Raw genomic sequence first — 57,671 nt, 5'->3', positions numbered from 1 at the left:
TACCAATCACTGCTCTTCTTGATAACTTCTCTTTTAATACTAAATATGAAAGGATTGCACCAACTCCAGGATATATTACTGAAATACTTGATGCATATGGTGCTGTTGCATATTTTATTGCTAGCAAATATGCACTCATTCCAATAGGAGAACCAACTAGTGCCGCGATAGCTGCCGCTTTTCCCTTTTTTGTTTTGAAAAGTAAATAAAATACTTGTTTTAATTGCTTTCTAAATAAAAGAACTAATGCAACCCAAATAAAACAAAAACTCTCATGAAAGAATGCTGTCACAAGTGGTGAAAATTCAAAACTATTCCCAAATACACCTTGTGATAATGCAAATGCTTTATCTGTAAATATTTTATCTAATCCAACTCTCCCCATTAATACTCCATCTAATCCCCATGCAAGACCAACTAAAATACCAAACATTAAACCTTTTTTAAATTTCTTATTATCCATAACTCTTTCCTTTCTTTTGTTCAAAATTTATTTTTTTATTTGCAATTATTTATACTAGCAAGTTTCATGCCAAAATTAGAAATAGCTATTTTGTTAAATTTATATCTAACCTCACTTCTGTTTCATTCAAATAGTTACACTTCTAGCTAAAAATAGTGTAATTTATAATTACACTGTCATTATAAATTACACTATTATCAATTTATTTTTCTCATTTAATGGTATTTTTACTATTGGTTAATTTAAACAATGTATTTTTTTGTTAAATGAATAACATTTTAAACGTATGATAAACATTTATTTAAAATAAATGCAAAAAAGAAGATCTTAATACATCTAAGTATCAAAATCTTCTTAAATTTATTAACGGTTTTTAATTGTTAAATAAAAATTGGCTGTTGTTACTGAGTAGTATGGTGCTACCCATAAAAGCCCTATGCCACAAGTAAATATCCCTAATAAATACCAGCCTATAAAACTAAGTTGTAAAACAAAATAATCCCATTTGTAACCATTCATAATCATTGCACTTTCTTTCATACATTCAGTAATAGACTTACTATTATCTTCTGCTAAAATAAAATAACATTGAGATAACATTAATCCAACTATTATTCCTGGAATTATAAAAAGAAAAGTTCCAATTATTATACTTATTGTTACTAATAAATATAAGCATAGTGCTTTAGGTAAAATCTTAAATTGTGAAAAAAGATCTCCTATAGTTGCACTGTCATCATTTCTTGTGAATTTTAATAAGAATTTTGAAAAGCCTACATTTATAGGTCCTGCAATTATAAAGCCAATTATTCCAATTATTCCACTTGTAATTGCAAACCTTGTATTTATATCATCTACATCAGTTGTAAATTTTAACATTCCTGTAGTTAATCCAAAACATAATGTTACTAAAATAGCTAGGCCCCATCTACCTTTCAACTGATCTTTTGAATTTTGTTTAAGCTCTCCTCTAAATATCATAATACCACCTACTTAAAGTTATTTTCTTTACCATTATACACCAAACTTTTTAATTTTATTAATGATATCACATATTTTAACTTCATATATTATTTTTGCATCATTATCCTTAAATATTTCTTCACCACTAAAAACAACATAGTAAAAACAAACCCCAAGTTTTCTCTTAATTAAAAGTACTTCTTCGCCTTTAAGGTTATTATAAGCATCAGAACTTCCACTTACTATATTATTCACTTCATTAATATTTAAGAGAGCTGTATTTATTAGTTCATCATAAAGAAATAGTTCAAATAATTTGCTACTATTATATACTTTATACTCACCCATAAGCCCCTCGAATTTTTCTAATACATTTAAACTTACAACACCATTTTCAATAATATATCTTCTTAATAGAGATATATTTTCTATATTTGGATTTGAAAATCTTTCAGCTAATTCATCTAATGATAATTCATCTTTAAGTTCTATTATTTGCTTAATTCTATCTAATATCTTTTCTTTTGGGAAAAATGTTTCTTGCCCTGTTGAAACACTCTTCTTAATAAACCATTCTTCTGGAATTATATTTTTCCTCTTCCATCTATATAATTGTCCATATGATATTTCTGTATCTATTAATAAATCTTTTTTTGAAATTAATTCTTCATGCATATCTTTTCCCTCACTATACTTTTATCATCTACCGTTAATTCATTTGAATATTCTACTCTATCAATTTTGCATCCTTTTCCAATAGTAATATTTTCGCCACGCACAACTTTACATATGGTGTTCTCTAGAAATATTGTATCTCCTTCAATGCAGTCGCACATAACATCTCCTCTACCATAAGGGGTAAATATTCTAGTTAAAATTCTTTTACTATCATTATTTCTTATGCTTATCTTTTCTCCACCAATTTCTTTTATATTACAATTTCTATACGTAATTATTTCTACATTATCAGCAGAAAGTAAATTATCAATATTTATTGCCCCCCACCCATAAAAAGATGTACCTTCAAAACTTCCATTAACACGTAGTTCTCCCATTACTTCTATATTTTCAAAGGATGAATCTTCTTTAATACTTAATTCTCCTCTTACTATAGTATTATTTTTAAAGTTACCTTTTAAAACTCGTGCAGAACCATTTATACTAAATAAGTCACTTGAATTAACCTCCCCATCTGAAATAAAAGAACCATTTATTTTAATCTCATTTGCCTCAATACTTTTCTCACTTTTGCAAGATCCAGAAATTTTTAAAAGTTTTGCACTGATGTCATCCATTATTCTTCCAGAACCAGCTATTTTTATATTATTATAAGTTCCTTTACATACAACTCCATCACCATATATCTTCAAATCATTATACTCATTCATTATTAATATCTCCTATCCGATTAATATTTTTTCTTTTACTATAGCGCCATCATTAATAGATAAATTTTTACTATATTCAACTCTATCTATTACAGATCCAATTCCAATAGTTATATCTCCACCTCTAACTACTTTAGCCTTTGTTCTTTCAAGATAAATCTTATCACCTTCTATTAGATCACTTACAAGATTACCTTTGAAAAATATTTCACTAACCCCCCCATGTGTTCTTCTTCGTACAACTATTTCTTCTCCGCCGATTTCCTTTATCTTAGAAGTTTTAAACATGTTAATATTTATATAATCTGCTGAAAGTAATCCATCAATATTTACTACCCCTTCAGATACGAATTTTCTTCCCTCTGCTCCATTTAAACCTTTGATAACACCATTTATTTCTAAATTATCAAACTGAATTTTAGACAATACTTTTGCATATCCATTAATTCTAATATCTTTTCCTTTAATTCCATCCTTACAAGTTATACAACCGCTTATTTCAATTTGCTTAGTGCTTTCAATAAATGCATAAGTTGTAAATTTACCTGATATATTCATATTTTCTGAATTTATTACTCCAATTGACTTGCCAAGACCTGATACATCTAAGCTTTTACTTTTAATATCACCCACTACCTTTCCCATTCCAGAAATAGTAATTCTATCGTACTCTCCACTGCCTACAGTACCATTGCCTGCTATATCCATATTATTTAACATTTATACTCCTCCTTTAACGTAACATTGTTTTATAACTTATTATAAAAAAAAGAACATATTTATATTTTATGCCTTTTTTAACCTTCATATCATTTGTTTATCTCATTATAACGTAACATTGTTTTATTGTAAAGAATAATAATCATCAAAAAGATGATTATTATTCTCCAATAAGTTTTTTTACAAAATCACTTTTAGGATTTTCCCTAATTTCACTAGGAATGCCTATTTGTTCTATTTCTCCATCTTTCATTACTACAACTTTACTTCCTAGCTTTAAAGCCTCTTTAATATCGTGAGTAATAAAAAATATAGTCATATTAAACTTCTTTTGTATTTTTAATATTTCATCTTGTAGCGACTTTCTAGTAATTTCATCAACTGCTCCGAAAGGTTCGTCCATAAGCAAAATATATGGGTCTGATGCAAGGGCTCTTGCAATACCGACTCTTTGCTTTTGCCCTCCACTTAATTCATCTGGATATTTATCTATTAACTCTTCATCTAATTCTAAAATATCCATAAGTTCCAATACTTTTTTACGACTTTTATCCTTATCCCTCTTTTCAAGTTCTAGTACAAATGAAATATTTTTAGAAACTGTCATATGAGGAAATAGTCCTATTCCTTGGATTACATAACCAATATTTTTTCTAAGATCTGAAATATTTACTTTTGATATATCTTTTCCATCAATAATAACTTCTCCACTATCTGGCTTTAAAAGCCCATTTATAAGTTTTAGTGTTGTAGTCTTACCACTTCCTGAACTTCCAATTAAAGTTATAAACTCTCCTCTATCAATTTCCAAGTTAAAGTTTTTTAATACACCAGTATCACCATAAGCCTTAGTTACATTATTAAACTTTATTATAGTCTTCTCCATTTCCCCCTCCTATTAATCAATAAGCCCTTTATTATTTAAAAATTCCCTAGCTATATCTTTATCATCTCTTTTATCCACTTCAACCTCATAGTTCATTTTTATAATGTCTTCTTCACTTATCTTTCCTTCTAACAAATTTAATATATCAGCTAGTTCTTTATTTTCTAATAAAGCCTCTTCTCTTACTACAGTTCCAGCAAAATAGTCTTTAAAAAACCTTTTATCATCTTCTAACACAGTATACTCCTTATCAATAAGTTTCCCATCCGTTGTTGAAGCTGTTATTACATCAACTTTTCTTGAATGAAGTGCTTCATATTTAAGTCCCATATCTAAATCAAGCTTATCTTTAAACTCAAATTCATATAGTCTTGATATAGCATCATATCCATCTTCTCTTTCGTAAAAATCATATTCAGCACCAAAGATTAATTCATCACTTAATCTTCCAAGGTCAGAATATGTTTTAATATTATATTTTTCACATGTATCTGTTCTCATTACTATTGCATAAGTACTGTTGTAACCATAAAGGTTTAACCAGTTTAAGTTATATTTATTTAAATAATCTTTCCTTAGTTCATCATAAAGTTTGTCATTATCATCTAAAGGTTTGTTTTTAAGTACATATTCCCATGAAGTACCTGTGTATTCTGGGTAAATATCAATTTCACCTTTTACAATCGCAGGATGTATATTTGCTGTACCTCCACCAATCCCTTTCTTTATTTCAACTTCTATATCCAATTTGTCTTCTATTAACTGTCCTATTATTTCTGTTAAAATATATTGTTCTGTCATTGGCTTTGATGCAATAACAAGTTTATTATCATCTTTAACTGAATTTACTATAAATAAACATATACATATTACTAAAATACATACTGCTACTAACTTCATTTTGAATGTTACGTTTATTTTTTTATTTCTTCTATTTGATGTTCTATAATTTAGATATTTTTCTATCTTAGATAATAAGCCATCTACAATTAAAGCTATAAGTGCAATTAGTATACTACCAGCTATAGTCATCTCAGTATTATTAGTAGTTATACCCCTCCAGATACTAACCCCAAGACCTCCTGCCCCTATAAATGATGCTATACCACAAAGAGCTATTGTCATAACTGCCATATTTCTAAATCCTGAAAATATAACTGGCACTGCAAGAGGTAATTTAACTTTATATAGAAGTTGAAATTTCGTAGTCCCCATTCCCCTGCCAGCTTCAATTATATTATTGTCAATATTCAAAATTCCTGCATTTGTATTAGTTACCATTGGAAGAAGGCCATATATGGATAACGTTATAATTGCAGTAATATTACCAACTCCTGATATTGATACTAAAAATCCTAAAATCGCAATTGATGGTATTGTATATAAGAAATTTGTAATGCCTTTTATTAATGGAGATAATTTCTTATTTTCTGTAATTAATATACCAAGTGCAATACCAATTACAGCTGCAATAATTATTGATATAGTAGATAACATTAAATGCTCAAATATTAGTTCTAAGAAAAAGTCACTTTTATCCTTATATAGATTTAATACCCCTTTTATAAATTCCATACTCCCCCCAGTTTTAATATTGCTTACAAACATTATATTTTACTTAAGTTTAATTTATTACTTAGAGAAACACTTTCGAATAATGTTTATATACTAAGTAAATACTAATGCTATTAAATATCTTTATATACAGGGGGGCAATAATGAGCGTTAATTATAAAGCACGTGACCTTGAGCTAACTGATAAAATAATTGAACTTAGGAAAATCAGAGATAATTTATACTCTAAGAAAAAAGATACATTATTGCAAAGAAAACATGCAAATGAAAGTGAACTATTTAATCAAACAATACATAATAACAATAGCTTAAAAATCCATTCAAATTTTACATATAAGTGTTATAAGTTTGTAAGTTTTAAAAAACTATACTTTGGTAAAGCATATGCATTAAGTGAATCTAATTATATAACAGTTAGCAATATTGAATTTTACTTTGTTAAATTTGATCACTGCAGTTTTAATAATATAGTTTTTAGCGACTGTCACTTTTATGGTTGTATATTTAATGGATGTACAACTACTAGTGGTAATTTCATATTTAAATCTTGTTACTTTAGAGGTGCTGAGACAAACTGCATTAATAATAGTCATATAGTTCAAAATACTTGTACCGAATTTATTGAATGCATGCTTAGTATTTCATTTAACAATTGCTTTGCTGCTTATTTATTATTTGATAAATGTAAATTAATTTCTAGCAACTTTACTTCCTGTGATATTCCAGATTCAATATTTAATAACTGTGGTTTCTATTCAGTAAATTTTATTAATTCAAATATTAATAAACTATCAATAAAATCTATTGAACATTACGAATTAGAATTTCATAATGTTTTTGATATTTGGGATGTTGATAATGAAATTTATATTAGTTTCAAAGGTATTAGACAAATAAATAAAATATGTAAAAAGAAAACACCAAAAGAATGTATAGATTTTTATAAGAACTTATCTAAAATGTATTTTACTCTAAGCAAGTTACTTAATAAAAATAATATTAATGATGAGTTAGCTATTGAATATACATATTTATATAATTATTTTTCAATGAAAACTAAAAAGAACTTTTTAGATAGGTTTATATTCTATATAAGTTGGAGTTTGTGTGGATTTGGAGATAGAATGAGTAGATTCCTCCTTTGGTTTTTAATATTTATTTTATCTACAAGTTTAGCTTATATGTTCTGTGGACTTTCTCTTGATGGAAATGGAGTGATAAAGTATTCTATTTCAACTATATTATCAACTCCCGTTTCCCAAATAATAGCTGATTTTTTAACATGTATTCACTTTAGTATCGTAACATTTTCAACTGTTGGCTACGGTAATATAACCCCCTACGGGTCTAGTTATGTAGTATCAGCTATACAAATAATTATGGGAATAGTATTTGTAGCTATTTTCACATCAGTTATAGTTAAAAAATTTCTTAAAACCCTTTAGTCTTTTATAAATATTAGTATCAAAATAAATAAAACCACACCTATAATAGATGTGGTTTTACATATCATTTAGAAATTGTACCATTTACTTTGTGCTTCATACATTTCTTTATACTTACCATTTTTATTTATTATTTCTTCATGACTTCCAACTTCACTAATTTTCCCATCATCAAGAACTACAATTCTATCTGCGATCTTTACAGTCCCCATTCTGTGGGTAACTATAATAGCCGTTTTATCTTTAGAAATCTCTTTGAATTTATTAAATATTTTACCTTCTTCTATAGGATCAATAGCTGCTGTTGGTTCGTCTAATACAATTATATTATTAAAATTATATAGACCTCTTGCAATAGCTATTCTTTGCCACTGTCCTCCTGATAAATCTATTCCATCAAATTCCCTAGATAGCATTGTATTTAACCCATCAGTAAAGCACTCTCTATTTAGATCAACATCAACCTCTTTTAAATTTTCCTTTATACTATTTAAATCTACTCTATCAATATCACTAATAGATATATTATCTGCTAAAGAAAATTTATATTTTTGAAACTTTTGAAACACTGCCGATGATTTGCTAAAAATTGATTTTTGACTAATTTCTTTAGTGTTGTAATTATCATAAATTACATCACCTTTAGTTGGAAGATATAATCCAAGTATAACTCTCATTAATGTACTTTTTCCTGCTCCATTTTCACCAACAATAGCAATAGTTTCTTTTGCATTTATTTTTAAATTAATACTATCTAAATTAAGCTTTTCACTACATGGATAAGAGAAAGAAACATTTTTAAGTTCAATTTCAGGAGCTTCTAATAATTCAACGTCCTTTCCTCCTCTTTCTTCTAAATCTAAGAAATTAATAAGATTTTTTACTGCTCCAAAATTTCTTGATACATTTCCTATATGCATACAAATAGCCTCTTCTGTTAACATAAATACCATTCCAACTGATGATAAAACGGCACCAAAAGCACCAATAGTTATTTTACCATCCATTAAACTAATAAATAATAAAAATAAAATTATTCCATATCCTACAAGAGTAAAACATTTCATTAATAGTTCAAGTGAATTAGTCTTTTTCTCAGCCTTCCATATTTTCTTACTTAAAATATCTAAAGATTTTTTATACTTCTTATTAAAATAAGAAAAAGCTCCAAGCAATCTAGTTTCTTTAAAGTATTCTTTGTCAATTATGCATTTTTCATAATATTCAAACTCTCTTCTCGTATTTGCAGATTCATTCTCAAGATTTGCAAAAAGTTTAACTTTTATAAATTCATTTATTATTACAGGAACAAATGCACACAAAATAGCAAAAATAAGTATTGGATTTAAACTATATAAATATATTCCCATAAAAACAAAGTATGGTACATATGTTGTAATTATCATTCCTAATACACCAATTAGTTGTATTCCTCCCATAACCCCTTGATGAGCCTTATTAATATCATCTAAAGTTTCTGTTACTTCAAAGTTAATTGGTTCAATTTTGCTAGCTTTCTTATTAACAAAGTTAGTTATATATCCAGCTGCTACATTAAATAATTTATTACCATTTAAATTGATCATAACATTTATTATATTTGAAGCTATAAATATAAAAGCTAAAAATAGTCCTGCAATAATTGTAACTTTTATTGTTGTCTTGCCACTTGCTAAATCGGTTGCTGAGTTAAAAAACTTTTCAGTTGCAAATGTTGTTCCTACCATAAAGATACTTCCGACTATTCCCAAAATAATCATAAGTAAAAAGTTAAAAGGAGTTGCCTTAATAACCATTGGCAATATTTTTTTAAATACTTGTAATGTAGATATGTTATTATCTTTCTTTAACACGCATACCACTCCTTTTGACTATCATACATATTTTTATAAACTCCATTGAGTTCCATAAGTTCATTATGAGAACCTTTCTCTGCAAGCTTTCCATTTTCTATAACAAATATTTCACTTGCAAGTTTAGTTGAACCTAATCTATGACTTATAAATATTGTAGTTTTATTCTTACTTATCTTTTCAAAGTTCTCATAAACTTTGCTTTCACTTACAGGATCTAATGCTGATGTTGGCTCATCTAATATTCGAAGTTCAGCATCACTTACAATTGATCTTGCCATGGCTATTCTTTGCCATTGACCTCCTGATAAATCAACTGAATCCTTTTTAAGTTTTCCTAAATTGCTATTAATACCTTTTTTAAGAGAATTAATTTTCTCATCAATTTCAATAGTTTTAGTAGCATCTTTAATAGCATAATCAAATTCTCTATCATCCATAGAATTAATATTTCCAAGTGCTATATTATCTTTAACTGATACGAAATACTTAGCAAAATCTTGATATACAACAGAAGTTAGTCCTTTAAGTTCACTTTGAGTATATCTTTTTATACTTTTACCATTAACTAATATATCTCCATCGAATTCATTGTAAAGACCTGTTATAAGTTTTGTTAATGTTGTTTTACCTGAACCGTTAGCACCTACTATTGCATAATGTTTTCCTTTTTCAATTTTAAAAGATAAATCTTTAAATATATAATTATCTGTTCCTGGATATTTAAATGAAACATCTTTGAATTCTAAACTATCTAAGTTCACATCATTAGTTGGAAGGTCAATTGCTCCACCTTCTTCCTCTAATGAAAAAAATTCATTAACCTCTTTAAAGTATTCCTTATTTTTAGTTAATTCCTCAATTAACATTGATAATCTCCATGACATATCTTTAATTAAATCCATAACTCCATAACCAATTGAAATGAAAACTCCAATTGTTATAGTGCCTGCCTCAAGAGGTTTTAAAAATATAAATAAAATTATAATAGATATCATCGATGTCATAAGACTACCTAAACTAGATTTAATATTCCAATCCCTTTGAACTTTATATTCTAGTTTTCTAACATTCTCATAAATACCGATCCACTTATTACTAAGTCCCTCTCCATACTCAAACAATGTCCTTTCATCTACAAATTCCCTATTAGTTAATACTAAACCTATATAATCTGACTTTCTTCTCTCTTTTGCTACTCCTTTTGTTACTTCATATATAGCTTTTCCACCTTTTATTGCCAAAATAAATAACGGTAAAGAAAGAACTAGTATAATGATTGCTGCCCACCAAGCATAATAAAATAATATTCCTAAAATACCAATAATTCTAACTATTAAAGCTACCATAGATAATAATGAGTTAAATGCATTTTTAATAATAATCTCAGGCTCTTTTGAAACTCTTGATATAAGGTTCCAGCTTTCTTCATTTTCAATATAAGAATATTTTAACTTTGCTATCTTTTCAGTTATTGAAACTCTATACTGTTTCTTTAATTTAATTTCTAATTTCACATTTACAAATCCAATCAATTTTTCAGAAATCCAATTGATTGCTACAACTGATACTAAAGTAAGTATAGGTAAATATATTTCATTATAATTAGCATTACCACCTGCAATAGCTATTGATTTATTTAAAAATGCTGCTATTGATATCATCTCTAAAGTTGGTGCTAATCCACTAAATATTTTTTGTATTATAATGACTATTGATTCTAAAGTAGCACACTTAAACGGTATTAAAATGACTTCTTTTAAAAAAATGCGACCATCCCCCATAAATATAACCCCCTTTTGTTAAATGTTTACATTATAATTATAACCCAAGTGTTGTAATCTCCTATAGTGGACATACTACATATTAAGTGGATTTTTTATATATAAGGGAAATAAAAATAAGGACAGTATTACTATCCTTATTTTCAAATCATTATATTGCCTTTTCTATCTCTTCTACCATAGCTTCTGTAGCCATAATTCCACTTCCACCTAAATACCAAACTTGTGTATTTAAATATTTAATATTGCCATCTTTATATGCCTTAGTATTTTTAGTTAATTCATTTTCAATAACATCTTTAGCAGGCTTTTGATTACCACCTGCAACTATTCCTTTATCTATAACAAATAAATAATCTGGATTTTTTGATGCTAAATATTCATACGAAACATTTTGTCCATGGCTTGAAACTTCAATGTTATCATCGGCTGGAGTAAATCCAAACTTATCATATATAGTTCCAAATCTTGACCCTTGTCCATATACACTAATATTCCCTTCATTAACCATCGCTACTAATGCAGTTTTCTTATTAGAAGAAACTTTCTTTGATACTGCTTCAATTCTTTTATTTAAACCCTCTATCTTTTCATTAAGTTTCCCTTCTTCACCATAGATAGCTCCAATAGCCTTAATATTTCTATCTAAAGAACCAAAGTGATCTGAGCCTTCTGTCCCAAGCATTATAGTTGGTGCAATTTTATTTAATTCATCATAAAATTTTTCTTGTCTTCCTTCTATAATAATTAAATCTGGCTTTAACTCATTAATTTTCTCCATATCAAACTCTTTTAATGTGCCAAGATCTTCGTACTTACTTTCTTTGTACTCTTCTAAATAGCTTGGAAGTCCTGACTTTGGAAGAGCAATTGGTTTTTTTCCTATTGTTTGCATAATATCTAATGAACCAAAATCTAAAACAACAACTCTTTCAGGATTTTTAGGTACTTTAGTCTCACCTTTTCTATGAGTTACTAAAACAGTCTCTTTCTCCTCTCCAAAAACATCCTTATCCTCTACAAATTTAGAATATCCAAAGGCTCCAATCATAGCAATTACAATTACCAAAACAATTATTCCAATTTTCTTATTCATATTATTATCTCTCCTTCTATATTTTTAAAAATATACACATATTCTCTTATCATTAATTTCTGTTATATTAAAATCCATATCATAGATTTCACAAAGCTCACATTTTCTAATAACATCTTCTGATTTACTATTTTTAACTACCTTTCCATCCTTTAAAGCAACTATATTATCTGAATAACAAGATGCAAAATTAATATCATGAAGCACGATAATTATTGTTTTTCCAAGATCATGTACCATTTCTTTTAAAAGTTTCATCATCTCAACTGAGTGTTTCATGTCAAGATTATTAAGAGGCTCATCTAAAAGTATGTAATCTGTATCTTGAGCTATAATCATTGCAATATATGCTCTTTGCCTCTGTCCACCACTTAATTCATCTAAATACTTATCGCTAATATCACTAAGTTTCATATATTCAATTGCACTATTAACTAACTTCTCATCCTCTTCCTTAAGTTTTCCTTCGCAATACGGAAATCTTCCAAAAGAAACTAACTCTTTTATAGTTAACCTAATATTTATATTGTTACTTTGTCTTAGTATAGATATCTTTTTAGAAAGTTCCTTGCTATCCCATTTCTTAAGTTCAATACCTTCAATGTAAACTTCGCCTGAATCAATATCCATTAGCCTTGATATCATTGATAATACTGTACTCTTACCAGCCCCATTAGGTCCAATAAATGAAGTTATCTTACCTTTTTCTATATTAAACGTAACATCTGATACTACACTTTTATCTCCATAAGACTTACATAAATTTTTAATTTCTATCATACTCTGCTCTCCTTTAATAAAAGATAAATGAAATATACTCCTCCAATAAAATTAATAATTATTCCAATAGTTGTATTAAATTTAAATACTCTTTCTACTAAAAATTGTCCTCCAACTAATGCAAGTACACTTATTATTATTCCTCCTAATAGCATTTCCTTATGATTAAAAGTTTTAAATATTTCATAAGTTAAATTAACGACTAATATTCCAAGAAATGTTATAGGACCAACAAGTGCAGTAGAAAGTGCTACTAGTGATGTTACTATAATTAATATTTTTTTACTTAACTTATCATAATTTATTCCTAGATTTATAGCTTGATCTCTTCCAAGCGACATAACATCTAATTTCTTAATGTCATCATAAAGAAATGCGAAAATTATAAGAAGTATGATTACAGCAATAAATAATATATTAGTGTTTACTGAACTAAACGATGCAAATAGTTTACTTTGTAGCGCATCAAATTCATTAGGATCTATTAACACTTGCATAAAAGTTGATCCACTTTTAAATAGTCCCCCAAGTACAGTTCCAACTAATAAAAGAAATAATATATTCCCCTTACCCTTATTAAAAATTACTTTGAAAAGGATAGTTGAAAATATAACCATGAGTCCACCTGAAATTAGAAAATTTACGGTGCTATTTGTCATCATTATAGAACTTGATCCAAAAATGAAAACTGTAAATGTTTGAATAAGCCCATATAGAGAATCTAATCCTATTATGCTAGGTGTTATTATTCTATTATTTGTTACTGTTTGAAACAGTATTGAAGAAACTGCAATAGCTCCTCCAGCTATTAAAATACCAATTACTTTTGGAATTCTCTTTTGAATATTATAATCAAAGTTATTACTGTTTAAACCATACAAAATATATAATGCTATACATATTATAGCTACTATTCCAAGTATAATTATTTTCTTTTTGTTTTCTCTCATTACTTATTCCTCCTAAATATTAGGTATAGGAATATTACTCCACCTATAACTCCAACAGTTAAATCTATTGGTATTTCATATGGGAATATTATAATTCTACTTATAACATCGCATATAAGTAAGAATATCGCTCCAAGGAGTCCAACAATCGGCATATTCTTAGCTAAATTATCCCCTGAAAATATTGAAACTATATTTGGAATTATAAGTCCTATAAATGGAATAGTACCAACTGTAATAACAACTAAGGCTGATATTAGAGAGACTATAGTAACACCTACATTTGTAACTCTTTTATAGTTAAGCCCTAAGTTTGTTGACATTTCCTCTCCCATTCCGGCAATAGTAAACTTATGAACATATAAAAATGCTATTACAACCATAGGAATACTTAAATAAAGCATTTCGTAATTTCCTTTTATTATGCTTGAAAAATTTCCTTGAAGAAATGAACCCATATTTTGTATTAAGTTAAACTTAAAAGCAAAGAAATCAGTTATTGATCCAATTACATTACCAACCATAATACCAACAAGAGGTATAAAAATTGTATTCTTAACTTTAACTTTTTTAAGTATGATCATAAATATGAAAGTTCCTATTAAGGAAAAAATAAAGGCTAGAATCATCTTTTGTGTCATAGTAACTTGTCCAAATAGTATTATAGAAAATAATACTCCAAGTTTCGCTGAATCTATTGTGGCTGCTGTAGTTGGTGAAACAAACTTATTATTACTTATTTGCTGCATTATTACACCGCAAATACTCATTCCACAACCAGCTACTAAAATACTTATAAGTCTTGGTATTCTACTTATTAATAATATGTTAATCTCATCTTGTCCCATACTGAAAATATTTATATTAGCAACTCCTATAAATAGTGATACTAGAGATAATATAATAACAATTGGGATTAAATATCTTTTTTTCATTATGCCCTCCATAGTTAACTGATAATTAATCTCATTTAATTATTTATATATTATCCTGCCTACTTAACATTGTCAATAGTTATTGATAATTATTTTCATTTATTTTTATTTTTGAATATATTTATAATAAAAAACATTAAAATTGGAAATAAATATAATAAGCAATTAAATACTTGAAAGGAATTATTATGTCTAAAAAATTTTTCATTTTATTTATAACCTTAAGTTCTCTTTTACTGTTAATTTTTAATGGAACTTCATCAAAAGATAATTTTCTTGATTCTAAAGAAGTAACTCAATTTGATAAAATATTAAATATTATTAATAGTATGTCTTTAGATGAAAAAATTGGTCAACTAGTTGTAAGTGGCTTTTACGGAACTAGTACTGATTCTTCTATTACAAAATTAATAAAAGAAGATAAGATTTCTGGTGTCATTTTATTTGGGCGCAATGTTTTAGATGCCCCTACTTTACAATCTTTAAATAAGAATTTAAAAGAGGTTAATAAAAGTAACAAACTACCTCTATTCATATCAGTAGATGAGGAAGGAGGCTTAGTTTCAAGAATGCCAAAAGAACTAAAAAAGCTTCCAAGTAATAAGTATATTGGAGATTTAAATAGTGAGACTATAAGCTATAAAGTTGGTGAGATTATTGGTGAAGAACTTTCTTATTTCGGATTTAATATGGACTTTGCACCTGTTTTAGATATAAACAGTAATCCAAACAATCCAATAATAGGAGACAGAGCCTTTAGTAATATTAAAGATGTTGTATCTAACCTTGGAACTTCTACAATGCTCGGCCTAACTTCTAAAAATATTATTTCAGTAGTTAAACACTTTCCAGGCCACGGTGACACATCAGTAGACTCTCACGTGAATTTACCTTTAGTTAATAATGATATTAACAGACTTAAATCTTTTGAATTCATTCCTTTTAAAAATGCAATTGATAAAGGTTGTGATGCAGTTATGGTATCACATATAATGCTTCCTAAAATAGATAATAAATATCCAGCTACTATGTCTTCAAAAATTGTAACTGATATTTTAAGAACTGATTTAAATTTTAAAGGGCTAGTTGTTAGTGATGATATGACTATGGGCGCTATTGCAGAAAATTATTCTTTAGATGATGCATCTGTTCAATCAATAAATGCAGGAGTTGATCTTCTTTTAATATGTCATAATTATGAAAATACTAAAGCTGTTCTTCTTGCATTAAAAAATGCTGTTCTTAACGGAACTATCACTCAAGAACGGCTAAATTCAGCCCTTTATAACATTATTTCAATTAAGAATAAATACTCATTATTTGAAGAGAAATCACCTTCTTATAATATAGAATCAATTAATGAAAAAATAGTAAATTTATTTAAATAAAAATTTTCCATTTTATAATTGACACTACTTTTACTTTATGATAAAATATAAAATTCGCCATTTTACATTTAATATGATATAATAATAATATAACCATATATGGAGGTGCTTTATTTGTTCAATATAGGAGATAAAATTGTTTATCCAAGTCAAGGTGTCGGTATCATTGATAGTATAGAAGAGAAAGAGTTTTTAGGTAATATGAAAAAATACTGTAGTATTCACCTAATTAGTAATAGTCTTAAACTTATGATGCCACTTGACCGCTTATCAGCCTCAAATATACGACCAATAACTGATTCTGAAGCTTTAGATAACGCTTTAAATCATATGGAAAGTTTCGCTGATGCAGTAGATGCCTTAAAAGATAGTACTTGTAAGGAAAGAATCCTTAACAATACTGCTAAATTCAAGGCTGGAACTTTACAAGATTTCATTGAGGTTGTATATAACCTTACAGAAATCAAAAAGGGTCATACACTAAATACTAGTGAAAATCAAATGCTTAAAAGCACAAGAAAATTTTTAATTGACGAAATCAGTTTAATTAAAGATATTAGTGGCTCTGAAGCTTCTGATTTATTAGATAGTTCACTATCTGTAATTTAGTACTTAAATAACTTTAGTTATATTAATAAAGCCGTATACATTTTGTATGCGGCTTGTTTAATTTATTTTATTTAGTATAAGTTAATCCAATCATTACTATAAGTAATTAATATTTCTTATAAAGTATGTAAAGGTCTATAATATTTATTAAGCAATAATCTATGAAAGGAGTTTTTTAATATGATACCTATTGAAGATTTTGTCCCAAAGACACTATCAAAATTAAAAATCATAGATATTGGAGACTCTTTAGATATAAGAACTTTCAAAAAGGACCGGAAAATATTAATAACTAAAATATCAGATAATAAAGTTAATATAATTGAACATGGTTTTTTAGATGTTACTTATTTAGATATTTCAATATCTAGTCTACCAAAACTTTTAAAAGAAATTAAAAAAAGAGAATTTCCACGAAGTAATAGAGCTCATTTTTCAGTTATAGATAAAAATTCTAAATTAAGATTTTAATTAAGAAGGTGCATACTATGGATAAAAAAGTAATTATAGAAGATAATATATCTTTTAGAAAATTTTTTAATAAAAATGAAAATTTCAAAACAAAAGTATTGGAGAATATTTATCTAGAACTTCCAGAAATAATAAAATACAAGCCTCATAAAATTAAAACTGCATATAATTTTAAGTATCACAATAAAACTATTTACGAATATAAAATAATTTTAGACGCTTATACAAATTGTAGAGTAGCCTTTATATATGAAGAAGATACATTACTTGTATTTTTTATTTCTAATATTATTATTAAACGTGAATTTGTTAAACTTTTAAGTAAATTTAGCGGAGTAACTCATAGTTGAAAATTTAAGGAGTAAAATAACATAGATTATGCTATTTTACTCCTCTTTATTTTACTTTACAGTTACATCATATATATTCATTCCGGCAGTGTTACCTTCACAACTTCCACCTATTGTAATCTTGTCCCCATTTTTTATTGTTCCATTCCAAGGTTTATTAGTTATTTTATAATACTCACCATCCTTTGTTAAAACGCCATCAGTATTTGATAATATCTTTTTATCAAACTTAAACATAAGCTCCCATGAATTAATATCCTTACCTGAGTTATTAGTTATTGTAATTGAGTAATTAGCGCCACTTCCCCAATCTGAAATTATTGCAAAGTCCACTTTAATTCCGCTTTCTGGTGCAGTATCTCTATTAACAACAACTACTATTTCATCACTTGAAGTAGTGCCATCTTTATTAATAAGATCTACTCTATACTTGAAACTTCCATTTTCCTTATTTTTAACTTTATGAATAAAGGATTCCTCGTTGATACTAACACTTCCACTCTTAACTATTTTCCCATCTTCATATAGTCTATAAGTTTCTCCTTTTGAGTTTTTAGGAATAGTTGCATTAATTACATAATCACCTTTGTTGTTATTATTATCTACACTTATTAAAGGTTTTAATGGAACTTCAACTGGTGGCGTTACATTATTATTTACATAAACAGTTATTATACTACTACTAGTTGAGCCATTCTCATTAAATAGCTCAGCTTTATACATATAAGTTCCTGTTGGCTTGTTTATAATATTTTCTGTTACTGTAGTTTCATTGTTATTTAAATTTCCACTTTTAATAATTTTTCCATTTTCATATAATTTAAATGTTGTACCTTTTGAATCTTTAGGTATTCTTACTTTTATATCATAATTACCATTACTATTCACTTCGCTTGTCTCAATAGTAGGCTCTAATGGTAAATCCTTATCTGGATTTCCATTTTCATTACTATCTAACATAACAACGTTATCATAATAATGTTGTGCTTTAGTAATCCAGAAATAATCATCTGTTGGAGGCGAACCAACTGCATCAGTACTAGCTCCTACCCCTGCACCGAAAAGTATTGACACTATACCAGCTTTCTTAGCTTCTTCAATATGGTCACCCCATGTAATCTTATCACCTTCAACTTTTATCTTCTCATCTTTACTTTCATTCTTACCAAAATAATTAGTTCTATTACTATTGCCTCCAGTAAATGTATCCCCAAAGAAATAAGTTGTTGCAGAATCCTCATAGTAACCTGCTTTGTTTTCTAATTCATTAAATTTCTCTCCATCATATGGACTTAACGAATCTGAACCATTTATATGACCAACTGGTATTTGCCATAATACCACAGGTAACTTTGTTTCTTTATGAAGTGTTTCTGTGTAAAGAAGATAGTTATTCCAAATATCTGCATTCCAGAACCACTTAGATTTCTCTGGATCTTCAGCTGCTCCCGATTCAAAAGCACCATCTAATCCATATTTATCTATAGATATAAAATCAGCCCCATAAGATGTTATACCAGCACTATAATAATAGTCCGCTGTCTCTTTTGCTACTTGTTTTATAAATTCTCTTCCAGCATCCCATCCAAGAGATTCTGTTTTATGAAGCAATCCTTGATTTGGTATTTCATGACTTGAGTAAGACCAAATATTAAATTGCCATCCAAAGTAAGCCTCTTTGTAATATTTATCAACTGTATAGTTAATCGCTTCCACTAAACCCTTTACATTATTTTCAAATATAGGGTCTTTTCCTTTTTCTAGTACTCCAGATGAGTATACTGAATCAACTAAGGCTGATATTTCCTCAGGTTTTTTCCCTGATTGTTGCATCATGTAACCTAAAAAATCAGGTTCAAATACCATCCCTATTGTCTCATCTTTGCCATACTCTTTACATATGTCTAGAAGGAATTTTAAATCTTTAAAATATGCTTCCATATATTCTTTATCGTTAATATGTTTTAAATCGGTTTCATAACTTTCTTCATTATCTGGAATGTTATAGTATACAAAGAATGGTACCATACCCATTTTAAGACTCTCTGTTATATATGTCTTAGCTCTTGCACCATCTTCTGTTGTCCATGACCTCCAGCCTGTAAATGGACCTCCATTCATATAAATATATCTTACATCTGTTCTTTTATTTGTATAGTCTTCATCTGTATCTCTCCAGAAATTCAAATCTTCCTCTCTATCTTCTGAAACTTGTCCAATTGAAACATAGTCAGGCATTCCTGGAAGTTCTCCATTTACTTTTTTAACCCTTACTCCAACCTGTCTTTCATCTCCAGTTTTTGTATCAACAATTTTCAATCCACTTCTTCCATGGCTTATTCCAGAAACTTTAAGTTTATTTCCATTTACAATTTCTGCTTTAACAACATCCCTATTATTTGAGATAACTTTAAACTGAGCATCCTTATTATTAGAATTGCTTAGTTCATACTCTTCTATTCCTTGTCCAATTGTGAATTGAGCTTGTATTCCATTATCATCAATTTTATCGATAACTATTTTTGTGTTACCATTATTTCCAACGATAACTGATAACTCATTACTATTTGTTGCACCAAATTCATTAATGAATTCAGCATAATAATAGTAAGTTCCTACATTAGTTTTTCCTGTTACATTTATAATCACCTCTTGTGGTGATGGTGTGTTATCTTCTAGTTTCCCTTCTTCTATCATTGCATACTTTCCATTAGCTCCAAATTTTTCGTAAACCTTATAGCTTGTCGCATTACTACCATACCAAAGATTACATTTGATATTATAGTCACCATCAACATCTGTGCCCCACTGATCGTGAGTTAATGTTGGAGCTGATGGCTTGCTAGTTGCAAAAGCAAAAGCTTGTACTGGTGCAATAGACATAAACATAAAGAAACTTATCATTAGTGACAAAAGTTTTTTAGATTTTCCCCTTTTTTTCAATTTAAACATCCCCTTTTGTCAAATTATTTTCATAAACATACGCATTTTGTTAAAATTTGTATGTTTATATTTAAATTATCTCACCTATTTATTATGTATTCAACATTTTATTTAACCTAATTTTTTACATATTTCGCCTCCTAAAAAGTTTAAAGGCTGTTACAAGTGATAACTCACTTGTAACAGCCTACAATTAAAAACTTTCAATTATTTGTATCTTTTTATTTCTTCTAATTAGTTTCTTAATACTTATATAATCTTCATTTTTGCATTTTAATATATTTATTCCTTTATCATTACTTATATATAGGGCTTTTCTACTATTCCATAAAGCCTTTTTAACCTCTACCTTTTTAATTTCTTTAAAGGTAATATATTTGCAATTCCCTAAAAAAATCCCATCGACATAAACTATATCTTTAAACTTAATCATTTTATATATATTTATTAATATTATTGCAAAAGTAAGTAAAATTAAACAAAACATTATATTATTAGATTCATGTAACTTTAATATGCCATCAGTTTCACCAATACCTCTTAATTCATTAATTTCTTTATAATTCCTATTAATCTCTCTACAAAGTACAACCATTATTATTAAAATATATGAATTTATTAAAATACTATCAATATTTATCTTTTCATATATCTTTTCCTTTGTATTTAAATTGTTTTTCTTCAAATCTTCTTTTCCTTCAATCATGTCTATTATCGTATCAATTAAATTAGAAATAAATAATGTTCCTAGTCCTAAAACAATAAAAGTTTCGTTATTTTTAACTGCACCAAAAAGTAATATCATTATTGATATGATCATTACAATTCCAGAAATTTTTCTCTTAAACCTTTTTAACACCACACTACACCTCCCATTAAAATTCGCCTTAACATAATATTAACATATTAGTATTATAATTCCAATAATTATGATCAAATAAAAGTGGTTTTACCCTGTAAAACCACTTAAATATTATTTTAAATTAAATGAAATTATAACTTTAAATAAATCTCCATCTACTTTAATTTCAAAATTTCCACCCTGTAATTCAACAAAACTCTTAGCAATAGCTAGGCCAAGCCCTGAACCTTCTGTATTTCTTGATTTATCTCCTCTTACAAACCTTTCTAGTAAATATTCTTCATTAAAATAAATTTCTTCTTTAGAAACATTTTTAAATATAATAAATAGCTGTTCTTCTTCTTTTACAGCATCTATATATACTCTTGTATTTTCTAGCGAATACTTTGTTATATTTACTATAAGATTTTCAAAAACTCTAATCATCCTTTTTTGATCAATCTCTAATATAGTTTCCTCTTCTTGAAGATTCAAGTTAATAAATAAATTAGATTCTTTTATCTTATCTTCTAATTCATCTAAAGTTTGCTTTAATAAATATATAATATTTACACGTGATAAATTAAGCTTAACATCATATCTTTCAGCTTTACTTACTTCAAAAAGATCTTCTATTAATGTTTTTAATCTTTTAGACTTTCTATCTAATGTATAAATATATTCTTTCCTTGTTATATAATCCAAATTTTCATCTTTTAATAATTCAGTGTAATTTATTATAGAAGTTAATGGTGTCTTTAAATCATGAGAAACGTTTGATATAAGTTCTCCCTTAACCTTTTGGCTTTTAACTTCATCATTTAAAGCTTTCTTATATCCTTCCTTCACTTTATATAATTCTCTCTTAAATGGTTCAAATTGCTCTAAATCTTCATTTACTTCATATTCTAGATTACCTTCTGATATCTTAACTGTAGCTTCTAATAATTTATTATAATTGTTAAAAATCTTATTCATATACTTATTTAATACAATATAAAGTATAATTGTGTATACAATCATAGCAACTATCCCCAAAAACCATAAAGCACATATTGCTGACACTATTACTAGATTTATAAAAATTATTAATATTAATCTTCTCTCATCTTTCTTTTTCAAATCAATTCCTTTTATATATTTAAAAATTCTAATAATACTTCTAACTATTATGGAATTCTCTTTAATATATTTTATAATTTTATATTTAAATATTTTCTTAATTAAAATCACGGTATAAAACATTATAAATAATAAAATAAATATTGCTACAAAGTTTATTAAAATAACTAGAACTTTACTAAGTTCAAATCCAACTGGATTAGTGCTTAAATTACTTGCTATATTTTCATTTACTGTACCTATTATAAGACTTCTCAAATATACCAATGTAATAAAGCAAATTAGTCCAATTATCATATTTAATTCTAAAGAAACATTTAAAAATTTTCTTATTATATAATTATCTTTTACTTTTTCGTATTTAGTTACACACCCAAGTATAATTACTAAAACGAATGCTATAAGTATATACTTATATACTATTTTTTCTGCATCCATTTGATATATTAAATAATCAGTATTTAAATAAGTAAGAGCATTAATATCCTTTATTCCATATATAAAAACTGTATTTTTAATTGGTTTATAATTATAACTTTCATCATTCATAACGTAATTATAATTAACCGTTGAATATAAGTAGTCATCTCGCGAAGTAGTCTTTTCATCCCCACATATATAATTCAAAGTAACCATACCTTTCTCATCATAACTCATAACTATATATGTTTCATAAAAATCAACTATATATGGTGTGCTTAATAATTTATCATCTTTTAATATATTTTCAATCCAATTGTTAGAATCAATATTGCTTAAAGTTACCTTTGTATCTTTATTAAAAATATAATAATCTATTATACCTTCATTAAAATTATTATAAAATTTCACTCCATCAGAGTACATTGAATTTATATATTCTTTAAAATCTTCCTTTGTTTCATTATTAATTTCTTCATACTCTTTATCAGTCGTAGTTTTGTTATCTTCTAAAAATAACTCAAATGCACTTATTTTCTTGTCTTTATTTTTATTTACAGTTTCTAAATAGTTTATATGATTTGTTATTGTTAAATCTGACAAAAACCAACTATTTTGTAAAAGAGGCTCATTGGTTTTAAATATTTCCTTCTTTATAAGTGGATAGCAAGCAATTACCCCTATCGTAATTGCTGCTATTAAAATCATCGTAATAACACTATTTTTATTCTTTACTTTATTATTCAAAACCTAATTCACCCCCATATTAAAGCTAATTATAACTTTAAATAAATCCCCATCTACCTTTACTTCAAATTTACCACCTTGTACCTCAATAAAACTTCTTGCAATTTGAAGTCCAAGCCCCTTATCCTCATAATTTGATATTTCTTCTCTTGAAATATTTTTAAAGCTTATATATACTTTTTCTTCTTTATTAATAATCTCAATATATACTCTTGTATTCTCTAATGAATATTTCACCATATTATCAATTAATGTTTCAAATATTCTAAATACCTTCTGTCCATCAAGACAAAGAATTACCTTTTCATCTGGAACATTTAAGTTTAGTTTTAATTTAGAATTATCTATTTTCTCTCTCATTTCTACTATTGTTTGCTTTATTAATGACACGATGTCAACATTATCAAGATTAAGTTTTATATCTCCACTATTTGCTTTACTTATTTCAAATATATCTTCAATTAATTTCTTAAGTTCGTAAGATTTTTTTTCTAAATTTTCTAAATAATATTGTTTTTCTTTGTCACTTAAATTATCATTTTTTAAATTTTCAACATAATCCATAATTGAGTTCACTGGAATGTTTAAATCATTTGATACATTGCTTATAAGTTCACCTTTCAGTTTTCTATTTTTCACTTCTTCTTCAATTGATTTTTCGAGACCATCTTTCAAATTTAAAATTTCATCTTTTAAAGGCTCTAATAATGAAAAATCTCCACTTAATTTATTACTTAAATCACCTTCACTAATTCGCTTTGTTTCTTCTAAAATCATTCTATATTTTTCAATAATATTTTTTATATACTTTCTTATAAAAACATACAGTATTACTGAATAAACGAAGGCTACAATTATACCAAATAACCAGATTGTACACATAAGTGATACGACTATAAAATTAAATACTAATATTATTTTAATTATCTCTTTATTTTTACCTTCTAATTGCATACTTTTAGCTTTATTTTTCATTTTTCTTTTTAACTTAAATATTAGAGATTTATTCTTTATGCCATTTATAAATAAATCTTTAATAATTACGATTGAAATAAATAATACAATAAATTGCATAGTAAACAGTAAAATGTTAATTATATAAGATATATTTTTAGAAAAATCATATCCCATTCCTGTATTATTAAGGCTGTATGCAGTTCTCATACTCATAACATCTGCAGAAATATCTAAAGTAAATATTCCAATTATTATAGTTAAAATTGGAATTATTACTTTTAACTCTACTGACTTTTTTAAAATTTGCTTTATTATGAATATATCTTTTTCTTTTCTATATGGAATACATAATGCAATAGTTAAAAGTATTATTGTTAAAACCATACTAAATACACTTATACACATTCGATATTCATACCATATATCTTCCGTGAAATAATCATAAGGCAAAGTTGATGATCCAATATCTTTTATTCCATAAATAAATGTTGCATCTTTAACATTTACATCATATAATTCAACTGGCTGATACTCTGTCTCATAGCTGCTATTTTCCAATAAAAATCTAACTTTTATATTTCCATCCTTATCATAATCTGATATTATACATACATCATAATCATCATTAGTATATGTGAAGTCTTTATTATCCAATATATTTTTCACTAAAGTATCATCTGTAAAATCAGATAACACACTATTATTTTCTTTATTTAATATATAGTAATCTGAATTAGTTCCATCATCTAAAGGAGCACTTATCCCTTCTTTACTGTTAATATAGTTTGAATAATTTAACGAATCCAAGTAATTATAAAAATTCATATTACCTAATAAATTCATATTATTCTTTAAAATAGTTCTCCGCATTGTTCCATATGTTGAAACTATACCTACAGACATAAGTAATATTAAAAATAAAACAATTAATGTAACTTTTAAATTCACCTTTTTATTTTTCAATTTTGTATCCAACTCCCCATACCACCTTTAAATATCTCGGATTTTTAGGATCTATTTCTATTTTCTCTCTTATATTCCTTATGTGTACCATTACAGTATCTGTATTAACTGCGTACTCATTCCAAACCCTTTCGTATATTTCTTCAGAAGAAAATACTCTCCCCCTATTTTTTATAAGAAGATGTATTATCTTAAATTCTATTGGTGTTATCCTAATAACCTTATCATCTAAGATTACTTCCTTTCTATCAATATCAACGGATAATCCCCCTACGGAAAAAATACTTTTATTTTCTTCCTTATCATTTAAAAACTTTAAATACTTTGAATATCTTCTAAGTTGAGAATTAACTCTTGCTATAAGTTCTAATGAGTTAAATGGCTTAGTTATATAATCGTCTGCACCTATATTAAGACCTAAAATTTTATCCATATCCTCTGATTTTGCAGATAACATTATAACTGGAAAGTCGTAACTTTCCCTCATTTTCATTGTAAACTCTATTCCATTCATTTTTGGCATCATTATATCAGCTATAGCTAAATGTATTTCTTCTCTTTCTAGTATATTTAACCCTTGAACACCATTAAAAGCTCTAAACACATTATATCCTTGGTTGTGTAAATATATTTCTATAGCATCTCCAATTTCTTTCTCATCTTCAACAACTAAAATATTATATGACTTCATTTTAATTATCCCCTTCCCACATTTTAAAATCCCCTAATTTTCACCATATTTTGCTTTTATATAATACCATAGAAATCACTATATTTACCACTTATTCTTTATATTACCTCCTTATAATTATTTTAGTTTTAAAATCTAAAGATAGATTATATGTAAATCTAAAGAATTTCTAAAGTTTAACATTTGTATGCAAAAAAAAGCAGCCATTATTTTGGCTGCTTCTCATAATTCTTATTTATTAGATTGTAAAATATTATTTAACGCTTCTATTTTAACCGTTAATTCATTTAAAGAAATATTTTTAGGATTTGTTGTTAACTTATATTCTTTTATCCAAATATTCCCATCAACAATTGATGATTCCTCTATATCCACTCCTGGATCTATTTCATATACTTCCTCAATATTTTTATCTTTAGTTAAAATAGCAATACGTCTGCACGGCTCATCTGACTCATCAAATATATTGAAAAAACTATTATAATTTTCAAAAGAACTTACTGATGTAACAACTTTCAAGTATAATCCATATTTTTTCGCTGCTTCTTCTGCTTTTACGTAATTTTCATTCATAAGTACATACCTCTTCATCTTCTTTATCTATATGTTTATTTATATATCTTTTTAGACTATTAGTCAATTAAAGATATATATTCACCATACCCTTCTTTATCCATATATTCTATAGGAATAAATCTTAAAGAAGCAGAATTTATACAGTATCTAAGTCCGCCTTTATCTAGAGGCCCATCATTAAATACATGACCTAAATGAGAATTCGAATTTTTACCTTTAACTTCGATTCTTTCCATATTAAAACTAGTATCTCTCTTTTCCTTTATAACGTCCCTTGTTATAGGTTTTGAAAAGGCTGGCCATCCACAACCTGAATCAAATTTATCACTTGATAAAAATAATGGCTCTCCACTTGTTATATCAACATATATACCTTTTTTAAAATTATTATAATACTCATTACTATACGGCCTTTCTGTTTGGCTATTTTGAGTTACTTCATATTGAATATCTGTAAGTCTCTTTTTTAACTCTTCATCTTTAATTTTTCCATATTTTTTCATCTTTAGTTCACCTACTCAATTTTATTTATATATTTTAGTTTATTCACTTTACATATATATATCCGAGAATTCTATCTTCATTCTATCTAATTGAGTATAGTCTATGTTCATACTACACTCTTTATTTAGTAAACTCTTCTTTTCTCTTAAAATATCAGGTATTTTTATAATTACTTCAGTTCCAACTCCAAGTTCACTTTTAATTTTAAGATCACCTTGATGCATCTTAGATAAAGATTTTGCAATATAAAGACCAATTCCACAACCTTCACTAATCTTTGTCATCCTACTATTTATCATCTTTACTCTATCAAAAATATTCAATAGGTTGTCCTTAGAAATCCCAACTCCATTATCTTTAACTGAAATTTCAATCATGCCCTCTTTTTCTGATACCATAACATTAATTTTACCATTTTCATTATTGAACTTTATTCCATTTGAAAGAACATTCAATATAATTCTTTCCATATGTTCCGGATCAAAATATACTAGTCTTTCTTCAAAATCTGTATCAAAAATTATATTAATAGATTTCTCATTAGCAAATTTACCTACTCTAAAGCACAGTTCTTCTACAAAATTAACTATTTCAATATTAACTGGATTATATCTAAATAGTCCTTCATCTATTTTTATACTATCAATTAAATTAGTCGTTAATTTAATCATTCTAAATGTGTTTTGATTACAAGACTCAATATAATTTAAGTATTTCCTCTTATCTTTAGCATCTGAATTAGAAATGCTCAGTTTTAATAACTGAAGTGATGAAACGATTAAGTTAATTGGCGTGTTAAATTCGTGAGAAATATTAGCGAAGAACTCCATTCTAAGCCTATCTAATTCTTTCTCCTGAACTACTCTATTAGTTATATCATTTATTATTATTATTCTTTTTAATGTTGTTCCATTCTCATCTTTAAGTGGATTACTTCTAAACCAAACCCACCTTATTTCATTATCTGCTCTTATAATTCTAGAAATGCGTTCTAAAGGCTCATCAAAATTAATGTCTTCAAAAAGATGTCTATCTTCTGGATGAATATTCTTCTCTGAAATTAAATAACTCTTACAGTCATATACTTCCTTAGAGCTTATCCCATAAATTTTCTCAAAGGCATCATTAACAAACATTGTCTTATCAGCTTCTTTTATTATTACGGCATCATCTAAATGATTTAATATTTCAGAAAAAATATCTTCATTGCTTTTAAGCCTATCTTTTACTGCTCTTTTATATGATACATCACGTACTACACCAATAATACCTGCAATATTATTATCTTGATCATAATAAGGCACTTTTACAGCTTCTTCTACATATAAGCTTCCATCTCTTAATTTACACTCATCTATATATACTAAAGTACCATTATTAATTGCTTCCGCATCTGTTTCTTTATACTTATTTGCATTTTCATCATCATATAAATCATTATCATTTTTACCTATTATATCTTCTCTTTTCATATTTAAAGTTTCACAAAATCTTTTATTACAATTTAAATAATTTCCATTAATATCTTTATAAAAAATGTAATCTGTCATTGAATCAATAAATAGATCTAAGAGTTTCTTTTGATTTCTAAGTTCATTTTCATATAAAGTTGTTTCTTTTATAAATTCCTCATTAACCCAAATAACAATGTATTCTTTACCTGCCCATTTAACTTCTACATTATTTGCTTTATATTCCTTATTTTCATTAATTGTTTTAATTATTTCACTATAAATATAATAATACTTATTTTCTTTAGACACTAAATCATTTACTCTGCAGCATATTACATCTTCATTACAATAATTGCTCTCTTCAACTATTAAATCAAGAATATTACCCAATTCATCCTTGTCTACTTTGCAATAAAAATAAGTGCTAGATATGGTATTTAATATCGTCCTACTCTTATCCTCCATAAATTTACTCCTTCATCGTTATTCTAATCCCTTTTTCCATAGTTTTATTTTTACATAAGATACATAAATTATATTATTAATTTCCATTTTATACAATATATTTTTACATTTTTTTTATTAAATGCAAAAAAGCACTACCTTAATACAGGTAGTGCCCCATAGTTATCATATTGAAACCGGAGATTTCTCATATAACTACAATATTATTATAACCGATATAATAATTATTATCCTTTTAATTCATAAATTTATAAACTATATTTCCAATTAACTTATTAAAAGTACTTATCTCTATATCCTTATAATATACTAACGACTTATCTTTATAAAATTTATAATCTGCATTATCAGCTCCATCTTTATGAGACATTCCTCTCCAAAAATTATACATTACAACTTGTTTAAGTCCTGCTTTATTTTTCTTTTTCTTCAATATATACTTTTTAAAAGATTTAGCTTCTTTTATTATTAAATTTTTATTTTTTTCTGTTAAATTCTCTGCTCTATATGCAACTGGAATTGTAAAAATTTTAGTTATTCCCCAATATTGCAATACTTTTTTTAAATAATTTGCAGTTTCTTTATGTCCAGCTCCAGCTGTTGTTGTTATTATTAGTGCTTTTTTATTATATAATCTTTGCCTATGGAAATTATATGACATATGATCGATAAAATTTTTCATAAGTGCTGATACTTGCATAGAATACACAGGAGATGTAAGTACAATAATATCTGTTTCATCCATCTTATCTATTAAAACTTTCGTCTTATTTGTATGTGGACACTTTTCTTCCCCTTTAAGAATACAATTAAAACATCCTATGCAAAAATCCAACTTTTCTTTTCTAAGTTCTACTATTTCATACTCCATGTCTTCTATATCATTTAATTGTTCTTTAACAATATTTAAAACATCCCATGTATTACCTCTCCTTGGACTTCCATGAACTATTAGGCACTTCATAATAACTAAACCTCCATTTTTATTACTTTAAACTGTTCCTCTTTCAATTAAGTATGGTTCAAGCTTTATAATATCAGTTTCTACAGCTTCTTTATTAATAAGCTTTAATAAAAGATTAATAGACTCCTCACCCATCTTTGATATAGGTTGTGCAACTGTTGTAAGTTCTGGTTCTATAAATGAACAAATATTAATATTATCAAATCCTAAAATACTTATATCTTCAGGAATCTTATACCCATTTCTAAGTAAATATTTCATTCCACCTATAGCCATAACATCACTACTATAAAATATAGCATCAATTTCAATATTTCTTTTCATTAAACTTTCCGTTGCAGAAAATCCGCCTTCCATTGAATAATCAGCATATATTTTCAAATCATCATTTAAAATTCCAAGCTCGTTAACTTTATCGATATAACTATTTAATCTTCTGTTTGAAGTTTCAAGTCCACTATCTCCTCCAACAAAAGCTATTTTCCTCTTATCCTTTTTATAAAGAAAGTCTACTCCTAAACTAATGCCCTCTCTATTATCACAAAAAACTCCATTGAATTTTTCAAAGTCTTTTACAAGTCTATCTACTACTACAAACGGAATCCCATTACTTTGTAGCATTTTCAAACTTTCATTTTCATCTGATACTGGTGCTATAATAACCCCATCTATAGATTTACTCATTAATAGATTGATATGATTCTTTTCTTTTTTTATGCTATTAAATGTATTACAAAGCACCATGCTATAACCATTCTTCTCTGCTATCTTTTCTATAGCCTTAGCTATTTCACTAAAGAATGGATTTTGTATATCTGGAACTATAACTCCAATACTATATGATTTGTTCGTAATTAAACTTTTAGCTAAATAATTTGGAACATAATTAAGTTCCCTTGCTTTTTTTAATATTTTTTGTCTTGTTTCATCTGATATATTATGATCTTTATTATTTAATACCATAGACACAGTTGTCTTTGAAACATTTACTTCTTTTGCTATGTCTAATAAAGTTGTCTTTCTCATTTTTCACCTCTTAAAAATACATCTACGTAAATTATACCATATATAAAAATTAGAGCACTACCTCATTTACGCTCACATCCCTTTGAGCTAATAAGTAGTGCTCCATAATTTCAAAGTTTATATTAATTTGTATAAACTTTAAGATCTGCTGCTATATTTCCATTTACCTTTTCACCATTGTAAATCTTTGATGCAAGTTCCACTCCTAAAGCGCCGATTTCATCTGGTTGTTGTGCTATAGTTGCTTCCATTTCTTTTGACTCTATTGCATTTTTTGCATCATCATTTCCATCAAATCCAATTACCATAGTATTAAGCCCTGCAGCCTTAATTGCTTTTGCAGCACCAAGTGCCATTTCATCATTGTGTGCAAATACAACTTGTATATTAGGATCTCTTTGAATTATATTTTCCATAACTTGAAGTCCCTTTTGTCTATCAAAGTCTGCTGCTTGAATTGATATGAATTTTGCATTCTTATCTTTGTCTAAAATATTATGGAATCCTTGGCCTCTATCTCTTGTAGCTGAAGCTCCTGGAATACCTTGTATTTCTACTATATTTATTTGACCTTTTCCTTTAAACTTATCTAATACATACTTCCCTGCCATTTCTCCACCAACAACATTATCTGAAGCTATATGACTTGTAACCATTCCACCATTTGCCTGTCTATCTAAAGTTATTACTGGTATATTAGCCTTATTTGCAACTTCTATTGTCTTTACAACAGCATCACTGTCTGTTGGATTAATAAGAAGGGCTGTTACACCAAGTTGTATTAAATCTTCAACATTTGATCTTTCTTTAGCTGGATCATTTGTTGAATCAAGAACTGTTAATTCAAAACCTAACTTTTCTGCTTCTTTTTGTGCACCATCTTTCATTGCAACGAAGAATGGGTTGTTAAGTGTTGATACTACCATACCTATTTTCTTAGGATTATCCTTTTTCATACAACCTGTTAAGGAGCCTGCAAAGAAAATACCAATTAACATAAATGCAAGTAATCTCTTTTTTCTTTTCATTGTCTTTTTCCTCCTTAAAGCTAATTATTTATTTCTGCTCTTTTTGTCTAATAATACTGCGATTAATATAACTAACCCTTTTACTATTGATTGATAGAAAGGTGATACGTTCATTAAGTTAAGTCCATTGTTTAACACTCCGATTATTAGAGCACCGATTATTGTACCAGATATTTTTCCTTCTCCACCTGCTAATGAAGTTCCTCCAATTACAACTGCTGCGATCGCATCTAGTTCAAATCCTGTTCCTGCATTTGGTGAAGCAGATCCGATTCTACTTGTTATAATTACACCTGCGATTGCTGATACAAATCCTGATACAACATATGTCATCATTTTTATTCTATCTGTGTTTATTCCTGATAATTTTGCTGATTCTTCATTTCCACCTAAAGCATAAAGGTATCTACCAAACTTAGTTTGTGATAGTACAAATATCGCTATAGCTGCTATAACTATTGTTATTATAACTGGTACAGGTATAAATCCAAGCTTTGCATTACCGATCTTTGCAAATGTTTCTGATAACTTTGATATCGGAGTACCATCTGTATATACTAGTGTAACTCCTCTAAATATTGTCATAGTAGCAAGTGTTGCTATAAATGCCTGTAATTTCCCCTTAGCTATTAAAATACCGTTTACAAATCCTATAATAATACCGCATGCTGCAGCTCCTAAAATTGCTAAAGTAATACTTCCTGTTGATTTTATAATTGAAGCAGAAAGTGCTCCACTAATTGCAAGTGTTGAACCTACTGATAAATCTATTCCTCCTGTTAATATAACAAAAGTCATACCAACTGCTATAATTGCATTAACTGAAACTTGAGTAAATACATTTGTTATGTTTGCTACACTTAAAAATTTTGGTGTTACAAAAGTTATAATTATGCATAATAACACTAACCCTATAAGAGATTTGTATTTGTCTAAGTATACTTTATAATTTTCTTTCATTATTAAAAACTCCTCTCAAATTAAAACTATTTTATCTCATGTTTTTTTATTTTATTCCAACTGCTAGTTTCATAATTTTTTCTTGTGTTGCTTCTTCCCTGCTAACTTCTCCTGTTATCTTCCCTTCACTCATAACCATTATTCTATCACTTATTCCAAGAACCTCTGGCATGTCAGAAGATATCATTATTATTGCTTTCCCGCTAGCTTTAAGCTCATTTAGTAATTCATATATCTCTTTTTTAGCACCAACATCAATTCCTCTTGTCGGTTCATCAATAATTAAAACTTCAGGTTTTGTTAATAACCATTTAGCTAAAATAACTTTTTGTTGATTACCACCACTTAGGTTTTTAATATATTGTTCTGGACTTGGTGTTTTAATTCTTATTTTATTAATATAATCATCTACGTCACTTGCTTCTTTTTTCTTATCTAATACAAGCATCTTGTTTTCATATCTGTTTAAATTTGCAATTGTCATATTATCAGATACTGATAATCCAAGAACACAACCTTCTTTTTTTCTATCCTCTGAAAGATAACATATACCATTTTTAATGGCTTCTCCTATATTTCCCCCATGAAGTTTCTTTCCGTTTATTTCAACTGTTCCATCTGTCTTTTTATATGCACCAAATATTGTTTTTGCAAGCTCTGTCCTACCTGATCCCATTAGCCCTGCAACTCCAAGTATTTCGCCTTCTTTAACTTCAAAGCTTGCATTTTCAACCCCAGCCTTAGAACTTAAATTTTTAACATCTAAAATAACTTTACCTTTTTTTACTACTCTATATGGAAATTGATCTTCAATCTTTCTTCCAACCATCATAGTAATAAGTTTATCGTTATCAATATCTGCAATTCTAGCTGTTCCAGCATACTTACCATCTCTTAATACTTCAACACTATCGCATATTGCAAAAATTTCTTCCATTCTATGTGATATGTAAATTATAGCAAGACCTTTGCTCTTTAAATTTTCAATTACTTTGAAAAGATTTTTAGTTTCTACTTCTGTAAGAGCAGTTGTTGGTTCATCCATAATAATAACTGCAGCATTTTTTGTTAAAGCTTTTGCAATTTCAATCATTTGCTTTTCTCCAACATTTAAGTTTCCTGCAAGTTCGTTTGGATTAACGTCACAACCGATTTGTTCTAAAAACATCTTACTTCTTTCAAGCATAAGTTTCTTATCTATCTTTCCAAATTTGTTAACCTTTTCATTTCCTAGAAAAATATTTTCAGCAACTGTTAGATTGTTTATTACACTAAGTTCTTGATGAATTATTGTAACTCCTAAATCTTCTGCTGATTTAATTCCATGTATATTTGCTTCAACGCCTTGTAAGAATATTTTACCTTCATCCTTTGTGTAGACTCCACTTAATATTTTCATAAGAGTTGATTTACCTGCTCCATTCTCTCCCATTAAAGCAGTAACTTCTCCCCCATAAGCTGTTATATTTACATTATCTAGTGCTTTAACACCAGGGAATGATTTACTCACTCCCTCCATTTTAAGCATTGGTTTTTTTGAATTCATACTAAACTCCTCCTCTTAAAATACAACTCCTGACTTCAAGATAATATTTGCATAAGGTGTTTGCTCTCCTGTTCTTATTACAGCTTTGCATTCCTTTAAGCCTTTTTTAAGCTCTTCATGACTTACAAAAGTTATCTTTACATCTTTAATTTCTTTCTTTATTTCTTCATAAAGTTCTTTACTTACTTCTGGTGTTTCTGTTGCTAATACTACTTCTTCTATTTGTAGTTCTAATAATACTGCTTTTAATGTATCCATAAATGTTGGTAAATTTTTAATTATCGCTAAATCTATTCTTTTAACATCTTTTGGTATAGGTAATCCACAATCACCTATTGCTAAAGAATCCGTGTGCCCCATCTCTGATATTACTGAACTTATTTGACTATTTAATAACTCTGTTTTTCTCATATTTCTATTCTTCCTCTCCATACATTTCAATAACTTCTTCTATACTTGCTATAGATGGCTGTGCACCTTCTCTTTGAACTGTTATTGATGATACTTTATTACCAAACTTAACTGCTTTCATAACATTTTCAAAGCTTAAATCTTTATAATCTAACTTTGAACTTAATCCTCCAATGAAGCTATCTCCTGCAGCTGTTGTATCAATGGCATTAACTTTGTATGCGTTTACAATTCCTGCTGAATCTTTATTTATAACAGCTGCTCCTCTTGAACCTAAAGTTATAATTACATATTGAACTCCTTTTTTAAAGAATTCTGATGCTGCTTTTTTAGCATCTTCTAATCCATTAACTTCTATTCCTGTTAAAAGTTCTGCTTCTGTTTCATTTGGAATTATTATATCTGTATATTTTAATAATTCATCACTTATCTCTTTTGCTGGTGCTGGATTTAAAATAGTTATTTTGTTGTTTTCTTTAGCCATTTTAAAACCTTCAATTGTAATATCTTCTGGAGTTTCAAATTGAGATATTATTATATCGCTTTCCTTAATTACATTTTCACATTTCATTATTTCTGCTTTTGTTAATGTCATATTTGATCCTGAAATAACAGTTATTGAATTATTTCCTCTTTCATTTACTGTTATCATAGCCATACCTGTTGGCTCTTTTTCATCAATAAATATTAGTTCTGTATTTATTCCTTCTTTATCTAAAAGGTCTTTTAATATAACCCCATTTTCATCTTGTCCAATTTTACCTATCATTGTAACTATATTGCCACATCTTTTAGCAGCAACCCCTTGATTAGCGCCTTTTCCTCCAGCTATCTTTTCAAAGGATTTTGAAAGTATGGTTTCGCCTTCCTTTGGCATTTCCTTAACCTTTATAACTAAATCCATATTTATGCTTCCAAGTATACAAATTTTATTCATATTCTCCATCCTTTCTCACTTAACCGTTTCACTAAATCGGTTAAGTATATAATAATACATATGTAAACCTTTTACAACCCTTTTTTATTATTTTTTTATAATTTATTTTAATTAATAGAAAAAAGTTGTTCCAATCCTTCCAAATTAGAACAACTTTCGTAAATTTATATGTTATTTCTTAATCTATAAACTACAGGCGCTATAATAGTTGCTATTATAATTCCAAAAACAACTTGAATTAAGTCACCAGGTACATGTGCTATAGCATAAACTACACTTCCATCAAACCCATTTGATGCATTAACTATAATTCCACCCATAATCGCATTTGCTATAAAGTAACCAATAATATCCACTAGTCCCCCAATAACAAAGGCAATTAAAAATGTTCTTATATTTTTCTTCTTATATTTAAGTATTATACTTGCTGCACATAGTGCCATACATCCCTTAATTATAAAGGTAAACGGAATCCATGCAATATATCCTCCACTAGCATCAACTAGTGCCATACCAATACCAGCTGCTAAGAAACCATATTTCCTTCCTAAAAGCACTGCAGATAAGAATACCATGCAATCTCCCATCTGCATAAATCCATTTATTGTCGGTATCTTTATTATACTTCCACTTACAAAAACAATTGCTATCATCAATCCTGTTAGTGTAATTTTTTTTACTTTATCATAAGTTATATTCTCCTCTTTTTTCATAAGTATTGCCTCCTATATATATGATCACATAATATATTAAACTTATGAATTCCATAATAAATAACTTATAAACTTCTATTAAATAGTTAGTAGTTTAGTACATCACCTTCATTAGGTATTGAATCTATAGCTCCATAATTAGTGCAAGTTATTGCACCGACTTTATTTCCATATTCTATTATTTCCTTAAAATCATTAAAATTAATATCTTTCTTTATATTTCTTTCACATATTTTCTTAAGTACCGCTCCTACAAATGCATCTCCTGCTCCTGTTGAATCAACTTGATTTATTTTTATTGATGGTACGATTTCAACATTTTCTCCATTACTTATTAATGTTCCTTCTTTTCCTAGGGTAACTGCAACTACTTTTCCACCATAGGAATGAATAGCCTCGACTCCCTTATATAAATCAGTTTCTCCAGTTATTAATTTTATTTCTTCATCACTAACTTTTATAAAGTCAGCATATTTAATAAAATCTTTTGAAAATCTAATAAACTCAGCAATTTTACCTTCTGTTATTAAAGCATCCCTAAAGTTTGGATCAAAAGATATAAAAATCCCATTATCCTTTCCATATTCTAATAGTTTAAAATAAGTATTTCTAAGTTCACCTTCTAAAAAGCCTGTTGCAGAGCCAAAGTGGATTATATCATTTTTATCTATCTTACTAGTATCAATATTTTCGAATGAATATTCACCATCGCTACCTCTATGGAATTCAAAGTCTCTTTCTCCATTTTCATCAATAGCAACAAATGCTAATGTAGTGTAACCTTCCATCTTAGTCATTCTTGTTCCAATATTCTCTCCCTCAATCATTTCTATTAGAAACTTACCAAAGGAATCATTTCCAACTTGTCCCAAGAATTCTGACTTTCCTCCAAGTTTGCATACAGCAGCAGCCACATTTGCAGGCGCTCCACCTGCCTTCTTTTCAAAGTTTGTACCATTTTTTAAACCTTTATTAATATCCTTTCCTATGAAGTCAATTAATAATTCTCCAATGCAAAATACTTTACTCATAATACTTAATCTCTCCCATCTTCCATATATTAATAGAATTAATCTTTAGATTTCCTTTATTAGATTTAATACTAAGTCCTGTAGCATCTTCTTCATTGTATATTTTTAGTGATGCTACTTTTTCGCCATCTCCAAAGTATATTTCAACTGCTGATTTATCAACAAACATATTAATTCTAAGTCTATCTTTAATGTATAGCTTAAACTTTCTTTCTTCTACTTCATTAGAATTACAATTAATTCTACTTAATATGCATATTTCACTATCAAAATTATATATTATTGAAGTCTTACTATCTTTCCCTTCCATAAATGATATATTAACTTCTTTACATTCTAGTCTATTTAAATCAAGCATCATTTCATAACTATTCATTTCAATATTATCAACATTTAAATCATCTGTTTCAATATTTTCTAAACATACTAGTTTCTCTTCTCTTAAGTCTTTAAATTCTTTTATTGGTGATTGATATAATACTCCATCTTTAATAAATAGTTCCCTTGGCATAGTTAACGAATGCATCCATCCATATTTACTAGTTATGTGAGTGTCTTCAGTTTCTGGAAGTCCCATCCATCCAATCATTATAGTTCTATCATTATTATCTTTAAATATTTGTGGCGCATAAAAGTCAAACCCACTATCAAATTCTATAAATTCACCATGGTTATAATCTAAGTTTTTATAATTTAACTTTCCAATCATATAACCTGACTGATATATATTTTGATATTTAAATTCTTCATTTTTCAATCCTTGAGGAGAAATTGCTAAAATATCAAGTCCATTTATTTGAAATAACGAAGGACACTCCCACATGAACCCAAAGTCTTTATATCTTGTATTAATTTCACCTTCAAATATCCATTCATTAAAGTCTATAGAACTATACATTAATGCTCTTCCTTGTAGCTTCTTATTTTGAGCTCCAATTACTATATAGTATTTTTCATCTTTTTCAAATATATATGGATCTCTAAAATGTGCTGTATAGCCCTTTGGAATATCATTTATTATTGGTCCTAGCTTTTTAACATCATCTTCATTTGATAATGTAGCTAAACATTGATATGATTCTCTATTACCTTCTGCATCTTTAACATTTCCTGTGTATACAAAATTTAATATATTATCTTTAACAATAGCACTTCCAGAGTAACAACCATTTTTATCATACCAACTATTAGGTGATATAAACACTTTTGGGTATTTAAAATTTATAAAATCCTTTGTTTTAATGTATCCCCAGTGCTTATAATTATGCTCACACCCATAAGGGTTCCACTGAAAGAATATATAATATTCCCCATTATAAAAACTTAACCCATTTGGATCATTTATTAATCCTAATGGAGAGTCAAAATGAAAATTATTTCTCCATATATCTTTATCTCTATTTAAAAGTTCCATACTCTCTTTATTTATTTCATCATTACTCTTAAAATTCATTATACTTTCACCTTTCATATTTTTATTTGGTGAAAGTAATTAAATAACAAATTTATAAGAGCTCCTTATTTATCTTCTTAACACTCTCTCGTGTCATAAGTTCTAAAGGTATATTTGAATCTATTTCTAACTCTTTATCATCTATTAAATTTAAAATCTTTTCTGCTGTCTTTTCACCAAATAAACTGTAGTCAATTTTCACCGTTGTAAGTGATGGATATGTTATTTGAGAAACATCATATCCTCCAAATGCTGCAACTGAGATATCATTAGGTATTTTTATACCTCTTTCGAGTAAAAATCTCATGAGCCCTAATGCTATATTATCAGTAGCACAAATAACAGCTGTTGGATTATGTTCTAATACTTCATCCCCAGCTTCATATGCTCTATTAAATGAAAATGTAGTTTTAACAAAGTTAATATTACATTCTTCATCATTAAATGCACTATAGAAACCTTTTTTTCTAAGAACTCCAACAGCCTTATCTCTTTCATCCACTCCGAGGAAAACAATATTTTTATGACCTTGTTCTCTTATATATTCCCCTAGAATTTCTCCTATTTTAAAATCATCTAAAGCTATACAATTCAAATATTCAGAACTTTGCCCTGAAAAAACAACAGGTATAGGTAGTTTACTTGCAATTTCCACATGTTCCTTTGATATTTCAAAGGACATAATAACGATTCCATCTACACCCTGTTGATATAGCTTCTTTATGTTACTTAATTCTTTTTCTTTATTTAATTCGCTAGTTAAAATAATACTTTGATATCCTTTTTCTTCTAGCTTGTTGTTTATTCCTTTTAATGTTTTACCAGCTGTAAAAGAATCTATTCTTGGCATAATAATTCCAATTAGTTTACTCTTTTTTGCTTTTAATCTTTTAGCAAAGAAATTAGTTTCAAATCCTGTCTTTTCAATAGCTTCTTTTATTTTATTTACATTATCTCCACTAACATAACCACCGTTTAAGTATCTAGATACTGTACTCTTTGATACTCCAACCATATTAGCGATATCTTGTATTGTTACTTTCATCTCTTCCTCCTAAATAAAGGTATAATATTTATTAATTATACCATTATTTAAAGAGTAATCCATCTTATTCTTCTGGCTTAAAGAATAGATAAGTTAATGAGAATGCAACAGCTATCCCTATAGCATTTACTATAATATATCCAATAATATTTGAATTTATATATAAAAGCGTTCCTGGAAGTGCTGTTATTCCCATTCCTGTTCCTGCTAACTTCATAATTGCTGCAGTCATACCTGACGCTGCTCCACCAATACATGCAAATATAAATGGCTTTATAAATCTTAAGTTAACACCAAATATAGCGGCCTCAGTAATTCCTAAAAACGCAGGTATTGCTGATGAAATATATAATGAACGTTTTTTTCTATCTTTTGTTTTAAGTCCAACTGCAAGAGCTGCTGCTCCTTGTGCTACAATAGCACCAGTTATAACCGCATTAAATGGATTTAATCCAGTTCCTGAAATAAGCTCAACTTCAAGGGCATTAAATATATGATGTACTCCTGATACAACAATTATTTGATGTACTCCACCTATTATTGCTCCACCTATTCCAAATGGTAATCCTAAGAACATTTTAAATAATTCTAAAATATATACTTCGCTTGTATGCATTATAGGTCCAACAACCAATAATCCAAGTATCATTGAAATTAATAATGTTAAAAATGGTGTTAATATTAAATCTAATATATCTGGCATTATTTTTCTAATATTCTTTTCAATTTTAGATGCCAGAATACCAAGTACTAACGCTGGAAGAACTGAACCTTGATATCCGACTATAGGAATACTTAATCCAAGTAATGAAATATAAATTGGATCTGCACCACCTGCAACTTGCCACGCATTTGGAAGCTGTGGTGCCACAAGCATAAGACCAAGTACTATACCAACTACTGGTGTTCCACCAAACTTTTTCATTGTTGACCATGCAACTAAAGCTGGTAAAAATATAAATGCTGTATCTGTTAATACTTCTGTTAATGTATTAAATGTTGGATTTAGTTCAACTCCAAGGTTAACTAACAATCCTCTAAGTCCCATAAATAATCCTGTTGCCACAAGTACAGGTATTATAGGTACAAATATATCTCCAAGTGTACGTGAAATTTTCTGTGGTAATGTCATATTACTATATGCTTCCTCTTTAGCATTACCAGACTCTATTCCCTCTTCTGACATTTTCGCGTAAACTTTATTTACGAAGCCTGTCCCTAAAATGATCTGATATTGAGCTGCTGCAAAAAATTGACCCTTAACTCCATCAATATTTTCTATAGCCTTTTCATTTATAAGTTCCTTATCTTTTAATATAAGACGTAATCTAGTTGCACAATGCTCCATAGACTTTATATTATCTTTGCCACCAATATTTCGTAATATCTCTTTAGCTACTATTTGTTCTTTACTCATAACTTTCCTCCCAAACTTAAAATTTATGGTTTTATGGTATCAGTTCCATATATATTTTGTCAATAATTTATTTTTCCTATTTTATACTAAAATACTGTATTTTATAGTAATTCATTTTATATAATCCATAAATATTTATTATTTTTTTAAAATTATCATTATTTTCGTATCATTTACTTATTATTATAAAACCTTTACATTTATTTTATGGTATCAGTATCATATGTTGTTATGCAAAAAAATACACCTTCATTTAGTATATAGTGAATCATTACATACTAAATGCAAGTGTATTTGGTATTATAAAAGTTTAATTATATTATATACGTTTATTAATACTACTATCAATAATGTTCCATTAAATATTTTAAGTAAGCTTCTTTCAGTAACTTTTTTATTTAGTTTATACCCTAATAAACCTCCAGCCACACCACCTACAAGCATTAATGGCAATACTTTTAAATCATAGCTTGAAAATCCTGTAGATACAGCAATCGATAAAATCTTTGCACCTTGAGAAAAGAATATTACTATTATAGAATTTCTCGCAGCTGATTTTGTATCCATTCCAAATAATAATGCAAATAGAGCAACATTCATTGGTCCTCCACCTATTCCTAGAAATGCAGCTATAGCGCCAAGAATTATTCCAATTATTGAAATAAGAGTATAACTTTTTATATCAAACTTCTTTAAATTATCTTTATTTTCCATATAAAAATAAACAAACAACAAAAGAACTATAAGCATTACGCTTTGCAAAATATTAAGCCAACTACTATTATTACTTAATCCCACTAAATATCCAAGAATTTTTTGTCCAATAACTCCACCTAAAATAGACCCCATTGCAATTACTGTAGTATTTTTTATATCTATTTTATCTTTCTTCATAAGTTGTCTTACTATAGAAACAATAGACATTATAAATATAGTTGATGAAGATAACAAGTTAATAGTTGAAAGTGAAAATGTACTTACAGAATCAAGAACCGGTTTAATTACTACTCCTCCACCAATTCCTGCTGCAGCACCAATCGTTGTAGCTATTATCGCTACTAAAAAATATAGTATATTCATATCTTTTTACACTTAATACCTTTAAGGCTTAACATATGCGTATCCTTCATTTTGTTTTTCAATAAGTTCCATAACTCCTGCTGGAACTATTTTTACAAAAGTACACATTTCACTTTTATCAATATTCATTTTTGTCATTGTATTATTACAAGCTGCAAATTTAACTCCTTTTTCTGATAATCTCTTTAAATCATCATATAGTTCCATTTTCTTTGATGTTTCTTCTTTTAAATTTACTATTGGTTCTCCATGAACTAACATTTCAATCTCTAATTTTGGATCTAAATTTAATAAATTATGAACATTTCCTATTGCCATATTCCATCTGTCATTTTGATTAACGTGTATAATTACTTTCATTTCTATCCTCTCCTTCTTTTATTTGTATAATTAAATTGTAGTACATAATCATGTTACTATTATTTCCAAACTATAAACATTGCTTAAAGTTCTATATGAATTAATTATGATAACTATGGGATTTTGTTATTTATAAAAATTCTTATAAAAATAAGCCTTAGAAATATTCTAAAGCTTATTTTTGTAATTTAAATTTACTATTTTAAGTATGATTGTAATATATTTTTAGCTCTTGGTGTAGCTGCATGAGATCCACCTTGATCTTTAACATCTTCTAACAATACAGCAATTGCTATTTTTGAATCCTTAGTATCCACTGCTACAAACCAACCATTTTCTGTTCCTTTTTGATCATCTTGAGTCTTTTTAATTTCTGCTGTTCCTGTTTTACCTGCAAGACTTACCCCTGGTATTTTGGCATCCGTTGCAGTTCCACCAGCTCCGTTTATTGGCGCTTCAAAAGCAGTAATAAGATCATTTAGATCTTTCTTCTCTATAGCTGATTCTTTCCATACTTTAGCTGTTCCATTTTCACTTGTAACTAATCTTGGCTCCATTATATTACCACCATTACCTAAAGCACTATATGCTAATGCCATGTTTAAAGGTGTTACTAAAATTTCACCCTGTCCATATCCTGAATCTGCTAATGCAATCTCATCTTTTATTTTTCCATCATTTGATATTTGTGAGTTCTCCATTGGATATCCAAATTCAAGCTTATCTCCAATACCAAATCTCTTAGCACCATCAATAAATTTATCTGCGCCTATATCTAGTGCAGCTTGTGCAAAGTAAATATTATCTGAATACTTAACAGCATCAACCAAATTTACTCCTTTACCTGGGTCATCTACTCTTGTTACTTTATAATCTCCCCATGAACTATCTTTCTGCCATTTAGTACCTTTAATGTCTTTAACATCATTTGGATTAATCTTCCCATCTCTAAGGCCTGTTGCAGCTGTTATAAGTTTAAATGTTGATCCTGGTGAGTATGCCTTATTAAATCTATTCACTTCACAAGCATTTTTTGTATCTTCTAATTCTTTCTTTTGAGTCTTAGTCATATATGTTGTGAACATATTAGAATCATATGAAGGAGCACTTACCATTGCAAGAACTTCACCAGTCTTAGGGTTTACAGCTGTTACTGCACCTTTTTCTCCATTCATTTCATCATATGCTTTCTTTTGAAGTTTTGAATCTATAGAAATCTTTATATCTTTTCCGTTCTTAGCATCAGATTTCGCAACTGAAATCTTTTCAGATCCTCTTTCTATATATATTTCTCCACCATCTGTTTTTCTTAAAGTATCTTCATAAACTTGTTCTAAACCACTTTTTCCTATTACACTTGTTGCAGTGTAACCTTTATCTTTCATTTTATCTAATTCTTCTGCAGTTATAGGTCCTATATAACCAACTAGTCTTCCAAAGGCTTCTCCACCTTCATATGTTCTTGAAGTAGTATTGTTTATTAGAATACCGTCTAGCTCGCGATTTTCTAATGTCTTAAGTCTGCTATCTGTTGGTAGTATTTTTACTATTTCAACAAAATGTCCTGGATCTGTACTAGCATCTATTTTCTTATTAATAGTATCTTCGCTAATATCTAAAGCGGCTGCCATCTCTTTTACTTTCTTCTCTTTATCTTCCTTACAGAATACTGCCGGATGTATTCCAACTACACTTACTTTTCCATCTTCCGCTAAAACTTTGCCGTCTTTATCTAATATTTTACCACGCACACCCCTTTGTGTGACAACCTTCACTTTATCGCCTTCAACCATTTGAGGCAAAATTAAATTATCATTCCAATTAACTTTATATTCTTTATCATCTTTAACCATAACTGCTTTAAAGTCTTTTAATTCAACTTTTCCAGCAACAGTATTCATAGTTAATGTAAATGGTACAGAAACAGTTCCATCGCCTTTCTCTGCTTCCCCATCTTCTATATTCATATTACTTGCTCCCATAGCACCATATATATTGCTGAATCTTTTTACAAATTGATCTTCTGTTATTTTGCTCTTTGAATCATTACTAAGCATTTCATACATGCCTTTATAATCATTTTGGGCCCACTTTTCCTTATAACTATCAAATGCTTCTTTAGCTTTATCGGTTCCTGAACAACCAATTATAAACATTGACATTCCAATTACCATAACTAAAGCTAAACTAATTTTCTTAAAAAACTTCATAATTTCTCCTCCAATTTACATAATTGTATAAATTATAACATATTCATTTTAATATTACACTTCCGCTAATTTACTTTTAAGTCTAATAATCTCACTATCTTTCTCATCTAACAACTTCTCGTAAGCCTGTTCTTTGCAATCCCATTCTTTACTCAAAGTATTTATCAACGATGCCATTTCATCGGCACTTCCTACTATTCTATTAAATAAAAGTAAGTTTGATTTTAATATTTCAGGTATCTCATTGTGAGAATATCTAAGTCTATGGTCTATTTCCCCATACCCCTCTTCAAATATTGTTCTAACTTGTATTTCTGCTATAACTTTTTGATTTGTAGGATAGAATTCTACTAAATAATGAACCGATCTATACCCTGACTGTCTTGACCTTACCTCTATCCCTAAATCATCAAATACTTTAGTATTATCCCCATCTCTTACATTAGCTGTTATCTCTATTACTTTCCATGTATTTATAATAAATTCATGAATAGCCTCCCATTGATCTTTAAATATATGTATTACTCTTATCCCTATTAAATCGTTTATTTCATTCTTATAATTATCTACAGTAAATATAAATTCTTCACCATACTTTTCTTTTCGCTCCTTAGTCTTCCTTATAATCTTTTCAATCAACCTATCTGGTGCTTTTACTCTTGATTTAACAGAATGGATATTGTTATCTGAACGAAGAATGTTCGCTATAAAATTTGCTTGATTTTCATAAGAATCTCTATACTTTATATAGTCCTCATATATCTTTTCTAAATAACTTATTTCAATTTTATTTTTTTCTATTAATTCAATACAGTATTTATATTTAACTAAAAACTGTTTCATATCAAAATTATAACTCATTAAAATTCACCTCTTATACCTTTTATATTATTAATCATCACTACATACGCACATGCTATTCATTATTTTTACTATCTCTTCATTTGAAAGTGATGCATAGTATTTATCGTAATGATCTTCCGAACAAAAATCACCTATCTTATTTTTATATCCCTGCCCTTTAATTTCTTTTTTGCAATATAAACATTTTTTCATCTTATGATTCACCTCTTTATGTTAATATATTATTTCATTATACTACTTCAAAATATTTTTTGAAAATTATATTATAAAAAAATGTAAACATTTAAGTTTACTATTAGTAGTTTACTAAATTAATAATGTATAATCATTTTGGAGGGTGATTTTTATGAATAAAATTAAAAAATGGAAACTAGAATGTGATGCTAAAGAAATTGTAGATATTTTAAATGAATATAATTATAATGCAATTTATTTAGAATCAAGTGATTTAGTTAAAGATAAAGTTTTAGAACTAATTCCTAAAGGGTCTTCTATAGCACTTGGAGGTTCTGTTACATTAGATGAATTAAATATTGTACCAGAATTTAGAAGCGATGATTATAAGCTTTATGATCGTTACATAGATGCACCATTTAGTGAAATAGTTGAAATAATGAGAGAATCAATGACAGCTGATTATTTAGTTACAAGTACAAATGCTATAACAAGAAATGGAGAGCTTGTAAATACTGATTCAGGTGGAAATAGAGCTGCTGGTATTTTGTTTGGACCTAAAAATGTAATAATAGTTGCTGGTGCAAACAAAGTTGTGGATAATTTAAGTGATGCCTTTAAACGAATTAATGAAGTTGCAATTATGAATGCTAAAAGAATAAATCATAAATGTCCTTGTGTAACAGATGGTAAATGTCACGACTGTTCAGTAAGAGGCAGGATTTGTAATTTCACATCTATAGTTCATAATGGAATGAAATTTAAAGGAAGAATAACAATAATCATAGTTCCAGAGGAACTTGGATTTTAAAAATATTTAAAAAGTAAACCGGTTAATATGCTAAAAAATAAAGAGCTAATTAAAATTAGCTCTTTATAAAAGTATCTTATTTATCTTGTAAAATCTTATTAATAATTTCTATTCTTTCTTCACCTAGAACATTTGCAATTTTCCCTTCGACTTTACCATTCTTATAAAATCTATCTTCATTTGTTTCAATTATTCTAGTGATTTTAGCTTTTAGCTTCTCATACTCCATAATATCATCTAAATACTCATCAATCTGATCCTTTAAGCACTTAGCTAATTCTTTAGGATTTTTATAAGTTACTCTCATTTTCATTCTCCTTTGTATTAAAAAATATTTATTCTATAGTTTGTATTATATAATTTAATTAGTACTACTGCAATGATTTTAATCCTTTTATTTTATACAATATCCAACATTCTTCACTGTAACTATTAAATCTGTTGGAAGTTTCTTTCTTAAATTCTTAATATGTGCATCAACTACTCTATCACTTCCAAAATAATCGTATCCCCATACTTTATCAAGTATTTTTTGTCTTGATAGTATCGATCCTTTATTTTGTATTAAAACTTTTAGTAATTCATACTCTTTCATAAGTAATTGTAAATCTTCATCTTTATAAAACACAGTATAGTTACTTAAATCAATTTTATAATCTAAAAATAATATTTCATTACATTCCATCTTATTAGCGCGTCTAAATATAGCCTCAATTCTTTTAAGTAGAATATTAGGTGAAAATGGTTTTCTTATATAATCATCAGTTCCATACTCAAATGCTTTTATCTCAGTATTTTCATAATCTATTGCAGTTATTATTAAAACTGGATTATTTGATATACCTCTTATCTCTTTTAGTATATCAAGGCCATTTCCCATTGGTATCATAAGATCTAATATATATAAGTCGAATTCTTGTTTATATATATTATCTGTACATTCCTTACCATCAAAACAGTTTACTACATTATATCCATAGTTTAATAAATAGCTCTTTACTATTTCATTTAAATTTTTATCATCCTCAAGAAGGAGTATATTAAGCGCCATATTATTTTCCTCCTAATACTATTGTAAAAATAATTCCATCTTCAAAGTTACTAATATAATGATGAAACTTTAAAGCATTTAAACATTCTCTTACAATAAATAAGCCAATCCCCTTTCCTTCTACATCATCACTTATATTTTTAACTCTATATAATGGATTGAAAATTAAGCTTATATCTTCTTCACTTAAATTCTGTCCATAATTTTTTATTGAAAGCACATCCTCATCTAATTTAATTATAACTCCACTATTTTTATCACCATATTTTATAGCATTCTCTATTACGTTCAATATTGCCTTTTCAAATAATCGCCTATCTGCATTTACTTTATAATCTTCAGCTATAAAAATATTATATGAAATGTTTTTTTCTAGTAATATAATTTTATAACTGTCAATAATAGCTTCAACACAATCTTTTAGCGGTATATTTTCCATTACAGCCGGTATTGCTTCAAGCTTTGTTATATCAAGCATTTCATTAGCTATTTTACCAAGCTTTGCTGAAAGCCTTCTACACTCTCTTATATATTTATCCCTATCTGTATATGGATATACTTCATCTAACATTCCTTCAAGAATACCATTCATTGCTGCAATTGGAGTTTTTATTTCATGAGATAATCCGAGCATTAACTGCTTTTTATATTCCTTCATATTATTAAGCTCATTTATATTTTTTCTAAGAGTTTTATTTAACTCATTTATATCTTTTGATAACATTGCAATCTCATCATCACTATTAACTTCTATCGTTATATCCTTATCTAATTCTTTCATTTCCGATGTTTTTTTTGAAATATACAATATAGGCCCTGTTATATATTTAGAATATATATAAGAAAATACCGCTGAAAATAAGAGCATTAAAAATATTGTTTTAGGAATTAACGCATTTAAATTTTCTTTTAAATCTTTTTGCACATGGAATCTTCCAAGCACTTCAATTATATATCTTCCACTTCTTATATTAATTGGTTTTCTGATTATTGATAACTCAGTACCATCTCCATCAATCTTAATATTATCAATAGAATATCTATCCATATCATTTACATAAACTTTATCTATTGATGGATCATTTAGTAATACTTTGCTTTTTTCCTTAACTTCTTCTAAAGTACTATTACGCATATTATCAATAAACTCATCAATAATCTTTTCTATTCTATTAAATTCAGTTACATAATACGTTTTATATATCATTGCATCATTTACTAAATAAATTATCATAATTATTACAAATAGAAATGTTGTAGTAAATAAAAACGTTCTATCCCTATGTTTCAATTTCATTTAAATATTCACCTGCTAATTTACAATATTTAAAATATTATACCACAACTTCCTCATTTTCCATAAATAAACTTTCGCATTCCTTTGAAGTTTCTTCTACAATTTTATAATAAAAATCTCTATGTGTCATAGCTCCTCTATTTAAAGTTGCATCTACCTCTCCATCTCTTATTAAGAGTAATTTTTTGCAATAACTTCCTATCACTGAATCATGAGTAACAATTACAATAGTTATTCCATCTTCCCTATTAAGCTTACTTAATAATTTTATAAGTTCATTAGAGTTTTTTGTGTCTAGCGCTCCTGTTGGCTCATCTGCAACTATTATTTTCGGATTTGATATAAGCGCTCTACAAACAGCTGCTCTTTGGTTTTGCCCTCCTGAACATTCTGCTGGATATTTATCTAAAATAGCTTCTATATCCATCTTTTTAGAAACCATTTCAAGCCTCTCATCACACTCTTCTTTAGAAAGTCCAGCTAATATTACAGATGATAATATATTATCTTTTATAGTTAATGTATCTAAAAGGTTAAAATTTTGGAATATAAAACCTATATTTTCTCTTCTAAATGCACTTAAATCACAATCAGCCATTCCCTGTACATTTTTACCATTTATTAGTAATTTGCCTCTTGATGGTACATCTAAAGTTGCTAGTATATTTAAGAAAGTTGATTTACCTGATCCTGATGGACCCATAATTCCAATAAAATCTCCTTCATATACTCTTAGAGAAACTTTATTAAGTGCATAAAAGCTATTATCTCCAACTCCATATATTTTATCTACATTATCAACAATTACAATTTCATTTAAACCTTTCATTACTATTCCTCCTAAATTTTAATTAAATATTTGATTTACTATTTTTTCTCTATTTTTCATTGAAGAAACTATTCCAGCTAGAACTAATGGTACAAATACAATTACTAGGACTTGTACAGTTAATGTAATTGTATATGCTCCAACACATGTGTAAATTATTAAGTTACCTATTAGAAGACTAATTGGTAATAAAAGCGCTATACTATAAAATAATAAGTATTCTTTTTTTAATATTTCTACAACTTCTTCCTTTGAATACCCAAGTATTTTTAGTTGATTATATAACTTCATCTTCTCATCTGTTTCAACCATTAGTTTATAAAATAAAGATAACCCTACTATTAGTGAAGTTCCAAATATACAGAACATTAAATTACCCTTCATTCCATCAAACTCAATATATTCAACTATTGAGTTTGCAAAATAATTTAATGCTATAGTAAGTGCAAGAACATATATTAGAGAATCTGATAGCATCTTCTCAAAGTTACTTATATATATTCTTCTAAGCCCTTTATACATAAATCTTTTCTTCTTTAGATTCTTTATAATTTTAGGAATAAAGTATTTTATAATCCCATAAACTCCTATACTTCCTAGTATAAAAGAAACATATGCTGCACCTTCTGCACCTTCAAAACTTGGTAATGTTAAACTATATACTATCGGAATTAAATACAATATTAAAAATAGAGTTCCAGGGACTCTTACATTTCTACTATCAGTGAAGCCTTTAGTATTTTCTACTTTCATTAAATCTATTATTTCTTTTCTGTAAGCGTATCCAAAATTCAGTGAAACTAATAGCAAGTATTGTATAACTACATATACAGCTACTATAAGCAACCCCTCAGTATCAAAAGTGAATAATGGTCCATCACTACCTAAAAATTTATACATAATTGTATTAAATATAGGTGTTAATATTAGTCCTATAACTAATCCTATTGACGCTCCAATAATATATGTTCTACCATTTATATACATTAAATATCTTGATACATCTACAATTGATGCTCCATTTGTAATTGCAAATGCTATCTCTTTACCCTTTCTTTTTATATGATTTTTATTACATATAACTGCAAAAAAAGTAGCTACAAAAACAAGTATAAGTAAGTTTTGTTTTTGCAGAAGTGGAATTGGATAAACAAACGACTCTACAACACCTATGTAATCTGTTGCTTTTTCAACGACAACCTCTCCTTTAGTTGAATATATTGATTGGTTATATGCAAGATTAATAGCATTAAACATAAATGCTACCGTTATAGAAATTGAGAAAATATAGAATAAACTATTTTTAAAGTCTGCCTTAAATGTCTTTTTTGCAAAATCATAAATACCCATTTGTAATACCCCCTAATATTTCTTACCACTATATTACAATTCTAATATGAAACCTAAATGAAATAAAAAAGTTTGTTTAGTTATAAACTAAACAAACTCATTTGTTTTTCATTATATTTACTTTTATAATCTACTATTATATCTTCCATATTATAAAGTATCCCATACTTATCACATTCAGCTATAAATCTATTCATTAAATTGCTAGCATTTTCTACTCTGCATTCATATCTATTTCCAAAAGTATTAATATACTTTTCTACAATATTTCTTTCTTTGAAATTTTCAATTAATTTTTCGTAATAATACTCTCTTTGATTTCCTCTTAAAGTCACACCAAATCCAAAGGTATAAATAAACTTTGCACCACACTCATACGCTTTCTTAACTATATTTATAATATTTTCTTCATTATCATTAATAAATGGTAATATTGGCATCATTAATATACCAACATAAATACCATTATCACTTAATTCTTTTATTGCTTTAAATCTTTCTGAAGTTACAGCAACATTTGGTTCAAGCTTTCTGCAAAGTTCATCATCAAATGTTGTTATAGTTATTTTAATTAATACTGGCGAGTGCTCACCTATCTTTTTTAGTATATCTATATCCCTTTTAATAAGTGGGCTTTTTGTCGCAATTGCTACTCCAAAATTATATAAATTTATTTGTTCTAATGCCTTTCTAGTTAAATATAATTTTTTTTCAAAAGGATTGTACGGATCACTCATAGAACCTGTCATGATTACACCTTTCTTCTTCTTACTTTTTAAATCTTTTATAATTATATTAATAGCATTTTCTTTGCTGCGCACTTTATCGAAATTCTCTATATTATAACATTCACTTCTAGAATCACAATATATACATCCATGAGAGCATCCTTTATAAATATTCATATTATAATCAACCCCAAACCAAGGATTATTTTTTAAGTAACCTGATACAATATTTTTAGATTTTATATATTCCATTAAATCACCACCGTAGAGTTTAGTAATCATATATATTATAAACTTTGAAATCTTGAACCCTCTTATCATCAGTTCCAAAATAATCTTTTTTTACAAATACTAAATTATTCTTTTTATTAGTGTATATATAAGTATTACTATTTTCATCTTCTTTATCTTCTGAAACTTTTCTTATCTTTTCTATTCCATCCCCTTTAAACTTACATAAATAATAGTTTTTAATATTATTTCCTTCAGATAATAAGAAAAATCCATCTATATAATTTAAAGTATTTATATCAGTATCTTTTTTATCCTTATATATAGATTTATAGTCTTTACTCGATGTGTCATACTTAAGTATTCTTGAAACATACATAGAACTTCCTCCATCATCTGATGTTAGAAATTCTATATAATTATCTTCATTTGATGAAATGACTTTATTTACATACTCATCTTTTTTTGTTCTTATTTTATCATAATCTTCAATCTTAATTTTTTTATTTTCTAATATTAATTTTTTAATTTTCCCATCTGGGTTTATTCCATATATACTATCTGTCCCTTTATCATAAAATACAGATTGAATATTTCTATATTCAGTATTTTCTCTTGCTAAATCTAATAATTCACTTACATAAAATTCATTAGTCTTACCATTAATAATTACTAATTCTTGTTTTTCATTTTGAAAAATTTTATAAATATAATAGTTCATATTTCCAGTTACATAATCAAGTGATGTACCTCTCTCTTCATCATTTAACTTTAATGCACTTCCATCTAGTATTGCTTTTGGCAATATATTTTCCTCATTAAAATTATCAGCTTTAACAATTTTAATATTATGATTTTCTGTAGAATTTTGATATACTAATTCATCTATCATATTATCTTTATCTATTTTTTCTCCTGTTACATTTAATACGCCTTTGTTATCAAAATAGTATGTCTCTTCCTGTTTTGTATTTTTATTCGAAAAAGCATATAGAAATAATTTTCCATCTTTAAATCCAACAGATTCATAATCAGTATTGTTTTCTTTAATAAAGCCTCCTGTTATAGCCTTTGAGTTATTATACTTCGTTTGATCTGTAATACTATTAAACCCATTAGCACTACATCCAATAAAAAGTACTGAACTTATAGTTAAAAGTAACATATATCCCTTCCTAAACTTACCCATAAAAACCTCCACATTTAATATAAATTAATACATCTTAATCATTCCCAAATTCTCCTGTATTATTACATTTATAATATAAGAAAGGTATTTCCATTTCTTCTTTTGATGCACCACCATGAACACCTTTAGTAAATATCTCAAATATACCTTTTTCATACCACCATATATTATTTTTATATTTTGGAAGTATTAATAAATTTCCACATCTCTCTTTAAGTCGATGGCTACCTTTTTTAAAGAAGCCGTATTTAAATAAATCATCATATGGTATTACTTCCACTTTATCATTAAAATATTTTTTAATAATATTACAGCATTCTCCAATCAATTCCTCTTTAACATTTAAAAATAGATCTCTACAATATCCAGATGGTAAATCCATGCCTCTAGAATTTTTAACTAAGTAACTACTTATAGTTGGAATAATTTCATTAATATATTGTTTATCATTTAAATCAGTTTCTATTTGACCATGATCTGCTGATATTAAAATCGTAATCTTTTCTGTATCTTTTATTTCACTATAAAAGATATCTAATGCATTTAAAAATTTAATAACTTGCTCTTTAAACTCTTTAGATTCACATCCTTTTTCATGTCCTACACTATCTATTTCCGGCAAGTAAACGTAAATATATTCTTTATTAGTATTCTTATTTATATTTTTAGCTAAGCTTTTAAATAAATCATCATATTTTTCATAACCTACTATTTCAGAGAATCTTCCCATAGTTTTACTATATATACTGTTATTTATATATGAAGGTTGAAATATTTTACTTGTTATACCATTTTCTTTTAATGTTTTAAATATACTCTTCTCTGGTAAAAATTCTTTTATATTAATATTGCATTTTTCTAAACTTCCTATTTCCACATCTCTTGCCTTATTAAATAAAAAAGCAGTAACTATATCATCTGCTTGCTTATCGTAATAAAACCATTCAAACAATCCATGTTCATATACACTTTCATCTGAAAGAGCTGTTGTTACATGTGCTGTCGTTGTTGATGGAAACTGTGATGTGATTTTTGATACTACACCATTTAATTCTATTTCCTTAAGAAATTTTGAATATTCTTTGTATTTTTCATAAAAACACCATCCAAATGCATCAACTAAAAAAAATATAACTTTATCAGTATTCTTACTATTTTCATTAATAACATCTTCCGGCAAAGATTTATTACTTTCTATATTAAATAAATTTTTAATAGTACCATTTATATTCGAAAAGCAATAACTATCATATAAAGGTATTGTAAACTCTTTATATCTACTCATATTCACTTTTTTTATAGACTTTTTATTTATCATAAATTCTCCTTAATATAGCTATAATTATTTTAAGCAATGCATATACTCTTTAGCTACTTTTCCTTCTACTAAATAAGATTGTCCTTTTGAACAGAATATTGAAACTGATGTATATTCAATATCCGAATCTTTGCTATATCCTTTATTCTCTATTACTTCTTCCTCATTATGACATAGATCATAACCTTCAAATACTAAATTAATATTTCCTTTGCCTTTAGTAAAACCAACGAACTCTAAAGGATAATTCATTAAAGTTTTAACTGGTCCTCTTCCGGTTATAATTACTCTATCTCCCAAGTTCCAAGGTTCGTTAAATTCTCCGCTCATCTTTTGAATATCTGAAATAACTCTACCTATAAGCTCTATTGGAATTGTAATTTTAAATTTATAATAAGGTTCTAGTAATTTGCATTTAGCACTTTCAAGGCCTTGTCTTAATGCTCTTTTAGTAGACTCTCTAAAGTCCCCCCCACTAGTATGCTTATTATGTGCTCTTCCTGTAAGTAAAGTTATTTTTAAATCTGTTATTGGACTTCCTGTTAGTATTCCTTTATGTTCTCTTTCAAATATATGAGTTTTAATAAGATTTTGATTTCCTGTCGTTAAATTATCTGCGTGACATTTGTTATAAAAAGTTATACCACTATCTCTATCGCCTTCTTCGATCTTCAAGTGTACTTCACTATAATGGCCAAGTGGTTCAAAATGTCCATATCCAAACGTTTCGCCTTCAATTGTCTCTTTATATAAAATTTCAGGTTCTCCAAATTCAACATTCAATGAAAATCTCTCCAAAATCACTTCTTTTAAAACTTCAAGCTGAATTTTACCCATAATGCTTATGTGAAGCTCTTTCAATTCCTCATTCCAATTAACATTTAAACTCTCATCTTCACTTTCTAATATCTTAAAATAATTCAAAACCTCTTTATCGTTAATTTTATTATTATAAATAACTTTTGAAATGAGTGCTGGCCTTAAATCATTTATCACACAGTCATCAGTATTTATTCCCATTCCTTCTGTTAATTTTGTAATACCAACAACCCCAAAAATCTCACCAGCATTTCCAAAATCTACGCCTTCAAACTTATTTCCATTATAACTTCTTATAGAATTTACTTTTTCAATAATTGTTTCCCCATTTACAGTATATTTTATTTCATCCTTCGTTTTTAATTTCCCAATAATACCTTTTATAAAAGTAACCCTATTTCCTTTGTTATCATATCTAACTTTAAATACTCTTCCTTTAAACTGACCTTCACTTTCATAGTCAGTGAAAGTCAGTTTGCTAAAGATTTCTAAAAACTCAGTTATACCTTCATCTAAAAGTGCTACACCTTTAGAACAAACAACTATTTTATTATTTTTTATGAGCATTTTAAGTTTCTCTATCCATAACTTTTTATTATATCCTTCTTCAAAATATATATTTAAAAGTTCTTCATCTTTTTCTGCAATAAATTCGATATTTTCTTCACTTAATTTATCCAAATCATCTATTAATAATATTTTAGTATTTAAATCTCTTTCAATTGTTTTTATAGTATTTTCTATACTATCTAAAACTAAATCCATTTTATTAATAAATATAAATGTGGGCACATTATGTTTACGTAAACTATTCCAAATAGTTTCAGTATGTCCTTCTACCCCATCTCTACCACTTATTATTAAAATCGCATAATCTAATATACCAATTCCTCGTTCCATCTCTTTTGAAAAATCAATATGCCCTGGTGTATCAACTAAAAAATATGTATCCTTATTAAAATCAAACTTTGCAACATCTGAAAATACAGTTATACCTCTCTTTTTTTCTATATCATGACTGTCTAAAAAAGAGTCTTTATGGTCGACTCTTCCTCTTTTTCTTATACTATTAGTATGGTACAGTATCTGCTCAGAAAATGTTGTTTTACCTCCATCTACATGTGCAAATATACCTATTGTTTTATTCATTTTTATTCACCTTTATCTCTCTATCATCAGTTAATTATTATTAATATTATACCACCAATAACTCACTATTTAGGAATATTTAATGGATTGAAATATATGTTTATTGGTAACCATTTTGAATTCATTAAAACATTGTATACCTTTCCTTTTTTATCTATAAAAGCTGAAATGTATGCTCCCTGTGATTTTGAATACTCTATCTCCTTAAACTCTAAGTTTAAAGAACTATAATATTTCTCAATATAATTAATTGATACCGTTTCCCCTATAGCCTTTGGAATTACCCCTAAAGTCCAAAACAATATAATTACTGTTAATATTAATATAGTTATCTTTTTGTA

Annotated in this window: 54 protein-coding genes (1 of these 54 running past the window's edge); 6 read left to right on the top strand and 48 right to left on the bottom strand. The window is 27.5% G+C overall.

Going from position 1 to position 57,671, the window contains the following annotated elements:
• The 7 genes from RSF37_RS02925 to RSF37_RS02895 all read right to left on the bottom strand — a co-directional run.
• A protein-coding gene (locus RSF37_RS02925; RefSeq protein ID WP_332562890.1) for a DMT family transporter crosses the window boundary here: on the bottom strand, window positions 1–463 show its 5' portion. It extends 575 nt beyond the left edge of the window; only the first 463 of its 1,038 coding nucleotides appear in the window; its start codon is at window positions 461–463; the stop codon falls past the left edge of the window.
• 363 nt (window positions 464–826) lie between these two features.
• The gene (locus RSF37_RS02920; protein ID WP_332562889.1) at window positions 827–1,444 is read right to left on the bottom strand and encodes a DUF975 family protein; all 618 of its coding nucleotides are present in this window, start codon (window positions 1,442–1,444) and stop codon (window positions 827–829) included.
• A 33-nt stretch (window positions 1,445–1,477) separates the two neighbouring features.
• Window positions 1,478–2,101 carry a DUF4004 family protein gene (locus RSF37_RS02915; protein WP_332562888.1) on the bottom strand — a complete coding sequence of 208 codons (624 nt, stop codon included), beginning with the start codon at window positions 2,099–2,101 and terminating at the stop codon, window positions 1,478–1,480.
• Complete coding sequence (locus RSF37_RS02910) at window positions 2,086–2,814, bottom strand: hypothetical protein (RefSeq protein WP_332562887.1); 729 nt, start codon at window positions 2,812–2,814, stop codon at window positions 2,086–2,088. The genes RSF37_RS02915 and RSF37_RS02910 overlap by 16 nt, the downstream gene beginning before the upstream one ends.
• Window positions 2,815–2,826: 12 nt before the next feature.
• A complete protein-coding gene (locus tag RSF37_RS02905) occupies window positions 2,827–3,534 on the bottom strand; it encodes a hypothetical protein (protein ID WP_332562886.1) in 708 nt (235 codons plus the stop codon).
• A 160-nt stretch (window positions 3,535–3,694) separates the two neighbouring features.
• Window positions 3,695–4,420 (bottom strand): ABC transporter ATP-binding protein, encoded by a 726-nt coding sequence (locus RSF37_RS02900; protein ID WP_332562885.1) that lies wholly within the window; start codon window positions 4,418–4,420, stop codon window positions 3,695–3,697.
• 12 nt (window positions 4,421–4,432) lie between these two features.
• The gene (locus tag RSF37_RS02895) at window positions 4,433–5,995 is read right to left on the bottom strand and encodes an ABC transporter permease/substrate-binding protein (protein ID WP_332562884.1); all 1,563 of its coding nucleotides are present in this window, start codon (window positions 5,993–5,995) and stop codon (window positions 4,433–4,435) included.
• Window positions 5,996–6,138: 143 nt separating this feature from the next.
• On the opposite strand from RSF37_RS02895, the gene RSF37_RS02890 reads away from it, so the two are divergent.
• Window positions 6,139–7,440, top strand: a complete 1,302-nt coding sequence (locus tag RSF37_RS02890; protein ID WP_332562883.1) for a pentapeptide repeat-containing protein — start codon at window positions 6,139–6,141, stop codon at window positions 7,438–7,440.
• A gap of 68 nt (window positions 7,441–7,508) precedes the next feature.
• Here the strand turns inward: RSF37_RS02890 and RSF37_RS02885 are convergent, their stop codons facing one another.
• From RSF37_RS02885 to RSF37_RS02860, 6 genes are all read right to left on the bottom strand, one after another.
• Window positions 7,509–9,293: an ABC transporter ATP-binding protein gene (locus RSF37_RS02885; protein ID WP_332562882.1), complete on the bottom strand. Its 1,785-nt coding sequence runs from the start codon at window positions 9,291–9,293 to the stop codon at window positions 7,509–7,511.
• On the bottom strand, window positions 9,287–11,077 hold the full coding sequence (locus tag RSF37_RS02880; RefSeq protein ID WP_332562881.1) for an ABC transporter ATP-binding protein: 1,791 nt from the start codon (window positions 11,075–11,077) through the stop codon (window positions 9,287–9,289). Before RSF37_RS02880 ends, RSF37_RS02885 begins: the two co-directional genes overlap by 7 nt.
• 151 nt (window positions 11,078–11,228) lie before the next feature.
• Window positions 11,229–12,173 (bottom strand): siderophore ABC transporter substrate-binding protein, encoded by a 945-nt coding sequence (locus RSF37_RS02875; RefSeq protein WP_332562880.1) that lies wholly within the window; start codon window positions 12,171–12,173, stop codon window positions 11,229–11,231.
• A gap of 24 nt (window positions 12,174–12,197) precedes the next feature.
• Window positions 12,198–12,953 carry an iron ABC transporter ATP-binding protein gene (locus RSF37_RS02870; protein WP_332562879.1) on the bottom strand — a complete coding sequence of 252 codons (756 nt, stop codon included), beginning with the start codon at window positions 12,951–12,953 and terminating at the stop codon, window positions 12,198–12,200.
• Window positions 12,950–13,903, bottom strand: coding sequence for an iron chelate uptake ABC transporter family permease subunit (locus tag RSF37_RS02865; protein ID WP_332562878.1), 954 nt, complete (start codon window positions 13,901–13,903; stop codon window positions 12,950–12,952). The genes RSF37_RS02870 and RSF37_RS02865 overlap by 4 nt, the downstream gene beginning before the upstream one ends.
• Window positions 13,903–14,838: an ABC transporter permease gene (locus RSF37_RS02860; RefSeq protein ID WP_332562877.1), complete on the bottom strand. Its 936-nt coding sequence runs from the start codon at window positions 14,836–14,838 to the stop codon at window positions 13,903–13,905. Before RSF37_RS02860 ends, RSF37_RS02865 begins: the two co-directional genes overlap by 1 nt.
• A gap of 188 nt (window positions 14,839–15,026) precedes the next feature.
• On the opposite strand from RSF37_RS02860, the gene nagZ reads away from it, so the two are divergent.
• The 4 genes from nagZ to RSF37_RS02840 all read left to right on the top strand — a co-directional run bounded on the left by nagZ (window position 15,027) and on the right by RSF37_RS02840 (window position 17,656).
• Window positions 15,027–16,226 carry a beta-N-acetylhexosaminidase gene (gene nagZ / locus RSF37_RS02855; RefSeq protein WP_332562876.1) on the top strand — a complete coding sequence of 400 codons (1,200 nt, stop codon included), beginning with the start codon at window positions 15,027–15,029 and terminating at the stop codon, window positions 16,224–16,226.
• 105 nt (window positions 16,227–16,331) lie between these two features.
• Complete coding sequence (locus RSF37_RS02850; protein WP_332562922.1) at window positions 16,332–16,835, top strand: CarD family transcriptional regulator; 504 nt, start codon at window positions 16,332–16,334, stop codon at window positions 16,833–16,835.
• A 180-nt stretch (window positions 16,836–17,015) separates the two neighbouring features.
• Window positions 17,016–17,306 carry a hypothetical protein gene (locus RSF37_RS02845; protein ID WP_332562875.1) on the top strand — a complete coding sequence of 97 codons (291 nt, stop codon included), beginning with the start codon at window positions 17,016–17,018 and terminating at the stop codon, window positions 17,304–17,306.
• Between the two features lie 17 nt (window positions 17,307–17,323).
• On the top strand, window positions 17,324–17,656 hold the full coding sequence (locus RSF37_RS02840; RefSeq protein ID WP_332562874.1) for a hypothetical protein: 333 nt from the start codon (window positions 17,324–17,326) through the stop codon (window positions 17,654–17,656).
• A 51-nt stretch (window positions 17,657–17,707) separates the two neighbouring features.
• On the opposite strand, the gene RSF37_RS02835 is transcribed toward RSF37_RS02840, so the two are convergent.
• From RSF37_RS02835 to RSF37_RS02715, 25 genes are all read right to left on the bottom strand, one after another.
• Window positions 17,708–20,599: a cellulose binding domain-containing protein gene (locus RSF37_RS02835; protein WP_332562873.1), complete on the bottom strand. Its 2,892-nt coding sequence runs from the start codon at window positions 20,597–20,599 to the stop codon at window positions 17,708–17,710.
• 193 nt (window positions 20,600–20,792) lie between these two features.
• Window positions 20,793–21,458: a hypothetical protein gene (locus tag RSF37_RS02830; protein WP_332562872.1), complete on the bottom strand. Its 666-nt coding sequence runs from the start codon at window positions 21,456–21,458 to the stop codon at window positions 20,793–20,795.
• A gap of 114 nt (window positions 21,459–21,572) precedes the next feature.
• On the bottom strand, window positions 21,573–23,729 hold the full coding sequence (locus RSF37_RS02825; RefSeq protein ID WP_332562871.1) for a sensor histidine kinase: 2,157 nt from the start codon (window positions 23,727–23,729) through the stop codon (window positions 21,573–21,575).
• A 3-nt stretch (window positions 23,730–23,732) separates the two neighbouring features.
• Entirely contained in the window at window positions 23,733–25,661 is a 1,929-nt protein-coding gene (locus tag RSF37_RS02820; protein ID WP_332562870.1) for a HAMP domain-containing sensor histidine kinase, read from the bottom strand.
• Window positions 25,639–26,340, bottom strand: a complete 702-nt coding sequence (locus tag RSF37_RS02815) for a response regulator transcription factor (RefSeq protein ID WP_332562869.1) — start codon at window positions 26,338–26,340, stop codon at window positions 25,639–25,641. Before RSF37_RS02815 ends, RSF37_RS02820 begins: the two co-directional genes overlap by 23 nt.
• A gap of 231 nt (window positions 26,341–26,571) precedes the next feature.
• A complete protein-coding gene (locus RSF37_RS02810) occupies window positions 26,572–26,913 on the bottom strand; it encodes a hypothetical protein (protein WP_332562868.1) in 342 nt (113 codons plus the stop codon).
• Between the two features lie 59 nt (window positions 26,914–26,972).
• Window positions 26,973–27,401, bottom strand: coding sequence for a peptide-methionine (R)-S-oxide reductase MsrB (msrB, locus tag RSF37_RS02805; RefSeq protein ID WP_442878498.1), 429 nt, complete (start codon window positions 27,399–27,401; stop codon window positions 26,973–26,975).
• Between the two features lie 66 nt (window positions 27,402–27,467).
• Window positions 27,468–29,339, bottom strand: coding sequence for a sensor histidine kinase (locus RSF37_RS02800; RefSeq protein WP_332562866.1), 1,872 nt, complete (start codon window positions 29,337–29,339; stop codon window positions 27,468–27,470).
• 235 nt (window positions 29,340–29,574) lie between these two features.
• Window positions 29,575–30,303, bottom strand: coding sequence for a flavodoxin family protein (locus tag RSF37_RS02795; protein ID WP_332562865.1), 729 nt, complete (start codon window positions 30,301–30,303; stop codon window positions 29,575–29,577).
• 27 nt (window positions 30,304–30,330) lie between these two features.
• Complete coding sequence (locus RSF37_RS02790) at window positions 30,331–31,329, bottom strand: LacI family DNA-binding transcriptional regulator (protein WP_332562864.1); 999 nt, start codon at window positions 31,327–31,329, stop codon at window positions 30,331–30,333.
• Window positions 31,330–31,451: 122 nt separating this feature from the next.
• On the bottom strand, window positions 31,452–32,357 hold the full coding sequence (gene rbsB / locus RSF37_RS02785) for a ribose ABC transporter substrate-binding protein RbsB (RefSeq protein ID WP_332562863.1): 906 nt from the start codon (window positions 32,355–32,357) through the stop codon (window positions 31,452–31,454).
• 24 nt (window positions 32,358–32,381) lie between these two features.
• Window positions 32,382–33,317 (bottom strand): ABC transporter permease, encoded by a 936-nt coding sequence (locus RSF37_RS02780; RefSeq protein WP_332562862.1) that lies wholly within the window; start codon window positions 33,315–33,317, stop codon window positions 32,382–32,384.
• A gap of 46 nt (window positions 33,318–33,363) precedes the next feature.
• The gene (locus RSF37_RS02775; protein ID WP_332562861.1) at window positions 33,364–34,863 is read right to left on the bottom strand and encodes a sugar ABC transporter ATP-binding protein; all 1,500 of its coding nucleotides are present in this window, start codon (window positions 34,861–34,863) and stop codon (window positions 33,364–33,366) included.
• Between the two features lie 15 nt (window positions 34,864–34,878).
• The gene (gene rbsD, locus RSF37_RS02770) at window positions 34,879–35,274 is read right to left on the bottom strand and encodes a D-ribose pyranase (RefSeq protein ID WP_332562860.1); all 396 of its coding nucleotides are present in this window, start codon (window positions 35,272–35,274) and stop codon (window positions 34,879–34,881) included.
• A gap of 4 nt (window positions 35,275–35,278) precedes the next feature.
• Window positions 35,279–36,211 (bottom strand): ribokinase, encoded by a 933-nt coding sequence (gene rbsK / locus RSF37_RS02765; protein ID WP_332562859.1) that lies wholly within the window; start codon window positions 36,209–36,211, stop codon window positions 35,279–35,281.
• A gap of 164 nt (window positions 36,212–36,375) precedes the next feature.
• Window positions 36,376–36,924, bottom strand: coding sequence for an ECF transporter S component (locus RSF37_RS02760; protein ID WP_332562858.1), 549 nt, complete (start codon window positions 36,922–36,924; stop codon window positions 36,376–36,378).
• 86 nt (window positions 36,925–37,010) lie between these two features.
• On the bottom strand, window positions 37,011–37,955 hold the full coding sequence (locus RSF37_RS02755) for a carbohydrate kinase family protein (RefSeq protein ID WP_332562857.1): 945 nt from the start codon (window positions 37,953–37,955) through the stop codon (window positions 37,011–37,013).
• Window positions 37,948–39,408: a glycoside hydrolase family 32 protein gene (locus RSF37_RS02750; protein WP_332562856.1), complete on the bottom strand. Its 1,461-nt coding sequence runs from the start codon at window positions 39,406–39,408 to the stop codon at window positions 37,948–37,950. The genes RSF37_RS02755 and RSF37_RS02750 overlap by 8 nt, the downstream gene beginning before the upstream one ends.
• A gap of 52 nt (window positions 39,409–39,460) precedes the next feature.
• Window positions 39,461–40,453 (bottom strand): LacI family DNA-binding transcriptional regulator, encoded by a 993-nt coding sequence (locus RSF37_RS02745; protein WP_332562855.1) that lies wholly within the window; start codon window positions 40,451–40,453, stop codon window positions 39,461–39,463.
• A 64-nt stretch (window positions 40,454–40,517) separates the two neighbouring features.
• Window positions 40,518–41,870 carry a sucrose-specific PTS transporter subunit IIBC gene (locus RSF37_RS02740; RefSeq protein WP_332562854.1) on the bottom strand — a complete coding sequence of 451 codons (1,353 nt, stop codon included), beginning with the start codon at window positions 41,868–41,870 and terminating at the stop codon, window positions 40,518–40,520.
• Window positions 41,871–42,170: 300 nt separating this feature from the next.
• Window positions 42,171–42,950 carry a sulfite exporter TauE/SafE family protein gene (locus tag RSF37_RS02735; protein ID WP_332562853.1) on the bottom strand — a complete coding sequence of 260 codons (780 nt, stop codon included), beginning with the start codon at window positions 42,948–42,950 and terminating at the stop codon, window positions 42,171–42,173.
• 21 nt (window positions 42,951–42,971) lie between these two features.
• Window positions 42,972–43,310: a DsrE family protein gene (locus RSF37_RS02730; RefSeq protein ID WP_332562852.1), complete on the bottom strand. Its 339-nt coding sequence runs from the start codon at window positions 43,308–43,310 to the stop codon at window positions 42,972–42,974.
• Window positions 43,311–43,507: 197 nt separating this feature from the next.
• Window positions 43,508–45,520 carry a penicillin-binding transpeptidase domain-containing protein gene (locus RSF37_RS02725; RefSeq protein ID WP_332562851.1) on the bottom strand — a complete coding sequence of 671 codons (2,013 nt, stop codon included), beginning with the start codon at window positions 45,518–45,520 and terminating at the stop codon, window positions 43,508–43,510.
• Between the two features lie 54 nt (window positions 45,521–45,574).
• The gene (locus RSF37_RS02720) at window positions 45,575–46,381 is read right to left on the bottom strand and encodes a RelA/SpoT domain-containing protein (protein WP_332562850.1); all 807 of its coding nucleotides are present in this window, start codon (window positions 46,379–46,381) and stop codon (window positions 45,575–45,577) included.
• Between the two features lie 30 nt (window positions 46,382–46,411).
• The gene (locus RSF37_RS02715; protein WP_332562849.1) at window positions 46,412–46,576 is read right to left on the bottom strand and encodes a hypothetical protein; all 165 of its coding nucleotides are present in this window, start codon (window positions 46,574–46,576) and stop codon (window positions 46,412–46,414) included.
• Between the two features lie 154 nt (window positions 46,577–46,730).
• On the opposite strand from RSF37_RS02715, the gene RSF37_RS02710 reads away from it, so the two are divergent.
• The gene (locus RSF37_RS02710; protein ID WP_332562848.1) at window positions 46,731–47,369 is read left to right on the top strand and encodes a lactate utilization protein; all 639 of its coding nucleotides are present in this window, start codon (window positions 46,731–46,733) and stop codon (window positions 47,367–47,369) included.
• A gap of 76 nt (window positions 47,370–47,445) precedes the next feature.
• Here the strand turns inward: RSF37_RS02710 and RSF37_RS02705 are convergent, their stop codons facing one another.
• The 10 genes from RSF37_RS02705 to RSF37_RS02660 form a co-directional block, all read right to left on the bottom strand.
• On the bottom strand, window positions 47,446–47,676 hold the full coding sequence (locus tag RSF37_RS02705) for a TIGR04540 family protein (protein WP_332562847.1): 231 nt from the start codon (window positions 47,674–47,676) through the stop codon (window positions 47,446–47,448).
• An 87-nt stretch (window positions 47,677–47,763) separates the two neighbouring features.
• Window positions 47,764–48,420: a response regulator transcription factor gene (locus RSF37_RS02700; protein WP_332562846.1), complete on the bottom strand. Its 657-nt coding sequence runs from the start codon at window positions 48,418–48,420 to the stop codon at window positions 47,764–47,766.
• A gap of 1 nt (window position 48,421) precedes the next feature.
• Complete coding sequence (locus RSF37_RS02695; RefSeq protein ID WP_332562845.1) at window positions 48,422–49,717, bottom strand: HAMP domain-containing sensor histidine kinase; 1,296 nt, start codon at window positions 49,715–49,717, stop codon at window positions 48,422–48,424.
• 37 nt (window positions 49,718–49,754) lie between these two features.
• Window positions 49,755–50,546, bottom strand: coding sequence for an ABC transporter ATP-binding protein (locus tag RSF37_RS02690; RefSeq protein WP_332562844.1), 792 nt, complete (start codon window positions 50,544–50,546; stop codon window positions 49,755–49,757).
• An 18-nt stretch (window positions 50,547–50,564) separates the two neighbouring features.
• Window positions 50,565–51,896 (bottom strand): FtsX-like permease family protein, encoded by a 1,332-nt coding sequence (locus RSF37_RS02685; protein WP_332562843.1) that lies wholly within the window; start codon window positions 51,894–51,896, stop codon window positions 50,565–50,567.
• 80 nt (window positions 51,897–51,976) lie between these two features.
• On the bottom strand, window positions 51,977–52,876 hold the full coding sequence (locus RSF37_RS02680) for an SPL family radical SAM protein (protein WP_332562842.1): 900 nt from the start codon (window positions 52,874–52,876) through the stop codon (window positions 51,977–51,979).
• 19 nt (window positions 52,877–52,895) lie between these two features.
• Window positions 52,896–54,044: a hypothetical protein gene (locus tag RSF37_RS02675; RefSeq protein WP_332562841.1), complete on the bottom strand. Its 1,149-nt coding sequence runs from the start codon at window positions 54,042–54,044 to the stop codon at window positions 52,896–52,898.
• Between the two features lie 34 nt (window positions 54,045–54,078).
• Window positions 54,079–55,362 carry an alkaline phosphatase family protein gene (locus RSF37_RS02670; protein ID WP_332562840.1) on the bottom strand — a complete coding sequence of 428 codons (1,284 nt, stop codon included), beginning with the start codon at window positions 55,360–55,362 and terminating at the stop codon, window positions 54,079–54,081.
• A gap of 24 nt (window positions 55,363–55,386) precedes the next feature.
• Window positions 55,387–57,330 carry a translation factor GTPase family protein gene (locus RSF37_RS02665; RefSeq protein WP_332562839.1) on the bottom strand — a complete coding sequence of 648 codons (1,944 nt, stop codon included), beginning with the start codon at window positions 57,328–57,330 and terminating at the stop codon, window positions 55,387–55,389.
• A gap of 65 nt (window positions 57,331–57,395) precedes the next feature.
• Window positions 57,396–57,671, bottom strand: a 276-nt coding sequence (locus tag RSF37_RS02660; RefSeq protein WP_332562838.1) for a hypothetical protein, incomplete at its 5' end; no start/stop codon positions are given.

It is taken from the genome of Clostridium sp., assembly GCF_036643715.1.
In the GTDB taxonomy this organism is placed as follows: Bacteria; Bacillota; Clostridia; order Clostridiales; family Clostridiaceae; genus Clostridium.
Note: the sequence above shows the minus strand (reverse complement) of the source record. Positions and strands in the feature narration are given on the sequence as shown.

What these genes read in the sequence shown, in the direction of transcription:
- RSF37_RS02920 (WP_332562889.1), bottom strand. Translation starts at nt 1,444, where the DNA reads ATGATATTTAGAGGAGAGCTTAAACAAAATTCAAAAGATCAGTTGAAA.
- RSF37_RS02915 (WP_332562888.1), bottom strand. Translation starts at nt 2,101, where the DNA reads ATGCATGAAGAATTAATTTCAAAAAAAGATTTATTAATAGATACAGAA.
- RSF37_RS02910 (WP_332562887.1), bottom strand. Translation starts at nt 2,814, where the DNA reads ATGAATGAGTATAATGATTTGAAGATATATGGTGATGGAGTTGTATGT.
- RSF37_RS02905 (WP_332562886.1), bottom strand. Translation starts at nt 3,534, where the DNA reads ATGTTAAATAATATGGATATAGCAGGCAATGGTACTGTAGGCAGTGGA.
- RSF37_RS02900 (WP_332562885.1), bottom strand. Translation starts at nt 4,420, where the DNA reads ATGGAGAAGACTATAATAAAGTTTAATAATGTAACTAAGGCTTATGGT.
- RSF37_RS02895 (WP_332562884.1), bottom strand. Translation starts at nt 5,995, where the DNA reads ATGGAATTTATAAAAGGGGTATTAAATCTATATAAGGATAAAAGTGAC.
- RSF37_RS02890 (WP_332562883.1), top strand. Translation starts at nt 6,139, where the DNA reads ATGAGCGTTAATTATAAAGCACGTGACCTTGAGCTAACTGATAAAATA.
- RSF37_RS02880 (WP_332562881.1), bottom strand. Translation starts at nt 11,077, where the DNA reads ATGGGGGATGGTCGCATTTTTTTAAAAGAAGTCATTTTAATACCGTTT.
- RSF37_RS02875 (WP_332562880.1), bottom strand. Translation starts at nt 12,173, where the DNA reads ATGAATAAGAAAATTGGAATAATTGTTTTGGTAATTGTAATTGCTATG.
- RSF37_RS02870 (WP_332562879.1), bottom strand. Translation starts at nt 12,953, where the DNA reads ATGATAGAAATTAAAAATTTATGTAAGTCTTATGGAGATAAAAGTGTA.
- RSF37_RS02865 (WP_332562878.1), bottom strand. Translation starts at nt 13,903, where the DNA reads ATGAGAGAAAACAAAAAGAAAATAATTATACTTGGAATAGTAGCTATA.
- RSF37_RS02860 (WP_332562877.1), bottom strand. Translation starts at nt 14,838, where the DNA reads ATGAAAAAAAGATATTTAATCCCAATTGTTATTATATTATCTCTAGTA.
- nagZ (WP_332562876.1), top strand. Translation starts at nt 15,027, where the DNA reads ATGTCTAAAAAATTTTTCATTTTATTTATAACCTTAAGTTCTCTTTTA.
- RSF37_RS02845 (WP_332562875.1), top strand. Translation starts at nt 17,016, where the DNA reads ATGATACCTATTGAAGATTTTGTCCCAAAGACACTATCAAAATTAAAA.
- RSF37_RS02840 (WP_332562874.1), top strand. Translation starts at nt 17,324, where the DNA reads ATGGATAAAAAAGTAATTATAGAAGATAATATATCTTTTAGAAAATTT.
- RSF37_RS02815 (WP_332562869.1), bottom strand. Translation starts at nt 26,340, where the DNA reads ATGAAGTCATATAATATTTTAGTTGTTGAAGATGAGAAAGAAATTGGA.
- RSF37_RS02810 (WP_332562868.1), bottom strand. Translation starts at nt 26,913, where the DNA reads ATGAATGAAAATTACGTAAAAGCAGAAGAAGCAGCGAAAAAATATGGA.
- RSF37_RS02800 (WP_332562866.1), bottom strand. Translation starts at nt 29,339, where the DNA reads ATGGAGGATAAGAGTAGGACGATATTAAATACCATATCTAGCACTTAT.
- RSF37_RS02795 (WP_332562865.1), bottom strand. Translation starts at nt 30,303, where the DNA reads ATGAAGTGCCTAATAGTTCATGGAAGTCCAAGGAGAGGTAATACATGG.
- RSF37_RS02790 (WP_332562864.1), bottom strand. Translation starts at nt 31,329, where the DNA reads ATGAGAAAGACAACTTTATTAGACATAGCAAAAGAAGTAAATGTTTCA.
- rbsB (WP_332562863.1), bottom strand. Translation starts at nt 32,357, where the DNA reads ATGAAAAGAAAAAAGAGATTACTTGCATTTATGTTAATTGGTATTTTC.
- RSF37_RS02780 (WP_332562862.1), bottom strand. Translation starts at nt 33,317, where the DNA reads ATGAAAGAAAATTATAAAGTATACTTAGACAAATACAAATCTCTTATA.
- RSF37_RS02775 (WP_332562861.1), bottom strand. Translation starts at nt 34,863, where the DNA reads ATGAATTCAAAAAAACCAATGCTTAAAATGGAGGGAGTGAGTAAATCA.
- rbsD (WP_332562860.1), bottom strand. Translation starts at nt 35,274, where the DNA reads ATGAGAAAAACAGAGTTATTAAATAGTCAAATAAGTTCAGTAATATCA.
- rbsK (WP_332562859.1), bottom strand. Translation starts at nt 36,211, where the DNA reads ATGAATAAAATTTGTATACTTGGAAGCATAAATATGGATTTAGTTATA.
- RSF37_RS02760 (WP_332562858.1), bottom strand. Translation starts at nt 36,924, where the DNA reads ATGAAAAAAGAGGAGAATATAACTTATGATAAAGTAAAAAAAATTACA.
- RSF37_RS02755 (WP_332562857.1), bottom strand. Translation starts at nt 37,955, where the DNA reads ATGAGTAAAGTATTTTGCATTGGAGAATTATTAATTGACTTCATAGGA.
- RSF37_RS02750 (WP_332562856.1), bottom strand. Translation starts at nt 39,408, where the DNA reads ATGAATTTTAAGAGTAATGATGAAATAAATAAAGAGAGTATGGAACTT.
- RSF37_RS02745 (WP_332562855.1), bottom strand. Translation starts at nt 40,453, where the DNA reads ATGAAAGTAACAATACAAGATATCGCTAATATGGTTGGAGTATCAAAG.
- RSF37_RS02740 (WP_332562854.1), bottom strand. Translation starts at nt 41,870, where the DNA reads ATGAGTAAAGAACAAATAGTAGCTAAAGAGATATTACGAAATATTGGT.
- RSF37_RS02735 (WP_332562853.1), bottom strand. Translation starts at nt 42,950, where the DNA reads ATGAATATACTATATTTTTTAGTAGCGATAATAGCTACAACGATTGGT.
- RSF37_RS02730 (WP_332562852.1), bottom strand. Translation starts at nt 43,310, where the DNA reads ATGAAAGTAATTATACACGTTAATCAAAATGACAGATGGAATATGGCA.
- RSF37_RS02725 (WP_332562851.1), bottom strand. Translation starts at nt 45,520, where the DNA reads ATGAAGTTTTTTAAGAAAATTAGTTTAGCTTTAGTTATGGTAATTGGA.
- RSF37_RS02720 (WP_332562850.1), bottom strand. Translation starts at nt 46,381, where the DNA reads ATGAGTTATAATTTTGATATGAAACAGTTTTTAGTTAAATATAAATAC.
- RSF37_RS02715 (WP_332562849.1), bottom strand. Translation starts at nt 46,576, where the DNA reads ATGAAAAAATGTTTATATTGCAAAAAAGAAATTAAAGGGCAGGGATAT.
- RSF37_RS02710 (WP_332562848.1), top strand. Translation starts at nt 46,731, where the DNA reads ATGAATAAAATTAAAAAATGGAAACTAGAATGTGATGCTAAAGAAATT.
- RSF37_RS02705 (WP_332562847.1), bottom strand. Translation starts at nt 47,676, where the DNA reads ATGAGAGTAACTTATAAAAATCCTAAAGAATTAGCTAAGTGCTTAAAG.
- RSF37_RS02700 (WP_332562846.1), bottom strand. Translation starts at nt 48,420, where the DNA reads ATGGCGCTTAATATACTCCTTCTTGAGGATGATAAAAATTTAAATGAA.
- RSF37_RS02695 (WP_332562845.1), bottom strand. Translation starts at nt 49,717, where the DNA reads ATGAAATTGAAACATAGGGATAGAACGTTTTTATTTACTACAACATTT.
- RSF37_RS02690 (WP_332562844.1), bottom strand. Translation starts at nt 50,546, where the DNA reads ATGAAAGGTTTAAATGAAATTGTAATTGTTGATAATGTAGATAAAATA.
- RSF37_RS02685 (WP_332562843.1), bottom strand. Translation starts at nt 51,896, where the DNA reads ATGGGTATTTATGATTTTGCAAAAAAGACATTTAAGGCAGACTTTAAA.
- RSF37_RS02680 (WP_332562842.1), bottom strand. Translation starts at nt 52,876, where the DNA reads ATGGAATATATAAAATCTAAAAATATTGTATCAGGTTACTTAAAAAAT.
- RSF37_RS02675 (WP_332562841.1), bottom strand. Translation starts at nt 54,044, where the DNA reads ATGGGTAAGTTTAGGAAGGGATATATGTTACTTTTAACTATAAGTTCA.
- RSF37_RS02670 (WP_332562840.1), bottom strand. Translation starts at nt 55,362, where the DNA reads ATGATAAATAAAAAGTCTATAAAAAAAGTGAATATGAGTAGATATAAA.
- RSF37_RS02665 (WP_332562839.1), bottom strand. Translation starts at nt 57,330, where the DNA reads ATGAATAAAACAATAGGTATATTTGCACATGTAGATGGAGGTAAAACA.